Annotated in this window: 49 protein-coding genes, 1 tRNA gene and 1 pseudogene (1 of these 51 only partly in view); 33 read left to right on the top strand and 18 right to left on the bottom strand. The window is 48.1% G+C overall.

Annotated features, from left to right (window positions below):
- A protein-coding gene (locus tag FFM79_RS01360) for an SH3 domain-containing protein (protein ID WP_137641665.1) crosses the window boundary here: on the bottom strand, positions 1-1,795 show its 5' portion. 842 nt of this gene lie to the left of the window's left edge; the window shows 1,795 of its 2,637 coding nt (coding positions 1-1,795); its start codon is at positions 1,793-1,795; its stop codon lies beyond the left edge, outside the window.
- A 519-nt stretch (positions 1,796-2,314) separates the two neighbouring features.
- On the opposite strand from FFM79_RS01360, the gene FFM79_RS01355 reads away from it, so the two are divergent.
- The 8 genes from FFM79_RS01355 (at position 2,315) to FFM79_RS01315 (ending at position 15,381) form a co-directional block, all read left to right on the top strand.
- Entirely contained in the window at positions 2,315-2,755 is a 441-nt protein-coding gene (locus FFM79_RS01355; protein WP_137641664.1) for a hypothetical protein, read from the top strand.
- 558 nt (positions 2,756-3,313) lie between these two features.
- Entirely contained in the window at positions 3,314-4,912 is a 1,599-nt protein-coding gene (locus FFM79_RS01345; protein WP_170177342.1) for an alpha-L-rhamnosidase-related protein, read from the top strand.
- Positions 4,913-4,951: 39 nt separating this feature from the next.
- On the top strand, positions 4,952-7,486 hold the full coding sequence (locus tag FFM79_RS01340) for a M1 family metallopeptidase (RefSeq protein WP_137641662.1): 2,535 nt from the start codon (positions 4,952-4,954) through the stop codon (positions 7,484-7,486).
- A 183-nt stretch (positions 7,487-7,669) separates the two neighbouring features.
- Positions 7,670-8,368, top strand: a complete 699-nt coding sequence (locus tag FFM79_RS01335) for a YczE/YyaS/YitT family protein (RefSeq protein ID WP_225424346.1) — start codon at positions 7,670-7,672, stop codon at positions 8,366-8,368.
- Positions 8,369-8,648: 280 nt separating this feature from the next.
- Complete coding sequence (locus FFM79_RS01330; RefSeq protein ID WP_137641661.1) at positions 8,649-11,516, top strand: type I restriction endonuclease subunit R; 2,868 nt, start codon at positions 8,649-8,651, stop codon at positions 11,514-11,516.
- Positions 11,517-11,528: 12 nt separating this feature from the next.
- Positions 11,529-13,109, top strand: a complete 1,581-nt coding sequence (locus FFM79_RS01325) for a type I restriction-modification system subunit M (RefSeq protein ID WP_137641660.1) — start codon at positions 11,529-11,531, stop codon at positions 13,107-13,109.
- Positions 13,106-14,308, top strand: a complete 1,203-nt coding sequence (locus FFM79_RS01320) for a restriction endonuclease subunit S (RefSeq protein WP_137641659.1) — start codon at positions 13,106-13,108, stop codon at positions 14,306-14,308. Before FFM79_RS01325 ends, FFM79_RS01320 begins: the two co-directional genes overlap by 4 nt.
- A 155-nt stretch (positions 14,309-14,463) precedes the next feature.
- Positions 14,464-15,381 carry a site-specific integrase gene (locus FFM79_RS01315; protein ID WP_137641658.1) on the top strand — a complete coding sequence of 306 codons (918 nt, stop codon included), beginning with the start codon at positions 14,464-14,466 and terminating at the stop codon, positions 15,379-15,381.
- A 4-nt stretch (positions 15,382-15,385) separates the two neighbouring features.
- Here FFM79_RS01315 and FFM79_RS01310 read toward each other — a convergent pair whose 3' ends face one another.
- Positions 15,386-15,973 (bottom strand): restriction endonuclease subunit S, encoded by a 588-nt coding sequence (locus FFM79_RS01310; RefSeq protein WP_263854446.1) that lies wholly within the window; start codon positions 15,971-15,973, stop codon positions 15,386-15,388.
- A 137-nt stretch (positions 15,974-16,110) separates the two neighbouring features.
- Here FFM79_RS01310 and FFM79_RS01305 point away from each other — a divergent pair, with 137 nt between their 5' ends.
- Positions 16,111-16,578 (top strand): restriction endonuclease subunit S, encoded by a 468-nt coding sequence (locus FFM79_RS01305; RefSeq protein ID WP_225424345.1) that lies wholly within the window; start codon positions 16,111-16,113, stop codon positions 16,576-16,578.
- A 263-nt stretch (positions 16,579-16,841) separates the two neighbouring features.
- Here FFM79_RS01305 and FFM79_RS01300 read toward each other — a convergent pair whose 3' ends face one another.
- The 5 genes from FFM79_RS01300 to FFM79_RS01275 all read right to left on the bottom strand — a co-directional run bounded on the left by FFM79_RS01300 (position 16,842) and on the right by FFM79_RS01275 (position 22,999).
- The gene (locus tag FFM79_RS01300; protein WP_225424344.1) at positions 16,842-17,825 is read right to left on the bottom strand and encodes a GGDEF domain-containing protein; all 984 of its coding nucleotides are present in this window, start codon (positions 17,823-17,825) and stop codon (positions 16,842-16,844) included.
- 464 nt (positions 17,826-18,289) lie between these two features.
- The gene (gene asnA / locus FFM79_RS01290) at positions 18,290-19,297 is read right to left on the bottom strand and encodes an aspartate--ammonia ligase (RefSeq protein WP_137641655.1); all 1,008 of its coding nucleotides are present in this window, start codon (positions 19,295-19,297) and stop codon (positions 18,290-18,292) included.
- Between the two features lie 436 nt (positions 19,298-19,733).
- Positions 19,734-21,140 (bottom strand): C69 family dipeptidase, encoded by a 1,407-nt coding sequence (locus FFM79_RS01285; protein WP_137641654.1) that lies wholly within the window; start codon positions 21,138-21,140, stop codon positions 19,734-19,736.
- 32 nt (positions 21,141-21,172) lie between these two features.
- On the bottom strand, positions 21,173-22,528 hold the full coding sequence (locus FFM79_RS01280; RefSeq protein WP_225424343.1) for an RNA polymerase sigma factor sigma-70 region 4 domain-containing protein: 1,356 nt from the start codon (positions 22,526-22,528) through the stop codon (positions 21,173-21,175).
- Positions 22,529-22,738: 210 nt separating this feature from the next.
- Positions 22,739-22,999 carry a hypothetical protein gene (locus FFM79_RS01275; RefSeq protein WP_225424342.1) on the bottom strand — a complete coding sequence of 87 codons (261 nt, stop codon included), beginning with the start codon at positions 22,997-22,999 and terminating at the stop codon, positions 22,739-22,741.
- 216 nt (positions 23,000-23,215) lie between these two features.
- Here FFM79_RS01275 and FFM79_RS01270 point away from each other — a divergent pair, with 216 nt between their 5' ends.
- Complete coding sequence (locus FFM79_RS01270; RefSeq protein ID WP_170177341.1) at positions 23,216-23,413, top strand: helix-turn-helix domain-containing protein; 198 nt, start codon at positions 23,216-23,218, stop codon at positions 23,411-23,413.
- 171 nt (positions 23,414-23,584) lie between these two features.
- Positions 23,585-25,399: a DNA helicase RecQ gene (gene recQ, locus FFM79_RS01265; protein WP_137641652.1), complete on the top strand. Its 1,815-nt coding sequence runs from the start codon at positions 23,585-23,587 to the stop codon at positions 25,397-25,399.
- Here recQ and FFM79_RS01260 read toward each other — a convergent pair.
- Positions 25,379-26,515: a serine hydrolase domain-containing protein gene (locus tag FFM79_RS01260; RefSeq protein WP_137641651.1), complete on the bottom strand. Its 1,137-nt coding sequence runs from the start codon at positions 26,513-26,515 to the stop codon at positions 25,379-25,381. The two genes, recQ and FFM79_RS01260, sit on opposite strands and share 21 nt — an antisense overlap.
- 99 nt (positions 26,516-26,614) lie before the next feature.
- On the opposite strand from FFM79_RS01260, the gene FFM79_RS01255 reads away from it, so the two are divergent.
- Positions 26,615-27,496 (top strand): RluA family pseudouridine synthase, encoded by an 882-nt coding sequence (locus FFM79_RS01255; RefSeq protein WP_137641650.1) that lies wholly within the window; start codon positions 26,615-26,617, stop codon positions 27,494-27,496.
- A 439-nt stretch (positions 27,497-27,935) separates the two neighbouring features.
- Here the strand turns inward: FFM79_RS01255 and FFM79_RS01250 are convergent, their stop codons facing one another.
- Positions 27,936-28,262: an ArsR/SmtB family transcription factor gene (locus FFM79_RS01250; RefSeq protein ID WP_137641649.1), complete on the bottom strand. Its 327-nt coding sequence runs from the start codon at positions 28,260-28,262 to the stop codon at positions 27,936-27,938.
- Between the two features lie 386 nt (positions 28,263-28,648).
- Between FFM79_RS01250 and FFM79_RS01245 the strand changes: the two genes are divergently transcribed.
- The 12 genes from FFM79_RS01245 to FFM79_RS01190 all read left to right on the top strand — a co-directional run bounded on the left by FFM79_RS01245 (position 28,649) and on the right by FFM79_RS01190 (position 38,926).
- Positions 28,649-29,413, top strand: coding sequence for a flavodoxin family protein (locus tag FFM79_RS01245; protein WP_137641648.1), 765 nt, complete (start codon positions 28,649-28,651; stop codon positions 29,411-29,413).
- A 26-nt stretch (positions 29,414-29,439) separates the two neighbouring features.
- A tRNA-Arg gene (locus FFM79_RS01240) sits at positions 29,440-29,511 on the top strand.
- Positions 29,512-29,794: 283 nt separating this feature from the next.
- On the top strand, positions 29,795-30,814 hold the full coding sequence (locus FFM79_RS01235; protein ID WP_137641647.1) for a hypothetical protein: 1,020 nt from the start codon (positions 29,795-29,797) through the stop codon (positions 30,812-30,814).
- 7 nt (positions 30,815-30,821) lie between these two features.
- Positions 30,822-31,928 carry a YibE/F family protein gene (locus FFM79_RS01230; RefSeq protein ID WP_137641646.1) on the top strand — a complete coding sequence of 369 codons (1,107 nt, stop codon included), beginning with the start codon at positions 30,822-30,824 and terminating at the stop codon, positions 31,926-31,928.
- Positions 31,925-32,689, top strand: coding sequence for a YibE/F family protein (locus tag FFM79_RS01225; RefSeq protein WP_137641645.1), 765 nt, complete (start codon positions 31,925-31,927; stop codon positions 32,687-32,689). The genes FFM79_RS01230 and FFM79_RS01225 overlap by 4 nt, the downstream gene beginning before the upstream one ends.
- 55 nt (positions 32,690-32,744) lie before the next feature.
- Positions 32,745-33,308, top strand: a complete 564-nt coding sequence (locus FFM79_RS01220) for a GNAT family N-acetyltransferase (RefSeq protein ID WP_137641644.1) — start codon at positions 32,745-32,747, stop codon at positions 33,306-33,308.
- A gap of 234 nt (positions 33,309-33,542) precedes the next feature.
- On the top strand, positions 33,543-34,214 hold the full coding sequence (locus tag FFM79_RS01215) for a response regulator transcription factor (RefSeq protein WP_137641643.1): 672 nt from the start codon (positions 33,543-33,545) through the stop codon (positions 34,212-34,214).
- Positions 34,211-35,296: a HAMP domain-containing sensor histidine kinase gene (locus FFM79_RS01210; RefSeq protein WP_137641642.1), complete on the top strand. Its 1,086-nt coding sequence runs from the start codon at positions 34,211-34,213 to the stop codon at positions 35,294-35,296. Before FFM79_RS01215 ends, FFM79_RS01210 begins: the two co-directional genes overlap by 4 nt.
- Positions 35,297-35,490: 194 nt before the next feature.
- Positions 35,491-36,327: a DegV family protein gene (locus FFM79_RS01205; RefSeq protein ID WP_137641641.1), complete on the top strand. Its 837-nt coding sequence runs from the start codon at positions 35,491-35,493 to the stop codon at positions 36,325-36,327.
- Positions 36,328-36,347: 20 nt separating this feature from the next.
- Complete coding sequence (gene trhA, locus FFM79_RS01200) at positions 36,348-37,067, top strand: PAQR family membrane homeostasis protein TrhA (protein WP_137641640.1); 720 nt, start codon at positions 36,348-36,350, stop codon at positions 37,065-37,067.
- Positions 37,068-37,553: 486 nt separating this feature from the next.
- On the top strand, positions 37,554-38,225 hold the full coding sequence (locus FFM79_RS01195; RefSeq protein WP_137641639.1) for a histidine phosphatase family protein: 672 nt from the start codon (positions 37,554-37,556) through the stop codon (positions 38,223-38,225).
- 20 nt (positions 38,226-38,245) lie between these two features.
- Positions 38,246-38,926: a histidine phosphatase family protein gene (locus FFM79_RS01190; protein ID WP_137641638.1), complete on the top strand. Its 681-nt coding sequence runs from the start codon at positions 38,246-38,248 to the stop codon at positions 38,924-38,926.
- A gap of 149 nt (positions 38,927-39,075) precedes the next feature.
- Here FFM79_RS01190 and FFM79_RS01185 read toward each other — a convergent pair whose 3' ends face one another.
- The 3 genes from FFM79_RS01185 to asnB all read right to left on the bottom strand — a co-directional run bounded on the left by FFM79_RS01185 (position 39,076) and on the right by asnB (position 43,900).
- Positions 39,076-40,557, bottom strand: coding sequence for a UDP-N-acetylmuramoyl-L-alanyl-D-glutamate--2,6-diaminopimelate ligase (locus tag FFM79_RS01185; protein WP_137641637.1), 1,482 nt, complete (start codon positions 40,555-40,557; stop codon positions 39,076-39,078).
- Between the two features lie 224 nt (positions 40,558-40,781).
- Entirely contained in the window at positions 40,782-41,996 is a 1,215-nt protein-coding gene (gene dapG / locus FFM79_RS01180; protein WP_137641636.1) for an aspartate kinase, read from the bottom strand.
- 5 nt (positions 41,997-42,001) lie between these two features.
- A complete protein-coding gene (gene asnB / locus FFM79_RS01175) occupies positions 42,002-43,900 on the bottom strand; it encodes an asparagine synthase (glutamine-hydrolyzing) (protein WP_137641635.1) in 1,899 nt (632 codons plus the stop codon).
- Between the two features lie 475 nt (positions 43,901-44,375).
- Here asnB and apf point away from each other — a divergent pair, with 475 nt between their 5' ends.
- A complete protein-coding gene (gene apf / locus FFM79_RS01170; RefSeq protein WP_137641634.1) occupies positions 44,376-45,107 on the top strand; it encodes an aggregation-promoting factor in 732 nt (243 codons plus the stop codon).
- A gap of 313 nt (positions 45,108-45,420) precedes the next feature.
- Here the strand turns inward: apf and FFM79_RS01165 are convergent, their stop codons facing one another.
- Together FFM79_RS01165 and FFM79_RS01160 are read right to left on the bottom strand one after the other, a co-directional pair.
- Complete coding sequence (locus FFM79_RS01165) at positions 45,421-45,747, bottom strand: AzlD domain-containing protein (protein ID WP_137641633.1); 327 nt, start codon at positions 45,745-45,747, stop codon at positions 45,421-45,423.
- Positions 45,744-46,445 carry an AzlC family ABC transporter permease gene (locus tag FFM79_RS01160; RefSeq protein WP_137641632.1) on the bottom strand — a complete coding sequence of 234 codons (702 nt, stop codon included), beginning with the start codon at positions 46,443-46,445 and terminating at the stop codon, positions 45,744-45,746. The genes FFM79_RS01165 and FFM79_RS01160 overlap by 4 nt, the downstream gene beginning before the upstream one ends.
- Positions 46,446-46,625: 180 nt before the next feature.
- On the opposite strand from FFM79_RS01160, the gene FFM79_RS01155 reads away from it, so the two are divergent.
- Positions 46,626-46,844: a helix-turn-helix domain-containing protein gene (locus tag FFM79_RS01155; RefSeq protein WP_137641631.1), complete on the top strand. Its 219-nt coding sequence runs from the start codon at positions 46,626-46,628 to the stop codon at positions 46,842-46,844.
- 445 nt (positions 46,845-47,289) lie between these two features.
- On the opposite strand, the gene FFM79_RS01150 is transcribed toward FFM79_RS01155, so the two are convergent.
- Both FFM79_RS01150 and FFM79_RS01145 read right to left on the bottom strand, forming a co-directional pair.
- On the bottom strand, positions 47,290-48,012 hold the full coding sequence (locus FFM79_RS01150) for a DUF4811 domain-containing protein (RefSeq protein WP_137641630.1): 723 nt from the start codon (positions 48,010-48,012) through the stop codon (positions 47,290-47,292).
- Positions 48,012-49,484, bottom strand: coding sequence for an MDR family MFS transporter (locus tag FFM79_RS01145; RefSeq protein ID WP_137641629.1), 1,473 nt, complete (start codon positions 49,482-49,484; stop codon positions 48,012-48,014). Before FFM79_RS01145 ends, FFM79_RS01150 begins: the two co-directional genes overlap by 1 nt.
- A 129-nt stretch (positions 49,485-49,613) precedes the next feature.
- Here FFM79_RS01145 and FFM79_RS01140 point away from each other — a divergent pair, with 129 nt between their 5' ends.
- On the top strand, positions 49,614-50,066 hold the full coding sequence (locus FFM79_RS01140; protein ID WP_137641628.1) for a MerR family transcriptional regulator: 453 nt from the start codon (positions 49,614-49,616) through the stop codon (positions 50,064-50,066).
- A gap of 400 nt (positions 50,067-50,466) precedes the next feature.
- Here the strand turns inward: FFM79_RS01140 and FFM79_RS01135 are convergent, their stop codons facing one another.
- Positions 50,467-50,811, bottom strand: a complete 345-nt coding sequence (locus FFM79_RS01135) for a hypothetical protein (RefSeq protein WP_137641627.1) — start codon at positions 50,809-50,811, stop codon at positions 50,467-50,469.
- Between the two features lie 220 nt (positions 50,812-51,031).
- Between FFM79_RS01135 and FFM79_RS01130 the strand changes: the two genes are divergently transcribed.
- Positions 51,032-51,679, top strand: coding sequence for a metal-dependent transcriptional regulator (locus FFM79_RS01130; protein ID WP_137641626.1), 648 nt, complete (start codon positions 51,032-51,034; stop codon positions 51,677-51,679).
- A 256-nt stretch (positions 51,680-51,935) separates the two neighbouring features.
- On the top strand, positions 51,936-52,136 hold the full coding sequence (locus tag FFM79_RS01125) for a cold-shock protein (RefSeq protein WP_125070778.1): 201 nt from the start codon (positions 51,936-51,938) through the stop codon (positions 52,134-52,136).
- 64 nt (positions 52,137-52,200) lie between these two features.
- On the opposite strand, the gene FFM79_RS01120 is transcribed toward FFM79_RS01125, so the two are convergent.
- The gene (locus FFM79_RS01120) at positions 52,201-53,775 is read right to left on the bottom strand and encodes a TIGR03766 family XrtG-associated glycosyltransferase (RefSeq protein WP_371852192.1); all 1,575 of its coding nucleotides are present in this window, start codon (positions 53,773-53,775) and stop codon (positions 52,201-52,203) included.
- 122 nt (positions 53,776-53,897) lie between these two features.
- On the opposite strand from FFM79_RS01120, the gene FFM79_RS01115 reads away from it, so the two are divergent.
- The 4 genes and pseudogenes from FFM79_RS01115 (at position 53,898) to FFM79_RS01100 (ending at position 57,546) form a co-directional block, all read left to right on the top strand.
- A complete protein-coding gene (locus tag FFM79_RS01115; RefSeq protein ID WP_137641625.1) occupies positions 53,898-54,269 on the top strand; it encodes a 6-carboxytetrahydropterin synthase in 372 nt (123 codons plus the stop codon).
- A 37-nt stretch (positions 54,270-54,306) separates the two neighbouring features.
- Positions 54,307-55,569 (top strand): annotated as a pseudogene (locus FFM79_RS12830) (Firmicu-CTERM sorting domain-containing protein); the annotation flags it as partial.
- A complete protein-coding gene (gene xrtG / locus FFM79_RS01105) occupies positions 55,479-56,201 on the top strand; it encodes an exosortase XrtG (protein WP_225424349.1) in 723 nt (240 codons plus the stop codon). The pseudogene FFM79_RS12830 and the gene xrtG, both read left to right, overlap by 91 nt.
- Positions 56,194-57,546 carry a TIGR03111 family XrtG-associated glycosyltransferase gene (locus tag FFM79_RS01100; RefSeq protein ID WP_225424341.1) on the top strand — a complete coding sequence of 451 codons (1,353 nt, stop codon included), beginning with the start codon at positions 56,194-56,196 and terminating at the stop codon, positions 57,544-57,546. Before xrtG ends, FFM79_RS01100 begins: the two co-directional genes overlap by 8 nt.
- Positions 57,547-57,671 lie beyond the last annotated feature (125 nt).

Raw genomic sequence — 57,671 nt, 5'->3', positions numbered from 1 at the left:
AAACGCGGGCGTTGTAGTAAACGGTGCTGCCCTTGTCGTAAGTCCCAACGGTTTTAGCGGAGTCCTTAGCTGCGGACTTGATGGCCGTGTTGGCTGTGAAGCGGTAAGCACCACTGGCCTTGGTAACGGTCGTCTTGCTAGTTGACGTGCTTGGCTTCGTTGCGGTTGGTTTAGTTGACGTTGACGTACTTGGTTTCGTCGTTGTCGTGCCGTTGCTAATCTTAACGAAGCGTTGGTTACCACTAGCAGCTAAGTAGCGAAGCCAAGTTTGACTACCGTTCTTAACTTGGGCGTTGTAGTAAACTTTGCTGCCCTTGTCGTAAGTCCCGACCGTTAAGGAGTTGTCGGTTGCGGCACTCTTGATGCTAGTGTTTTGAGCAAAGGTGTACCAGCCGGAAGCGGCCGTCGTCGCTGTGCTACTCGTGTTGACGTGCACGGTGTTGGTTGGCGTGGTTGCGGTTGCTGAGAACGTGTTGGTACCAGCACTGTCTTCTAGTAAACCGTTGTAATCCTCGGAAACGTCAATGTAGCCGGTATAGTTGGCACCGGTTGGCAAGAGCGCTGATGAGGATAATTGCCATGCGCCGTACGAAGTGTTCCAATGAGTTGTTGCCGTTGGCGTGTACGGATATTGGGCAATCCAAGTCCGAGATTCGCCACCAACGGTATTCATAACGGCATCGGCTGCTTTATAGTAGTGGAACGTGTAGACTGCATGGTTCTTGTAGCCGTATGTATCCAACGTATTCCAGAACGTGTTTAAGTTGTTGGCAACGTTTGCGACGCTAACGTTAGCCGTTGTGTCAGTATCTTCCATGTCCGCGAAGACGAGGACTTGTTTGGAGAACTTGTTAGCTGACAAGTAATTACCTAAGTGATCAGCTTCTTTAGTGGCCGAGTCTGTATTGTTGAAGTGCGCGTAATGGTAAACGTCAACGTTCATGCCAGCGTTGTTAGCCATGTGGGCTTGTTGTAACGCGGATGGGTTAACGTAGCTGGTGCCTTCAGTCGTTTTGACGATGGCAGTTTTGATCCCGGCGGCTTTTAACTTGTCAAAATCGCCCTGAGTCATTGCTTTTTGATAAGAAGCAACGTCGACGGCGTCAACCGCTGGCCGGGTCTTATCGCCAATTTGCCAAACGTCGGTCCCTAGGTCACTGACCTTAGCGGACGTTGCAACCGCAGTAACGGGTGCGGCCACCGTATCAGCTGAAATGCTAAAGGTCGTCATTTGTGGTTCGGCCGTTGCGGATTTGGCTTGACTAGTGGCGTTAACGTCGGCGGCACTACTGGTAGCCTGACTGGCAGCGCTCACGTTAGCGACACTGGCTGGCTTAGCGACCGTACTTGTCGCGGCGCTAGAAGTGGCGCTCGTTGCTTGACTAGTAGCGGTGCTAGTTGCAGTCGATTTGGCTGCCGTACTCGTTGCGTCACTAGTGGCTTCGCTGGTCACAGACTTGGCAGCGGTACTGTTGGCATCGCTGGTCGCTTGTGAAGCTTGGCTAGCTGTGCTGGTTGCGCTTGAGGTGCTTGCACTCGTGGCACTGGTTGCACTAGCCGTGCTGGTTGCGGCACTCGTAGCCGGTTTAGCACTGGCGCTGGTGGCCGAACTTGATGATGAAGCGACTTGCGCTGACGGTGTGACGTCGGCGTGGACGCTTGGGTTACTTAAAATGCTTCCTCCAAGGAATGAAAAGAAGGTTACCCCCGCGACGAGCCAGAGCTTACCTGATTTATAAAGCTTGAAACGCTCGGACTGATCGTAATTGAATTGATTATGTGAATTAAATCGCATCTATAACACACACCCCTTAATATAAGTAGTCTAAAACACTTTAATTATAAAATTTTTATGAGAAGTAATGCAAGGGGTATTTTGTATATTGAAGAAAACCAATAAATCAGGGTTATAACTTAATTAAAGAAAGCACTAGACGCACCCCGGCAAACCAGTGTATTCAGCCGGTAACGATGGGCCATAAAAATCGTCGTTAGCTTAGTGTGCAAACGGGACGGAACCGCGGACAAGTGGTTTGGAGAAGGGTGGCGGCAGATGTTCAGAAAGCTGAATAGTAGCTGCCAGCAGGACCAAGTAACGTTAATCACAGATGAATACGGACGAAACGGTAGTTAACAAACGGTTGCTTAAATAGGGTAAAAAACAATTTCAATGCCGATTTAACGCTATTTGGAGGACTTGAACTTTAGGGGGAGCTAATTAAATTTTAAGTTTAAATATTTTGAGGATTGTAATTGGGACGGCAAACGTTAAAATTGCCACTAATCGAATAAGTCGACTTTGGAGTGATCAACGATGAAATTGCTAAAAAATGTTTGTCTCGATTACGCTCGTGGTTGTGTATTCTTTGCGATTGTTTTTTATTTCGTAACGGCTAAGCCAGATGGAACGATGCCCATGCGGTGGAATGCAATCAATCTTTGGTGGACACTGTCATTTGTGCTTGCGTACCCGGTCTTGCTAGAGACGTTTCCAAAAATGAAAAGAGTTAACTTGCATTTTCAATCCTGGCAGTCCCGTTCGTTACATATGGGTGATCAGTCGACAGAAAACAAAATTGCTCTATATCATCATTCGACGAATCCAATTCGTAATCGGATTGACCTTCAAGCTCAGGGTGACTATCTAAATGATTATCTCAATTTAGCGCTGAACTGCCTGCTTAGTGGTGTTTTGATTGCGATTTCGGTGCCGGGGTTGGGGTTTGTGATCGCAAATAAACTTAGGAGCAAATAAAATGGTTCGGTAATAATTGGCGTTGATATGCCGCCAGCAGCGGGTGTAACCGGTTGGCTGGAACACTGCGGGCATCGATTTGAGCTCACGGGGAAACCCACCCCGCAATCTCAAATTCGAGCCTTATTCTAAGCCGGAAGAACGACACTTCCGACTAAGAATAATTTCGCAGTTGAGCCATGGTTACACCCACTACTGGCTAGTCTTGCCTTAATACGAGGTTTTGCGGCTGAATTTAATAAGCCTCAATTGGTGAAACTGGTTCTACTGAACGGTTACTAAAAAATATGCGCAAACCTTGCCCACTTGTTTGTGCAAGTATAATAAATTTTTCGCAAACTCAACTGGCATCTTTTTAAACAGATCAACACCATATATCATAGAGCCAATAAAACAAGGCTGGCCTGGGGGGATTTTTTCCGTTTATAGACCAGCTTTTTCTCTGCCAATTTTGCCAATCAAGCGGTGCTAGTATGCTAAAATAACGACGTGACAAGACACCCCGCGATTGATGGGGAAAATCATGCGAAATGGGTGACGATGATGACGTATTCGTTTGTGAATGACACGCAAACTAAGTTTCAGGTGATTGATGAGGGGCAGTTTCGGGCTGATCCGTCGTTGCTGGCGGTTGCACAGGAACAATTACCGCTGGCAACGCGCCAAGTAACGCCGCAACGGGTAGCGGTAATTCAAGCGGACGTTTCGCTAGCTGAACAAAACGTGACTTGGCGTACGAATCTTGACGCGGTGACGTTGCAACCAGGCGAGCGGTTAGTGTATGACTTGGGAACGGTGGTTGTGGGCCATTTTGAAGTGGCAATTGAGTCCTGTGGGTCACCAATGGATGCGCCGCTACTGCTGCAAGCTCGTTTTGCGGAACGCCTGTTGGAAGTGGATTTAGACGCAAGCAAAGTGGAAAGCTGGTTACCACTGGCGTGGATTCAAGATGACCGCCGGCACGTGGAATTGTTGCCCGCCACGGTGACTTATGAGCGCCGGTATAGTTGTCGTTACGTGGTGTTAACGCCGGTGGGCCAGTCGTTGAAGTGGTGTCCGCGCTTGACGCGTCCTGAGTTTACGGCGACGAGCGCGGTCGGGGAACGGCCGGTCGCGCCCTTAACGGGTGGTCCGGCGTGGTTGCGCCGGCTAGATGCAGTCTGCATCGCAACGCTAAGGAACACCATGCAGGCTGTGTATGAAGACGGCACGAAGCGCGACCGCCGGTTGTGGTTGTTAGATTTTCGAATGCAGGCTAAGGTCAATTACGTGACCTTTAAGGACCGGACTTTAGCGCGTCGTTGCTTATACTTATTTGCGAGTTTTGCGGACGATGCGGGGCGGTTACCAGCGGACGTGTTTACCCGCTTTGAGACGCCGCAAGCGGATGATTTGTACTGGTTTGATTACCAGCTGCAATTCGTGATGGCGTTGGCGGAATACGGCGTGGCGACGGGAGATTTAGTCACCGTTCGGGCGTTGGAACCAATTGCTAGCCGGGCAATGACGCTGGCCTGCTCACAATTATCTGCCGATGGTTTGATGGGGGCACGGACGGACGTGTTCGTGGACTGGTCGACGGATTGTGATAAGCAGACGGCCGTGCAGGCGCTGTTAGTCCAAGCAGTGCGAGCTTGGCAACAAATAGCCCAGTTGGTTGATAAGCCCGCGCTAGGCACCACTGCCACGGATTGGCTTGAAACGGTGGTGGGCGCTAGCTTAGTGCAAACGTACGATGCCGAGCAGCACCTCTTTGTGAGCGGGCCGAAGCGCGAAGTCAGTTTGTTGACGCAGGTGTATATGCTGTTAGCGGACGTGTTGCCAGTGCCGGAGCGTCAGCGGTGTTTGGCGGCGATGCGTGCGCGGTTTGAGCTAACAACGGCGCTCGTCACACCTAGTACGCAGGGCTTACTGGCGGAAGTTTTGTTCAAGTATGGGGAAACGGACGCAGCGTTAGCCGTCTTAAAAGCGTACTGGGGACCACAGTTGGCGCAGGGCGCTACCACTTGCGCGGAGGTTTTTGCGCCGGCTGATCCGGATTATTCGCCGTACGGGTCGCCACTACTGAATAGTTACTGTTTTGGTTGGGGGAGTTATCCGGCATATTTGTTGCGGGTGAATTGGCGGGCGTTGGGGGCGCGTTTCCCAAGTGATTAGCGTATAATGAAGATACGCTGAAAATATAAGGAGGACAATATGGCAACAACAACCCATTTTTACGAAACGTTCCATCCGGAACATTACGATCTTTATATTGATATTAACCGGGCTCAAAAGGTCTTTTCAGGCCGCTCCACCATCACTGGTGATGCCCAGACGACCGAAGTTTTGATTCATCAAAACTTCCTTAAAATTACGAAGGTCCAAGCTGACGGTCAAGCCGTCCCGTTCACGGTCGATAATGACCTTCAAGGGATTCGCATTCAACTGACGAAGACTGGTCAAGTGACGTTGGCAATTGACTACTCGGCAAAGTTAACCGACAGTATGATGGGAATTTACCCGTCTTATTATGAAGTTGACGGTGAAAAGAAGCAGTTGATTGGGACGCAGTTCGAAACGACGGCCGCGCGTCAAGCCTTCCCGTGTGTTGACGAACCGGAAGCAAAGGCAACCTTTGATTTGGCCCTGAAGTTTGACGAACACGCTGGTGAAACGGTCCTAAGTAACATGCCTGAAAAGAAAATTGAAAATGGCGTGCACTACTTTGACACCACCGTGCGGATGTCAACCTACCTGATTGCGTTTGCGTTCGGTGAATTACAAGGTAAGCAGACTAAAACCAAGAGTGGCGTGACCGTTGGCGTTTATGGCACTAAGGCCCATCGCGCTAATGAGCTTGATTTTGCGCTGGACATTGCAAAACGCTCGATTGAATTTTATGAAGACTTCTATCAAACCCCGTACCCGTTGCCACATTCATGGCAGTTGGCTTTACCGGACTTCTCGGCCGGGGCGATGGAAAACTGGGGGCTGGTCACGTACCGCGAAGCCTACCTATTGCTGGACCCCGACAACACGGCGCTGGAAATCAAGCAGCGGGTCGCGACGGTGATTGCCCACGAGTTGGCGCACCAATGGTTCGGTGACCTGGTTACGATGAAGTGGTGGGATAATCTCTGGTTGAACGAAAGTTTTGCCAACATGATGGAGTACGTTGCGATTAACGCGCTCGAACCGGATTGGCACATTTGGGAAACATTCCAAACTTCCGAAGCACCGATGGCCTTACAACGGGATGCCACGGACGGAGTTCAGTCGGTGCACGTTCAGGTGGAAGACCCGGCTGAAATTGACGCAATTTTCGATAGCGCAATCGTGTACGCGAAGGGCGCCCGGATGCTCGTGATGGTGCGGGCGATGATTGGTGACGACGCGTTGCGAGCTGGCTTGAAGCAGTACTTCATTGCTCACAAGTACGGTAACGCGACGGGCGACGATTTGTGGCAAGCGCTGGGCGAGGCGTCCGGGATTCAGTTGAACGCCATTATGAACACCTGGTTGGAACAACCCGGGTACCCGGTCGTAACCGCAAGCGTTGAAGCGGGCCAGTTGAAGATTAGTCAACAGCAGTTCTTCATTGGTGACGGTAAGGAAGTTGGGCGACAGTGGCAGTTACCGTTGAACAGTAACTATGACGCCGCACCGGCGATTTTCAAGGACCAAAGCGCAACCTTGGGTGACTACGCGCAATTACGGCAGGCGAACGGGAAGCCGTTCCGCTTGAACGTTGGCAATAACTCGCACTTTATCGTTAAGTATGATCAGCAGTTATTGGACGACATTTTAGCGCACGTGGACGACTTGACCCATATTGATCAGTTGCAGCTCTTGCAGGACTTCCGGTTGTTGGCGGAAGGTCGGCAGATTTCGTACGCAACGGTCGTGCCGTTGTTGAGCCGGTTTGCGGCTAGTGATTCGACGGTCGTAAACGCGGCACTTTACGAGTTGGCAGCGAACTTGAAGAAGTTCGTGACGCCGGGTTCAACTGCTGAGCAGCAGTTGCGGACGTTGTATGATCAGTTGAGCGCGGCGCAGGTTCAACGGTTGGGATGGACACCGAAGACCAGCGATAGCTTTGATGATCAGTTGACGCGGCCATACATTTTGAGCGCGACCTTGTATGCGCAAAATAAGCAGTCGATTTTGGCGGCGCACGAGTTGTTTGAAGGTAACGCGCAGAATTTAGCGGGCTTGCCAGCGGATACCCGGGTCTTCATTTTGCGGAACGAAGTGAAAAACTTCGGGAACGCAACCCTGTTTGACCAGTTGTTGACGGATTATCGCCAGTCGACGGATGCAAGCTATAAGGCGGACATCTGCGCGGCCTTGACGGCAACGCCGGATGCGGCGGGTGTCGCTAAGTTGATCGATGCGTTTGAAGACGCGGATACGATTAAGCCGCAAGATTTGCGGGCGTGGTACCGGGGCGTGCTGGCGAACGATGCTGGTCAGCAGGCGGCCTGGGACTGGTTACGCAATGATTGGGCTTGGTTGGAAGCGACGGTCGGTGGCGATATGGAATTCACGACGTACATTACGGTGACGTCGCGGATCTTCCATACGGCGGACCGCTTGGCTGAATTTAAGGCCTTCTTTGAACCGAAGCTGAACACGCCGGGCTTGACCCGTGAAATCAAGATGGATACGAAGGTCATTGCGAGTCGCGTGGCCCTTGTTGAAGCTGAGAAGGACGCGGTGAATGCGGCGGTTGCGGAGACGGTGAAGTAAGATTTAAATAATAGTAATAATTACTAAAAGATAAGCCTTGAGTGGTCTCGACCATTCAGGGCTTATTTTGAGCAGGATAGTAGGTAGAATTTAAGGGCAGCTTAATTAGCGTGCTTGTTGAAATGGCAGTAGTGGATTAAACTTTAATTTGGACAACAATTTGAGAGATAAGAAGGCGTTACGGTGATTCAAAATCATCAAGCAGCAGCTCTAAACGAACACGATTGGTTAAAAAGGTTTCTTTACCTAGCATTATCACTCCTTATTAATGCGGTCGGCCACTCATTAACCATCGTGATGAATTTGGGTAGCGCCGTCTGGACAGCCTCAGCGGTTAACTTATACCATTTGTGGCCGTTGAGTTTACGCGCAACCCTCTTCATTTGTGGGGTCGCGGTCGTTATTATGAATACCTTGCTGATTCGACAAGTGATTGGGCGGCGAATTATCGGCAACCTGCTGTTTACCTTTCCGTTTAGCTTCTTGATTCAGTGGTTTACGCAACTGATTCAGAAGACGGGGATTAACGCTTTACCCATCGGTGTTCGGATTGGGCTGGACGTTATTGGCATTTTGTTTGTTGCCCTGGCAACTTCAATTTACCAACGGGCTAACTTAATCCTGCATCCGAATGATGATTTTATGCAGATTATTCGGTTTCGTTACCTGCATGGTAGTGCGACCATTGCGCAAATTGTCCACTACATTCCGCCGGTGATCATTATGCTGGTGACCTTTACGATGAGTCATCATCTTTGGGCGGTCAATATCGGGACGATCATTTGCCTGTTTTTCCAAGGCAGTTTCATCGGGTTCTTCGATCGGCACGTTTTCTTAAATTTAAAACACTATGGCTTGGGCGTGATCCAACGTCAGGCCTAACATGGGAGCGCTACTCGGTAATGATTGCCGGGTAGCGTTTTTGGTTAAAAAATTTGAACCGCAACCTAAAAGCCAGTTCACTTTAACTTGAATGGTTGCGGTTCGCTTTTTTTGTAGAAGATGCTTATATGGTGAATAAGTAACGCTAGCTGGTAGGGGAGTGTTTGACTGCGTATTGACATCACTTAATAATGGAAGCTTTAGCTTATCACTGGCTATCAGCGTAAGGAAATTATGCTATTATATGGGTAACTAGATTAACTGATTGGAGGGGGAATGAATGGCTCGCAACGTTCAATCTGAAGCAGCGCTTGAAGACGAATTCATTCGACGGCTACGGAGCATTGGCTACCGGTTTGTCAAAATACCAGACGTGGAAACACTTAATAATCACTTTCGGGAGCTTTTAAGCGAACGTAACCGGGAACGGCTAGGGGGCGTCCCATTAAGTAACCGGGAATTTCAATCGGTAATGAATGAGCTAGTGGGGGCTAGAACGCATTATCAGGTGGCGCAAATTTTACGGGGGTCAGCCACGCAACCGGTGGGGAAAATTGAAATTAAGCGGGATGATGAGAGTAACCTGTATTTAGATTTGTTTGATGGGCGTGACTTTCGGAATAACATTTTTGAAGTTTCCCACCAAATGACGGTGATGGGCTTGCACGAAAACCGCTACGACGTGCTGGTACTAATCAACGGTTTACCAATTGCCGAGATTGAGTTGAAGCGTTCGGACGTTGAAATTACGCAGGCGTTTAATCAGATCATTCGCTACCGTTCGGAGTCGTTCAACTACGCTAAGTTAATGCGTCTTGTTCAGGTTTTCGTGGTTAGCAATAGTAACGAAACCCGTTATTTTGCGAACGGTGACGGCAATCTGAATTCAAACTTTATGTTTTATTGGACGGATCAAGCGAATAACCGTTATAACGATCTGGGGATTTTTACAACGGCGTTCTTTGATAAGCAGCGGCTGCATAGCTTAATTGCCAAGTATACGATTTTTGATCGGACCAATCAAAAAATGTTATTGATGCGACCGTATCAAATTTACGCGACCGAAGCAATTATTGAACAGGCCAAAACGCACCCCCACGATAACGGGTACGTTTGGCATACGACCGGTTCTGGAAAAACGATCACGTCATTCAAGGCGAGTCAATTACTGTTACGGGAAACGAATGCTGAGAAGGTCATCTTTATGATTGACCGCGCCGACCTTGACTTACAAACGGTGAAGAATTTTAGCGCCTACTTGCCCGAAACGACGAGTGGTCAGAACCCACTTGACCGTATTGACAATACGGAGGCGTTGGTTCGTCAATTGGCATCTTCGGATAACGGACTGATTGTAACGACCATCCAAAAATTGAATAACGCCGTTAGTAACGATCGCTATAAAGCGACTTTGACGCCGTACCATGACCGGCGGGTAATCTTCATCGAGGATGAATCGCACCGCAGCCAATTCGGTGAGATGCGCAAAAATGTCAACCGTTGGTTCAAAAACGCCCAACACTTCGGTTTTACGGGGACCCCAATCTTTCCGGAAAACGTGGGTCAGGACGGACGAACGACGGCTGATTTGTACGGTAAACGGCTCCATCAGTATTTAATTAAGGATGCGGTCCGTGATGGTAACGTACTGGGCTTTTCAGTGCAGTACCTCTCTACCGTCAGCCAAAAAGATGGCACGGTGGAAGATGAACAAGTTCCGGGAATTGATACCCAGGAGGTCTGGGAAGATGAGGACCGGGTTGAGCGGGTTGTGCAACACATTCTGTTTAACCATAACCAAATAACAAAACAACGGCATTACAATGCAATTTTGACGGTAACGAATACGCGGATGGCGTTGAAGTATTACCGGATGTTTAAGAAATTAGATCCTAAGCATGATTTGAAAGTGACAACAATCTTTACTTGGGAAGCGAACGAACTGGATAATGAAGCGCATCAAAATGATGATGCGGTCACTTCGCGGCAAGGATTGGACCAGGTTATTGCGGATTATAACCAGTTGTATGGAACGGATTTTTCAACCAATCATTTTCGGAGTTACTTTAGTGACGTGTCGAAACGGATGAAGGATCACAATGATCAGACTCCGGAAGACAACATTGATATTTTAATCGTGGTTAACATGTTCTTAACCGGGTTTGATTCGAAGCGCTTATCAACGCTATACGTGGATAAAAACTTGCAATGGCATGGCCTTATTCAAGCGTTTTCCAGGACCAACCGGGTGGAGACGGACAAGAAACCTTTCGGTAATATTATTGCTTACCGAAACATTAAGGCCAAGACGGATGAAGCCGTGGCGCTTTTCTCAGATGGTGATAGTTCGGGCTTCTTAGCGCCGGACTATGCGACCCTTAAACCAGACTTTGTTGATAGTATTGAGAAGCTACTGACGATTGCGCCAACCGTCCAATCCGTGGATCGACTGTATGATCAGGGCGAGGAAGCACAAAAGGAATTTGTGCTAGCGTTTCGGGCTCTACTACGGCTGTATAATCGGATTCGAGTTTACGATGAGTTCGATTGGGCCCAGTTTGAGCCGCGCTTTTCGGAACAATTGTTACGTGATTATCAGGGGCGCTATTACGAAGCCTATCAGAACGTTGTTAAGCGCCAGAGTGCGGAAACGGTGTCGGTGTTAGACGACATCGACTTTGATATTAGCTTAATTGAGACGGATAAAATTACGGTCGATTACATTATCAATTTGATTGCGGGGATCGACACCCAATCGGATGAAGGCCGTAAACGGGATATTCGGAAGATTGAACGGATGCTGGATAACGCAACGACCGATAGCCTTAAATCTAAGGCGGAGTTAATTCGCACGTTCTTGGAGCAACAGTTACCGCTGTTAGACGCGGATGATGATATTGGCTTGTCACTGAGTGCGTTCTTTGCTCAAAGTAAGCAGGCCGCCATTGAAGGCTTTTCGAGAAGCCACAATTTATCCGTCGACTTTGTTAACGAACAACTGGCCGATTATGCGTTTTATGGGAAGACGAACGGTGGCGAGGTTTTCCAGCAACTTAGTGGGCTATCGTTCCACGAAAAGCGGCGCGTGAAGCGCGAACTCAATGATTTTATTGAGGAGCTTGATCCAAAATATTCTTTAAATTCTTAGGAGAACTTTGATATGACAGCACAGGCTGAGCAACAAGCAGAATTACAAAAGCGGTTATGGGCCGTAGCAAACGATTTACGCGGTAACATGGATGCGAGTGAATACCGCAATTACATTTTGGGACTAATTTTTTATCGGTTTCTATCCGATAAAGTCGAAAATTACGCGGCCGAGTTACTTAAAGATGATGACGAAACCTTTATGGATGCGGTTGAGGATGATTCACTAAAAGCGGATTTAAAAGCGGAAATTATCGATGCGCTCGGTTTCTTTATTGAGCCGCAGTACCTATTTTCGGCGATGGTGACGAGTATCCAACAAAAAAATTTCGACGTTGAAATGCTCCAAACCGCAATCGACGAAGTTCAGAACTCAACGATTGGTAAGGATTCCGAAGGCGATTTTCGTGGTTTATTTGAAGACTTGGACTTACATTCTTCGCGCTTAGGCAATACGGTGGCCAAACGCAGTGATTTAATTGCTAAGGTCATTTTGTCACTAGCCGATATTGATTTTGGTGAGCAGGACGTCCAGATTGATGTTTTGGGCGATGCGTATGAGTATTTAATTGGCCAATTTGCGGCTTCGGCCGGTAAAAAGGCTGGGGAATTCTATACGCCCCAACAAGTATCGAAGCTGCTGGCACGGATTGTAACGACCGGGAAGGACCAGTTGAAGAGTGTCTATGACCCAACGATGGGTTCGGGTTCACTGTTATTACAATTGGGCGCGTACACGAAGGTCGGTACGTATTATGGGCAGGAAATTAACGGTACGACCTATAACTTGGCGCGGATGAACTTGTTGATGCACGAGGTCAATTATAACCGCTTTGATTTGCGTCAGGGCGATACGTTGGAAGAGGACCGCTTCCCGGATGAGACGTTTGACGCGGTGGTCGCAAACCCACCGTATTCGGCAAAGTGGGTTCCGGATGGCAAGTTGGATGACGAGCGTTTCCGTAAGTATGGTAAGACGGCGCCAAAGTCGAAGGCTGACTTTGCGTTTGTGGAGCACATGTTGTACCACTTGAATTCAGACGGCACGATGGCGGTAGTGCTACCGCACGGCGTGCTGTTCCGCGGGGCGGCGGAAGGCCAAATTCGGCGTTATATGATTGAGCATGATAACGTGTTGGACGCGGTTATCGGCTTACCAGCGAACTTGTTCTACGGGACGAGTATTCCAACGATTGTGCTGGTCTTCAAGAAAAATCGGTCTAATCAAGACGTATTCTTTATTGATGCGTCTAAGGACTTTGAAAAGGGTAAGAATCAAAACGTGTTAACGAACGCAAACGTGGATAAGATTGTTGAAACGTTAGATAAGCGGGAGAATGTGGATAAGTACGCGCACAAGGCGGAATTGTCGGAAATCGTTGAAAACGAGTATAACTTAAATATTCCGCGGTACGTCGATACTTTTGAGGAAGAACCGCCGGTGGACGTTGCGAAGCTGGTTCAGGATATGCAGGAAACGGATCAAAAGATTAATTCGTTGCAGTCGGAATTGTCGAAAATGATGGACGATTTGACGGCCTCTGACCCTGTCGCTCAACAGCAGCTTGAGGAAGTTAAGAGGATGTTACGATGACCAATGAGAATTTGACGCCCAAAATCCGCTTTAAAGGATTTACTGACCCTTGGGAGCAACGTAAGGCTCGAGAAATATTTATTTCTCGTACAGAGAAGAATCATGCTGACCAGCCAGTTTTATCAGTTACTCAGGATAATGGTATTGTGCTGCGTAAAGATATTGACATTGACATTAAATATGACAAAAGTACTTTAAAGAATTATAAACTTGTGCGACCCAGCGAATTTGTGATTAGCTTAAGATCTTTTCAAGGTGGGTTTGAGCTGGCAGAAATTCAAGGAATTGTGAGTCCTGCATACACTATATTTGCTTTCGATGAGGCTCATTATTATGATATTACTTTTTGGAAATACTTATTTAAGACCTTTAGCTTTATTGAATCGCTTAAGAAAGTTACTTATGGAATCCGAGATGGAAAATCTATAAGCTTTAACGAATTTTCTAGTTTAAAGCTAGTATATCCAATCAAAAAAAACGAACAAGCAAATATTGGAGGCTTGTTAGATGAAATTGCAGACCTTATCGCTGCCAATGAGGATAAGCTAAAACATTTACAAGAACTAAAAAAGTTGTTAATGCAAAAGATTTTCTCGCAAGAATGGCGCTTTAAAGGATTCACTGACCCTTGGGAGCAGCGTAAGCTAAATCAGATAGTATCAAAATCAACAGAAAAAAATAGTAAGAATCAATTCGAGGAGACCTTAACTAATTCTGCCGTATATGGAATAGTTAAGCAAAATGATTATTTTGATAGAAAGGTGTCTGGTAAGGATACAAGTAATTACTATGTTGTAAAGCCTGATTATTTTGTCTATAATCCTAGAATTTCTGTATCTGCACCATTCGGGCCAATTAGAAAGAATAAACTTGGCATTACTGGAGTTATGTCACCGTTGTATATTGTTTTTAAATTAGCAGGAGAGAAAATCAAATCAGAATTTTTAGAAACTTTCTTCAAATCAACAAATTGGTACAAATTTATGTATCAAAATGGAGATTCTGGAGCAAGATCAGATAGATTTGCAATCAAAGATAAGCTGTTTTTTAAAATGCCTATATTAATACCATCAGTTGATGAACAACAAAAAATAGGCAAGATAATTGACGCACTATCTAACCTTATCGCTGCCAATGAAGATAAACTAAATCAACTGAAGCAAGTTAAGAAGTTTCTGATGCAAAATATGTTTGTCTAGATATTTTTATAAACACTGTATTTTCACTGCTAATGAGCGTTAGTATTGTTTTATTTATAAGCGTTATTCCTACCACAATGAATAATTATTCATGTATAAATGAGTTGTTATCTGATTTTGAGCCAGATAATAACTCATTTTTTTGGAGGATGATTATGGCACGAGAAATTAAATTTCATCAGTATTTTTTTCAATGGATGCAACTATATAAATTAGATGCAGTCCGACCGGTGACGTATCGAAAGTATGAGATGTCGCACCGCCAGTTGGTTAAATTGGCACCAGATTTATTAATGTCGGAATTATCAAGATTATCCTATCAGCAGCTACTGAATGATTACGCAGAAACCCACGAGCGGCAAACGACGATGGATTTTCATCGACACCTAAAGGGCTCACTAATAGATGCTCTGGAAGAAGGACTGATTGACCGCGACCCTACTAGAAAGGCGATTATCAAGGGTGTTAAGCACCGGCAGCATAAAACTAAGTATTTACACCAGTATGAATTACAGGCGCTACTGAATGAATTGACCTTAGAAAATGAGGTTAATTGGGATTACTTTATTTTGTTAATCGCGAAAACGGGGATTCGATTTGCGGAAGCGCTGGGAGTAACGCCGGATGATTTTGATTTTGCGCATCAGACGCTATCAATAAGTAAGACGTGGGATTATAAGTCTAGTAAAAATGACTTTGCGCCGACGAAGAATGCTTCATCGGTTCGGAAGGTCCCACTGGATTGGCAAACGGTTATTCAATTCTCACAGTTGGCAAAGAACTTACCTGATGATCGGCCGATTTTTGTTCAGTCAAAGGTTTATAACGATACGGTAAATCATTATTTGGAGCGTTTATGTAAGCGGGCATCGATACCAGTTATTTCGGTTCATGGGTTGCGTCATACGCATGCGTCGCTGTTATTATATGCCGGTGTAAGTATTGCGTCTGTTGCGCGGAGATTAGGCCATTCTAATATGACAACGACACAACAGACTTATTTACATATTATTCAAGAGCTGGAAAATCAGGATAATGATAAGGTAATGAAGCATTTGGCAAGTCTAATTTAAATTATTAGAGATAGTTGAAGAAAGACTCTTTAAGGCACCTTTGATTTTTGAGGGTGCTTTTTAACTTATACTCATTGGCAGCGATAAGGTGATCTAAACTCATCATTAAATTTCCAATTTTTACTTGTTCAGTATGCCCTGGTATCGGAAAAAGCATCTTATTTAAATCAGGCATACTTACCGATTGCACTGTAGTACCGGTTTTAATAATTGAATGTAAAATGTACTTTTCCTTAGCATTTAAATAACTAACAACATAATCAACATTCAATTTCGCATGGTCAAATTGAAGTGCCTTTATATCTTGATTTATAGCAACATCTACCATTGGAATACTTACCGGAAACATTCTCGCCAATATGCCACTTCTAGACACTATTAGAGGGGTTCCCTTACCTACAAACTTTGTGACGTTATCATCGATTGCCTTTTTGGTGATTTTATATGTGCCGGAATAAATATACTTTGCTTTAATTTCTTGTGATGAAAGCCATACAATATTACCATTCCAATATTTTGGATTTGCTTTATAAGGTGTCGCACCACCTATGAAATTTATTCTCTCTCCCAGCTTACGCTGCTCCCAAGCAATAAGCGTAATTACTAAATGAGTGTTGACTAAAACATGCTAACACGTGGGAGCAGCGTAAGTTAGGTCAGGAATTCGCTCGTAGAAATGAACGAAATAATGGACAATTTGATAAAACACAGTGGATTTCAGTTGCCCAAATGTATTTTCAAAATCCTGAAAAGGTTCAATCAAACAATATTGATACGCGAACTTTTGTATTGAGAATTGGAGATATTGCATTTGAAGGTCATCCTAATAGGAAATTTGCGTTTGGTAGATTTGTAGAAAATGATATTGGGGATGGTGTAATATCAGAACTTTTCCCAATTTACAAACATATACAGGATTATAATTTATTATTTTGGAAGTACTACATTCATCGTGAAGATACAATGCATAATATCATTGCACATGCGCTAACATCCTCAGGAAACTCTAGTAACAAAATTGATGAAGCTGATTTTTTGAGGCAATATATTATGGTTCCTTCTTTAAAAGAGCAAAAGAAAATAGGAGGCTTGATGAATTCTCTGGATAACCTTATCGCTGCCAATGAACGATACAGCAAATCTTTAATTCGAATCTACAAGCGATTTTTTAGTGCAAAAATAATTGCTATCAGCTAATAACCATAATTTTGAAATGTGCTTAAGGATGTAAATTTAAGACAGATTTTTGTGATTTCAATACTTTAGCTTGCATCATTTACAGACCTGTCTCTAACCTTGTGTAGTTATTCCATTTTAACCAATCACTAAGCATAATTATAAATACCCAGCATAACAATTCTCATAATCAATTAGAACTGCCACCAAGCGCCTAAAAAAGAAACCCGCCCAAGCGCCCCACTAACAGGGCGCCTAAACGAGTTTCAATCCAACTGCTTTAATTAATGTGCCTCCGGTGCGGCCTTCGGTTTCGCCGGCGTGCCCGGATGACGATCTGCCGTAATCTGGTTACGACCGTTCTTCTTCGAGTGGTACAAATTATTATCGACCCGCTTATAGAAGTCTAACGGGCTGTGGTCCTTAGGCGTTAATGACGAAACCCCCAGGGAGACCGTAATCTTAATTTCCGTGCCATCATAGACAACCGTGTCGCGGCCAACGGAGTCCAAAATAACTTGGGCCACCTGTTCGGCCTCGGTGAGCGAGATACCTGGAATAATGATGTTAAATTCCTCGCCCCCGGTTCGAAAGAGGGTCGCGCCATTGCCGTAATTATCCAAAATGGTCTTAACGGTTCCCGCCGTTTGTTCGAGCACCCGGTCACCAGCCAAATGGCCGTATGTATCGTTGACGTGCTTGAAATGGTCGATGTCAAACATGAGCATCGCAAGCGGACGTTGGAGCTGTTTTTGCCGGTGGAACTGGTAACCAATTTCCCGGTCATAGGCCGCGTAATTTTGCACGTGCGTGAGGGCGTCCCAGTTGGCCGCCTTAAACAGCCGGTTTTTAATGCTGCGGTCCTTGCTTTGAATCTTGAAGTAACCGTACATCAGTGACGCCAAAATTAAGTAGTCCACGAATTCGCGGGACGTGGTGGCCCAACTGAGGTTGAACCGCAGGCGAACGAGTAGCCACAGCCCCCCGCCAAAGAGGGCGACGGTTGCGAGGTAGCGCGGGTAGGGATGCGATCCCATCCGGGCGGCCTGGTAGTACAAGATGAGGTAGAAGGCCGCAAACAGGAACGTGTAAACCCAGGATAGCGGGTGAACAATTGTTCCGTTCATGACCATGAAAACGACCCCGGTGATAAAGACTAGCCAGTAGGGGAGCCAAATCTGAATAAAGTACGAAATAAAGATTAAAATTAATATTTGAAAGCTAGTAAACGCCCACGACAGTGACGTGGTTCGAACTAGTAGTTGCACGCTGAAAATTGAAATAACGGCGCAGGTGATCCCAATAATTTATTGCGCCCGTTCCAAGTTAACTGGGCGCTTGGAAGACTCTAATTTTCCAGAAATCCAAGTGTAGATGGACCAATAAAGCGTGATAACACCTAGAAAGAAGAAGATACTTGTCAAAAAAGGCGGTACAAGCCATAGCGACCAAGCCATATGATCATTCCTTTTTTTAGTTGATAAGTTAATTCCTTTACTTAACTATAAATCAAAGCATATGATAAAACCATTTAATTTTTTGATTTTGTTTAAATAAATTATCTTAACGCAAGCAGGGAGGCTAGTTAATTGGCGAACTTTGCGCGCCACGCTAAGTGAACGCTCGTTCGTAAGCCAACCTAAAAATGGTTCGCCCCAGCTAATTGTTGGGCGAACCATTTAATTATCGTTAAGTTTGCGTTTTCGGCGGCATTGACGGCCAACCGCAACCCTTAAAGTAGGTGGATGTTGTGTTCAGCACACTGGTCAATCATGGCTTGTGGCCAGATGGATGCTTGGACTTCACCAACGTGGGCTTTGCCGAGCAACAACATGCATAACCGGGATTGACCAATCCCGCCACCAATCGTGTAAGGAACGGTCGCGTTGAGGACCATTTGGTGGTATGGCAATTGTAAGCGGTCTTCGGCGTCCGCGTCTTTAAGTTGTTTTTGCATGGCGTCGGCGTCAACCCGAATCCCCATGCTAGAAATTTCAATGGCGCGGTCGAGGGGTTCGTACCAGAAGAGGATGTCGCCGTTTAATTTCCAGTCGTCGTAGTCGGGGGCCCGGCCGTCGTGACGTTTGCCACTGTTAAGCTTCCAACCAATTTGCATTAGGAAGACGCAACCCAGCTTTTTGCAGATCGCGTTTTCGCGTTCTTTGGGCGTCATGTCGGGGTACATGTCTTCGAGTTCCTGGGTCGTGATGAAGTGGATTTCGTCGGGCAAGTGGTGAACCGCCTTCGGGAACTTGTACCAAACTTCGTGTTCCATGTGCTTGATTACTTTGAAAATCGTTTGAACGGTTTGCTTGAGCGTTTGTTCGTTGCGTTCGTCCTTGGCGATGACCTTTTCCCAGTCCCACTGGTCAACGTAGGCCGAGTGGAAGTTATCGAGGTCTTCGTCCTTACGGATGGCATTCATGTTCGTGTACAGCCCTTCGTGCATGTCGAAGCCGTAACGCTTTAAGGCGACCCGCTTCCACTTTGCAAGGGAGTGGACGATTTCAATCGTTTCGTCGCCCATATCCTGCATCGTAAAGGAGACTGGTTTTTCAACGCCGTTCAAGTTATCGTTCAACCCGGTTTTCTTTTCAACGAACATTGGGGCGGAGAGCCGCGACAGGTTCAGTTGCTTCCCAAATTCTTCTTGGAAGGTTTCACGGATGTAACGAATGGCTTGCTGGGTTTCTTTGACGGATAATTTTGGATCATAATCCTTTGGAATAATTAAATGCATAGCGTTTGCTCCTTTATGAATAATTGACAGGTTATGTTCAAGATAAAAGAAAAAGCCTTCCATCCCTTGATTTCTCAAGGGACGAAAGACTTTTCGCGGTACCACCCAAGTTGTCTGCCAATTGCAGACCAGCTTTAAATAGAGTACAAACATACTCCACCGATGGTAACGTACCGGTTAACGGCTAATCCTACTCACATTTCAGTTAGCAACTAAGAAAGTGTTTTTCCGAGCAGTCAGGTTCTGAACGGGTTTCCACTAAATCCCGAATCACTGGCAGGCTGACTAGTCGTACTCCTCTTTCCTCCGTTTTTATCTTGTGCCATTATATTAACACTATTTTTAGGTTTGTAAACCATTTTATGAAAAATAAATTAGTCATTCCTCATAATTTTTTCATTGAATGGACGCGTAACCGCAAGCGGGCTAAGGGGGCTTAGTCGTTTAAGTTGTACCGCAATTTCATTTTTTCGGAGCCGGCGATGACCATGTCACCGAGGAGCTTCGTTTGCCGTTGCATGGCTTCGTCAGCTAGTTGTTGGTTAGCGGCTTCGAGGTAGGCGCTAACGTCAGTATGGTTGGCGAGGTCGGCATCCGTATCGTTTTCAATCTTACGGTAAGCACTCATGGCTTCGAGTTCGTAACTATTGCGCATGTCTACGTAGAAGTCGTAGTCGGTGTCTCCCAGTAGGGCGGTCGTGCAGCTTAACCAGTACATGTGGTTTAAGTTGAACGTGCCGTCGGCGTCCTTGTAACTAGCCGGTGTATCGTTAACGTTGGCGTAGAACGGGACCACCGTGTTAAAGGTGTTCGCGCCAAAGGCTAACCAGTGAATCCCGGCAATTTCAGCGGGGACGTTGTTACGAATTTGTAAGATATGAACGTCGTGGTTGCGGTTGATCCCGATTGGCCGGAACAATTTCTTGTCCGCTTCGGAACCACTACCGTAAACGTCGTATTTCGTATTTTCAAAGTGCGAGCTCAATACGAACTTAACGTCTTCAATTGAGATCTTGCGGTTCGCGTGGCAAATGAATGGTAAATCCTGTTCCATTGGATCTTGTTCCACGTCCGGCGTAAAGTAGCGCTGACCAAACCAAGCCCGCGGGTTATTGTAGACGGTGTCCTTGATCGTGGCACTCCCAAAGATGTGCCGCAAGTTGACGCGGTCAAAGTCGGGGTTTAAATGATTGGTTTCAATTAGATCCTGTAGGTCAGCGGATGCTAACGTATCGTCGGCATCAAAATCGAAGTCGTCGATGTTCATCCGGTTAGGGGCAACGACGTACGCATCGTCGGGAATCCGCTTAGCGGCCCAGTGGTGACCGCCGATAGTTTCTAACCACCAAACTTCGTCCTGATCAGAAAAGGCGATGCCGTTCGGTTCGTAAGTACCGTATTGTTCCAAAAGTTGGCCGAGGCGGGTGACCCCTTCCTTAGCACTGTGGATGTACGGTAAGACCAGGGTTACCAAGTCCTCTTCACCAATCCCACCGGCAACCAGGGGATCAACGCCTTGAATCCGGGAGTTAGTCGTAATCGTTTCGGTTGCGGACATGGCGATGTTTTCGCTGTTAATCCCGGCGGCAGGCCAAGTCCCGTTCGTTAAGATCGAATTAGGAATTGACGTGTACCGTAACGGATTGTCAGGCAATTCAACCTGCACCTTGCTGATCACGGATTGGTAGTGGCGCGGTTGGTCTTCGGGGTTAACAACGACTAACCGTTCGGGATCGAGCGCTTCGTGACCGTCGTCGTTACGCGAAATGATGGTCGAACCGTCGATGGAGGCCTTTTTACCGACGAGGATCGTCGTGCAAGAGCCTTTGATACGTTTTTCCATAGTTAAAACACTCCTTCAAGCTTTTGATTCCATTATACGCTTTCCGGACTAGGGACAACACCGTGATTCGGGCTAACGGCCACGGCCTTTTTTAAAATGTAATTGACCCCACTAATGCTAATGCCGGTGGCGGCCGCAATTTCCCGGTAAGTTTTGCCCCGTGCGTGGAGTTTGCGAACGAGGGCGTACTTGGCATCGCGACTAGTGCGTTGGGGGGCCGGGGTGAGTGCGTGGCCCGGCGTGCGGGCCTGATGGCTAGTTAACGCCGGGGCCGATGCAAATAACGGTGCCGGTTGGACCGTCTGCTGGACCGGTTGCTTTAACTGATTATCAAGGTGGCGAAGCACCAACTCGATGGTCTGAACGTCCCAAATTGCATTGTGCTGGTGGGGATTGGAAATGTTAAACAGTGCGGCCAGTCCGTTGAGGGGGAGACCGTGGGCGCTGACCCGGTGATTACCATGGTTAATTAAAGCGTTGGTATACGCCTGAGCGTCAAAAATTTGAATTGGGGCTTGAACAATGGCCCGCTCGCTGGCCGATAACTTTGGGTAGTAAAACGCGAGTAAGCGACGTAAATATTTCAAGTCCTGGGTCTGATCCCAAAAAACGAGCGGTACGTTTAGCTGCAACACTTGCGTGATGAAGGCCTGACAAATTTTGAGCGGCAAGCCTTGGCGTTCGTAAGCGGTAATCGTTAGTCCGGTTTCAGCCAACCCGGTCAATTTCTTTTCGGGTAAAAAATTGGGGTTATCAAAGTAACGGTTGAAAAAGGTCGTCGTTTGCTGGTGGCGGTCAAAACCAATTGCGCTCAGCTGAAAGAGGCTCGTCTTAAGGCCGAGGGTCTTAAAGACCTGCCAGTTGATGGCGTTACTGGAACCACTTCGGCGAAAGAGGGTTCCAAATTCGCAGTCTAAGATCACGTACTGGTCGGGAATCTGATCCAGTTGGCCGCTTAACGGCAACATGGAGGGCACCGACTTTGTTGGTTCCGGAGCGCTAGTCGGGATATGAAAGCCAAATGAGCGTAAAAATTCGTCTGCGGAGGGCTGAATGGCGGCTTCACTGTAGCGACAAATTTTTTTGGCCGGTAATAGGAGCTCGGGCCGGTGAGCAAAGCAGACGTGGTAGCGTTGGTCGTCAAATTCGATGGCCGTAACGTTGCCCGCATCTTGATATTCATTGGCGGGGGTTAAACGCTTATCGGATCGAATTTGGTAGACCGGGTGGTTCAATAAGAAGAGACAATTGAGATTATCTGGAATCTGACGTTCTAACATCGTTAACGTAGCTGACATGGTAATGACGACTCGCCATTTTGGACGTTCAACCGCGGACCAAAGCGCTTGAACGCTTAGATGACAAGCTTTTCCTTTCTCAATAATCATGGATTGACAACCAGCCGAATGGAAACGCGCCCCGGTAAGCATCCTAGTGGGGGCGGACATTCGGTGCTGGAGCGTTAGTCGGGTTGGACAACGACAGCTGGCAATGAGCGTGGTAATGAACCAGTAATATCGTTATATCCAGTCTTGTACAATCTTGGTCAGCTTGACCCCCTTGATCTTTGGTTAGTTCCATTATAAGCAACCAGTCGCTCAGCTGGCTACTGCTTGCACCGCCGGACCCACGAAAAACTTCGTGATGACGAACTGGTGCCTGCGGTTGTAGTGGCCATACAAGGCGAGCCGGGCATCCGGATGGAGTTGTTCAAATAAAGTTAACGCGTGCTTGACACACAGGCAATGGATGGGCTGGTCAGCCGAACCAGTTAGCGGCACGACCCGCAGATATAACATGAACGGGTCATACTTGAGAATTTTAACCTGATTGGCGTATTTGACAGTTAGTGCTTGCATTTCGATCACCTCAAAATCATTATACGAACATTTGTTCGATTTGGCTAGTAAAAAGCTCACTAGACGATTAAAAAGTTAGCTGGTGGGAATGGTCAGCGCGCTTTTACTTGCTTCTACCTTACTTTAAAATGATTATCAGAACTTACCGAAAAAAACTACAAAAAAGTGGTTAAACTTGATATGATAAACAAGGCGAAAGTGAAAGGGGGCCTTGCCATGGGGCGTGGACGACGAGCAACGTATGAAGAACGATTAGAGATTGTTAAGTTTACGTTGGCCCATCAAAATAATTATCGCTTAGCGGCGAGCCAGTTTAACGTGTCGTACCCGCAAGTGTATACGTGGGTGCGCAAGTATCGTGAAAGTGGGACGGCTGGATTGGTGGATCACCGGGGCCGACCAAAGCAGGGCTAGGGAATTAACGTGGACGTGCTTCAGCTTCGGACAGCCGGGGCTGTTTTTTTTCGGCCATTTTAAGGGACGTTTGTGCAAAAAGCCGCAAGACGCATTCTTGAGCTGGGCGTTAATTATCGGTAAAATGTAGGCAATTAGCGAGCATCAGAAATCAAAAAAGGGGTTACGGAAATGGATTTAGCCGCCGCACAACAAGTTTTAAAAACGACGTTTGGGTACGATGAATTTCGACCGGGACAACGAGCCGTGATCGAACAAGTTTTGGCTGGTGAAAATACGCTGGCAATTATGCCGACCGGGGGCGGGAAGTCACTCTGTTATCAAATTCCCGCCTTACTGTTTCGCGGTTTGACGGTCGTGGTGTCTCCCCTGATCTCACTCATGAAGGATCAGGTTGACGCCCTTAACGACAACGGAATCGCCGCAACGTTCATTAATAGTGCGCTGGATCAACAGGAAATTAATCAGCGGCTCCAAGAGTTGCGCGCCGGCGACTACACGCTCTTGTACGTGGCGCCGGAGCGGCTAGATTCCGACTACTTTTTACGGGCGCTCGGGCAACTGCCCATCGAGTTATTGGCGATTGACGAAGCCCACTGTATTTCACAGTGGGGCCATGATTTTCGGCCGAGTTACTTAGCGTTGAGTACCGCCATTGAGCAGCTACCGACTCATCCGCAAGTGTTGGCACTCACCGCCACGGCGACCGAACAAGTGGCGACTGACATCCGCCAACTGCTAAACATTGCGGCCGATAACGAAGTGAACACCGGTTTTGCGCGGGACAACCTCAACTTAGCCGTTGTGAAGGATCAAGACACTGACCGCTACATTCTTGATTACCTCAAAGCGAATCAGGGGGAGGCCGGCATTATTTACGCCAGCACCCGTAAAGAGGTCATGCGGTTGACGGCGTTATTACAAAAACGGGCCATCAAGGCGGCCCCGTACCACGCCGGCTTAGATCCGGACGTTCGGCGGCAAAATCAGGAGGACTTTCTCTACGACCGCGTTGACGTGATGGTGGCGACCAACGCGTTTGGGATGGGAATCGATAAGAGTAACGTGCGCTTCGTGATTCACGCGCAGGTACCGGGAACGCTGGAAGCCTACTACCAAGAGGCCGGGCGTGCTGGCCGGGACGGCTTGTCCAGTGAAGCCATTTTAATTTTCCGGCCCGCCGATATTCAGTTGCAACACTACTTTATCGATGAATCCGAAATGGACGACGAGCACCGCCATCAGGCTTACAAAAAGTTGCAGGCCGTCACCCGCTACGCCAATACCCAGGGCTGTTTACAGCAGTTTATCCTGAAATATTTCGGCGAGGACTCCGAACCGTGCGGACGGTGTAGTAACTGTACCGACCAACGCGAGGAAAAAGATATCACAACCGCGACCCAGCAAGTATTATCGTGTGTCGTGCGGTTACATTCCCGGTTCGGCAAAGGGGTGGTGGCGCAAGTTTTGACGGGCGCCAATAATCAACGCATTCGCGACAATCATTTAAGTGAGCTTTCAACGTACGGTTTAATGGCCGGCCAGCGCCAAAAGACGGTTAGCGATCTGATCGACTTTTTGACCGCCGCCGGCTACCTTCAATCCGTGGGTGGTCAGTTTCCAACGCTGACCGTGACGGCAAGCGGGGTCGGGGTGCTTAAAGGCGAGACGCAGGTCTATCGCAAAACGGCGCAGACCGTTAAACAGGCTGCGCCGGAAAATAGTGCGTTATTTGAACAATTACGGACGTTGCGTCACCAATTAGCGGAGGAGCAACAGGTCCCACCGTTCGTTATCTTTTCGGATAAAACGTTACATTCGATGTGTGATTTGATGCCGGAGACGGATGACGACTTCTTAAAGGTTCGCGGGGTGGGGATGAGCAAGCTCGAAAAATATGGTGAAACCTTTATGGCGACCATTCGAGCGGCCGCCCGCGAAGCGGAAGCGACTGAATCGACGGCCTCAACTGGAAGCGTTCAGTAAACCATACAGGTCGTTGGTCACTTGGCCGAGTGAACGCAGGTTGTTTTGAATGTTAGCCATCAAAACGATGTAGGTCTGACCACTTCGGCTGATACTGTTAGTGACGTTCCAACCCGAAATGATGCCGTGATTGCTGTAACTGCCCGGGTTGACGTAAAAGCCCATGCCGTAAGTGGAAGCACTGCCAGCCGTTAGCATTGTTTTGAGTGCGCTAGCTGAAAGCAATTGACCAGTCATTAACGCGTGGTCAAAGCGGTAGAGGTCGGTTGCAGGCATCGTTAGATCACCGACACCGAATAGTTGGGATAAGTCTCCGGGATTAGTGGCGACTGGTTGGCCGTCCTTGATCTGGTAACCCACCGAACGTTCCGGAAGCGCCTTAAAGTCGGCGGCGACGCCCACGTGGCGCATCTTGGCCGGCTTGAAAATGTGCTGTTGCAAGTAGGTCATCAGCGGTTGCCCGCTCAGTTGTTCGACTAGGCAGGCTAAGACGGTGTAGTTACTGTCGTGATACTGCCAGCGACCGGGCATACGTCGAATACCGCGGTGCTGAATATCCGTTAACAATTCGGCCGGCGTCATCGGCTGACTAGTTTCTACATGTCCGCGAATGCCCGACGTGTGGGTCAACAAGTGCCGCAATGTAATTCGCTGACCATTCGGAAAGGCGGGTAAGTAGGTCGCGACCGGGGCGTCCACCCGCAACTTGCCCGCGTCTTGAAGCTGTAAAATGGCGGTGGCGATGAGCGCTTTTTGCGCCGATCCCACGTAATAGGCGGTCGTTGGTGTATTCGGCAGGTGCTGCTGCCGGTCGCGTTCCTGGTACCCTTTGCGAAGCACCACTTGGCCGTCACGAACAATCAGCACGCTACCCGAAAAGTGCTTGGCCGTTAAATACTGGTCAATTTTCGGCTGGCGAACGATCGTCGTCAATGGTGGTGCCTGCGGTGGTGCTGGCTTGTGTGGCCGCTCGTCAGCGATGACGGTCATCGGTTGCGACTTGGGCGCCTTGGGCTGCGCGGGTTGCCACAGCCACCAGCCCCCGGCACCGAGTAGGACCCCGGTAACGGCGATAAGCCGGAATTTAGAACGACTAAAATGGCGCGGATGATGCATGTAAATCCCCCCAAAGATAACATGTGATACGTTTACTATACCGATTCGCAGTGGCCAAAAAAAGGTCAATTTAGATTTGATTAAGAGAGGAACCTTGGGATGCAATTTAGTTGGCAACACCACGGACAGCCGTGCTCAATGAAGCGCTTTTTAACCGACCACGGCATCAGTATGCGCCTGATCAAGGCCGTTAAGCACGGTGAGGGGCACTTCATCGTTAATGAAAAAGAACGCACAGGCGCAATCACCATTAATACGGGGGACGTTGCCGGTATCTGGTTACCCGACGAAGCCGGTGACCCCGACGTTGCGGTGAGCCAGCAACCGCTAGCGGTCGTGTTTGAGGATGCCAATTGGCTCGTTGTTGATAAGCCGGCCGGGTTGACGAGTGTGCCGGGACCAAGCAACGCGACCGATACGCTCGTCAACCGGGTTAAGGGCTACCTGGTTGCGCAGCGAGCGACGAATCTGAAGCCCCACTTGCTGACCCGGTTGGACCGGGATACGAGTGGGTTAGTACTGGTCGCAAAAAATCGGGTCGCGCAGGGCATGCTGGCGGACGGTCACGGTATTGAAAAGACCTATTGGGCTTGGATCGAAGGGACGCTCACGCCGACGCGCGGGACCATCGATCAGCCAATTGGACGGGTGGCCGACCAACCACGCCGGGTCGTGACGCCGAATGGCCAACGGGCGGTGACCCGCTACCGGGTGTTAGCAACGGAGCACGGTGTCAGCCGTGTCGAATTACAGCTTGTAACCGGTCGGACGCACCAGATTCGAGTACACCTAGCGGCAATGGGGCACCCGCTGATTGGCGATGCCCTGTACGGCGGTAACGAGCGGCGGTTAGGACGGCAGGCGTTACACGCGGTCGCGTTAACCTTCACGGACCCGTTGACGGGCAAGCGGCATAGCTGTCAGGCGGCGGTGCCGGCGGATATTGCGCGGGCCCGGCTGGCGGGATGGCCTGTGGAATAGTTAGACTCAACTTAGTCAGCCGCGTTCCAATCAATGTCAGCCCATTCTTCGGACAATGATTGTTTTAGTTTAGGACCGGCGTATGGATTCTCAATACGTGGCACTAAGGTAAATGAGTTGTCGTCAGTAGATGGGATGAGTAGCCAGCAGTGGGTGTAACCATGGCTCAACTGCGAAATTATTCTTAGCTGGAAGTGGGTTGCTTCCGGCTTAGAATAAGACTCGAATTTGAGATTGCTCAGTGGTTTTCTGAGTGAGCTCAAATCGATGTCCGCAGTGTTCCAGCCAACCGGGTACACCCGCTGCTGGCGGCATATCAACACCAATTGGTATAGAACCTAAAATAGTACGCTAAAAACAGCGGCCCACCAATTAAAGGTGCGCCGCTGTTTATTGTTCACGTCAGTAATGGTTCGACCTGCTTAACGAGAACGTTCGGTTACTTGCCACCAGCAGCCTGGGTATCGGCTGCGAGCGTGTTAAATGTTGAGAGCAATTGCTGTAACGGGGTCGTCAACGTGAGATAATAAATGTGTTCAACCCCGTTACTCCGCATGTCGATCACCCCGGCTTCACGCATTAAGCGTAAGTGGTGTGAAACGGCTGGTCGCGAAATGTTGACCATCGCGGTAATATCGGTCACGTTTAAACCGTCATCACTGTTCCCCAACGCAATGATGATTTGCCGACGAATCTTTTCGGCAAAAATGTTGATTAGCGTTGCACTTTCAGCGAGCGCAACTTCAGATTTCTGATAATTAGCCATAACCAACGGTTCCTTTCAGAGTCAGATTAGTGTTCAACACGGTGTTTCCCCATTTGCATTACGCAAACACGGTGCGAAACACGGAATGGTGACAACTACGCGTTCGGCGTTCGTGACGATTGATCACGATTTATAACACCACGCCGGTGCGTAACAGGTCCAAACGTGGTGAGAATTTAGAGTCTGTAAGTTGTCGAACGGACTGTGCGGTACGACGGGTTGTTTTCCGGTACTTATGTTTTATTAAAGCAAGTCGCCAAATGAATGTCAATCATTTTTGTTTAAAGACCGTATCATTAGTGACTTTAATGGTTTATGTTCGTTTTGTATCCGTATCGAAAAGTGATTGTGATAAACTAGTGCTAAGGAATGGAAGTGAACTAACGTTGAAAGTAATTGGACTATTAGGTGCGCATAATCCGGCCGGTGTCACGGCCAAATTATTGGAAGCGGTTTTAGCGGGGGCCGCCCGGCACGCCGAAACCGAATTGGTCGACCTCAACCAGTACGACTTAAAACCGGATATTGGTAACCAACCGAACCCGGACCTTGATAAACTGGATGCTAAGCTGCTAGCGGCCGATGTCTGGGTACTGGCAGCCCCGACTTACATTGGGGGCGTTTCCGGGGTGATGAAACAGTTTTGCGATTGTTTTCGGAACCGAATTGCTAGGTTTAACGCCGTCGGTGAAGCCGTGCCGGACCGGTTTAAAAATAAGCACTACGTCACCATTAGCGACTGTTATGCCGGGGGCGTTGAAAATTATTTGACCGGGGTCACGGATGCGACTTTTAAGACCCTTGATAAGTTTCTGACCATGGGTGGCTTAATCAAGTTACGGGAAGTGGTCCTCACGAAAACGTGGGGGCTCAAGGCGTTGCCCGCCGCAAAGCAAGCTGAATGTGAGCGAGTCGGTGAACGGGCCGCGCAACGACGAGTAAAGGATGACAGTACAATGAAACGATATCTTCAATTATTTGGAATGATTGCCGTCATGGCGTTGGTAACTATGGGCATTGAGGCCCTAATTGGGCGCTGGCTACCACTGACGAATTTTTGGGCGTACTACGCGGTGTTCGTCGTGGTCTTTTACGTGTTATTAGCCGCAATTCTACATTTTTTCACGGTCGTCAAGCATCGGCGGCGCTAAAAAGTGCTAAGATAAAGTTAGTTGCGGCGTCCTTAGTGTAACGGATAGCACGCGAGATTTCGGTCCTTGCGATCCCGGTTCGATTCCGGGGGGACGCATGGCACCACTAGAAGGGGTTGTGGCATTAGTCACAGCCTCTTCTTTATCTCCAAATATTAATAGCCGAAACGTGCGCCAAAAGCCAGCTAACCGGCTTTTGGCACACTCTCTTTTTTAGTTTGCTTGGATAACGGGTAAATTTAATTAAATCGTAAGAGTCCTGATAGACCAGCTGTTGACGCCAGTTCCGGTTTGCCAGGTTTGGTATAATAAAACCAATTAAACGCAAGCCGGCGTGGCGCGGTAAATTTTCAGCCCGCGCCGGCAGTTGGAGGGAAATGAATGCAAGTCGTCGGAGAATTTATTGCGACCGTGGGCTGGCTAGGGCTCGCGTTGATTGCGAGTGAAATAGGCGCGACCTTAATTTATGAGTTGGGCCAGTGGGTCGGCTTTCGCTTAACGGGAGCGCGGGTCGTGCGCTGGGTCGGGTTCCGCTATCAGCTTAGTCGGGTGGCCGGCCATTGGCGCTTTCAACGACCACTAGCGGCGTTTCCGCACTTAGTGGCGGACCCGCCGGACGACGCCACGCGGTTTAATCACGCGGCGTACTGCTTTGGGGGCGGCCTGTTCAGTTTACTGACCGTCATTTTAAGCTTGGTCACGCTCATTCAGTTTAAGTTGGCGGTGGACCTGTGGTTCTTTATTTTGATTATTTGGATTTGGGTCAATACGTTAAAAGTCGTGCAGTTACTGCCGATGAACTGGCGGGGGCGCCCAACGGCCGCAAAGGAATTCATGGCGGGGCGGGCGTCGCAAGCGGCGGTCACGGCCGCCTACGTTACGGCGAAGGCTCACGCGTTAAAAATTCAGACGGGGAGCGTCGCGACGTTAGATGCGCGTCTGATTGTCATGCCGCGGGATGGCGGCAATCGAAATTATTTAGTGGTGCGTCAAGCCGCCTTGATTTTGGAATGGGGGTTGCAGCACGGACTCGCCATGCCAGAACTGTTAACCGGGCTAGCGCGCTTGGAACCGAGCTTTAATACCATCCCGACGGCGGATTTAGCGCGTTACTTAAACGCGACGCTGTACTGGAACCTGGCGACCGACCACGCGACGGCGCGCATTATTAGCTGGTATCACGATGCCGGAGTGCAGCGGGTGCTCCGACGGTACCAACCATTACAGCAATTTCGCCTAACCGCGGTCTTTGAGTGGCGCGTGAACCACCAGCAAGCGGCGGCGCTTAGCCAAATTACGGCCGGGTTAAAACACGCGCAGCGGGTTCATGATTTGGACGAAGTTGCGGTTTTAAAAGCGTTACAAACGCGGATTGAAAGTTCTAGTGAGCGAAAGAGATGATGAACCGATGAAGCAATTTGGAAAACGGTGGGGCTTGCTAGCAATCATCCTGGTTGCGGTGGTGGGCCTGATGGGGGTCGTTTTGACCCGTAAGGACGCGGGCCTATACCACCAACCAGTTGGGCAGGTGACCCACGTGGCGACCCTCAATCGAACCAAAACGACCGATGAATTTAACAATACGGACGTTAGCGTGACGCAGCGGGTCACGGTGCGTCTCCTAAATCAGCAGTCGGCTAACACGGTACGAGTTAAGCATACCTTTGACGCTTCGGGCGCAATGGATCAAGCTTATCGGGTCGGTGATCAGGTCTTTCTGCACCTGCCCAGTGGGCAACATAGCGCCGCCACGATTACCGGCTTAAAGCGCGATACCGCCTTAGCGGCCGTGGTGTGGTTAGCCTTGACGTTGTTGTTACTGATCATGCGCTTCCACGGTCTGCTAGCATTACTAAGCGTTGCCCTGAATGGCGTGTTGTTCTACGCGGCGATTCAAATCGACCTCGCCACGAATGGGGGCCACGTTTACAGCCTGTTTGGCGTTTTAGCCGTGGTCTTTGCGGCGTTGACCCTTGGACTGGTATTAGGGTTTAACCGCCAGATGCTGGTGACCTTTGGCGCGACGCTGGTTGGGACCGGCCTGGCCGTCATCATCAGTCTAACGGTCTTTGCGCTGACCCACGAGCGCGGGGTGACCTACGAATCGATGCAGTACGTGACCCAGGTGCCGCGGCCGTTGTTCTTAGTGGAAACGGTGCTCGGTTCCCTGGGGGCGGTGATGGACGAGTCAACCGACATCGTGGCGTCACTATTTCAGTTGAAGACCGAACGACCGGACATTGCCCCGCAACAGGTCTTTAAGTCCGGCTTGCAAATCGGCCATTCGATTATGGGACCGTTAATCAACGTCTTATTCCTGATTTTTATGGCCGACACCTTTGCCATGACCCTGTTATATTTACGGAACGGCAATAATTGGGGCTATACCTTTACGATGAACATGTCGCTCGGGATGGTCCAAAGTTTGATTTCAGGAATTGGCATCGTGCTGGCGATTCCGGTCGCGAGTTGGCTTGCGAGCCGCCTGATGCCAAGGGAGGTGCGGTCCGTATGAGTACGATTACGGTTTTAGGACTAATTTTACTAATTCTAATGACGATCATTGGTGGGAAAACGGGTGCAACCGCGTTCCTCAGTCTGATATTTAACTTTGGCTTACTTTTCTTAGCGGTCATTCTGATCTCGTGGGGCTTCCCGGCCGTCGGTGTTTCACTCGTCATTGGGACGATCATCCTGGCCTTTACGATTTTCTTCGGTGAAGACGACGCGCTGGCGGCCAAGACGGCCTACATCGCGGCTTTGATCGTAATGGTCATCTTGATTTTAATCATTTTTCCGGTTGAAAATTGGATCATGGCCCAGGGCTTCAGCTTGGAAGATAGCGAGGACCTTGAAGGTATGTCGCTAGCCATTGGCGTGTCCTTCGTAGGGGTCGCGGTAACCGAAGCGATTTTGAGCACCCTCGGGGCGATTGCCGAAGCCAGCATTGCGATTGCCGCCGGACTCAGCGAAATCATTGCGCAACAGCCGCAAGTCAGCGCTAAGCGGTTGTACGTTGATGGCATTAGCATCGGTAAGCAAATTATCGGGACGACCTTCAACACGTTATTCTTCGGTTTTTTCGGCGGCTTTTTGGCCTTATTCATCTGGTTTGCCGGGTTACACTATTCACTCGGGAGCGTTTTGAACAATAAGATTTTCGTCGCGGAGGTCACGATGGTGCTCTTTTCATTAATCGGCGTCATTTTAACGGTGCCAATCACGACCTGGGTGATGACCTTGCAGCACCGCCACCAAGCTAAGCTGAAAGATTGACGCTCCGGGCTAGACCTGGTAAGGTTAAGAAAACAAGCAGAAGGAGTGCTCACGCATGAAGATTCGAAAGGCGCAACCGCAAGACAGCGCTGAAATTGCCTCGTTGGTGGCTATTATTTATGATGATATGGAAATGCCCGTCCTGAAAAATGTCAGCGACCACGATTTACACGATATGTTAACGAAGCTGTACCGCTTGCCCACGAACTTAAACGGGCTCGCGCAAACGTTCGTGGCGACGGTCCACGACAAGGTGGTGGGCGTGGCGTTCGGTCACCCGGCCAAAAACGAAGTGGCGGTTAATAACGTTCTTCGCAGTGAGACGGAAAAGCACCCCGGGTTCGATGAACCGTTGGAACTGGGCGGGGAAGCGCAACCGGGCGAGTGGTATTTAAGCATGCTGGCGGTTGATCCGCAGATGCAGGGCCACGGGATCGGTAGCCAGTTGCTAGAAGCGCTCCCCAAGTTAGTTAGTGGTCTTGGTGCACAGCGTTTAAGTTTGAACGTTGATGATGGTAATCCGCGGGCGGCGAAACTCTATGAACGGGAAGGCTTCCATCAGGCCGGCCGCTTAACGATCGGGGTGCATCCGTACGCCCACATGGTTAAGGCCCTTTAAATTAGCATTAAGAAGACGATGATCCTGAGTGATCAGCGCCTTTTTTATTTGGCTTACAATTTTAGTGTGCAGTGTTGACAGTGTTAGTACCAACCATTATGGTGAATATTGAAAGCGTAGTCTGAATACCAATTCGGATACTTAAATTTAATATTCCGGTGTTCTGTTGTTGAATAGATTGAATACGAAAAGTGTCCTCAGGTGGTTCGATGCGGAGTGAGGTTGGAGGAACTTATGGAAAATATTTTACTGGTTGAAGATGATGCAGAGTTTAATCGTATTATGTGCACCTACTTACACCGAAATGGGTACCATGTTCAGGGCTATCAAAATCCGGTAGAGGCCTTTGATAACTTTGATACTAATAATTATGACTTAATAATTTCGGATATTATGATGCCGCAAATCAATGGCTTTGATTTTGCAAGGGATGTTCGCGAGAAAAATAGTAAGATTCCGATCCTTTTTATAACGGCATTATCAGATTTTACGTCAAAACAACGGGGATTCCTCGAAGGAATTGATGATTATATGGTTAAGCCAATTGATATGGACGAAATGGTTCTTAGAGTTGGTGCGCTACTAAGAAGAAACCGGATTGAGCGTAAAAATCGGTTAACTATTGGTAGCTTAGTCCTCGTCCGTGATGAAATGGCTGTTTATCAGGAAGGGCAAGCTGTGCCAATTGCTCCGAGAGAATTTATGGTTCTCTTTAAGCTATTATCTCACCCCAAAAAAGTTTTTACGCGTAGCGAGTTGATGGGGGACTTTACTGGATTGACGACTGATAACAGCTTGAGAACTGCCGATGTCTACATTACAAAATTACGTAAGGTATTTGCCAGTGTAAACAGCTTTAAAATTATAACAGTTCATGGGTTTGGGTATAAGGCGGTCATTCAATGAATTTAAAACGAATACGACGTTTATTTAGACATTCTAATGATAAGCGCGTCACTGCCCCCATGATTTCGTGGCCGCTTATTCTAATCATTCTTGGTGTTATGGCAGTCTTGATTGCTGTGCAAGCGATTATTGTTGATGCTTTTGAGAACCAAATTGGCTTAATGGTTATTGCATTAATGATTTACTTAGTTTTTGTTTGTTTAGTTTTGACCGGGATTATTTGGTTGCTATGGCGCTACACAACGGGTAATCGGCTTCGTAAGATTGCTAGTTCGGCACGAAAGGTTGCATCTGGTGACCTCGGTGTACAAATACCAGTTAATGAACGGAAGAAGAAGTTAAACGAAATTGATGTCCTGGTCAACGATTTTAATATGATGGTGAGTGATCTAAATAGTAATGAGATGCTCAAAAGTGATTTTATTTCCAACGCTTCTCATGAAATTAAAACGCCTTTATCTGTGATTAGGAGCTATACCAAAGCTTTAAAAGACAATGTTTGTCCTGAAAACGAAAGAGAAAATTATCTAGATACCATTATCGGGGCGACCGAGCGTCTGAATAAAATCGTGACGGATATTTTAAGGCTTAGTAAATTAGAAAACCAGCAAATACCATTACGAAAGCAAAAGTATCAATTAAGTGAACAGCTTCGTAAATGTTCACTAGCATTTTTGGGTGAATGGCAAGCAAAGAACATTAATTTTGATATTGACGTTGATGAGATGAGTATTAATAGTGATGCTGCACTAATGGAAATTGTTTGGAACAATCTAATTTCAAATGCCATTAAATATGCTAATTATGGTGGAAACATCAAAATCACCTCTAAAGTTACTAATCAGACGGCGTCGATTAGTGTTTATAATTCTGGCGAAGGAATGGACCGCACAACTTGTCGGCGCGTATTTGAAAAGTTTTATCAGGGCGATACCTCACACGCTTCAAAAGGTAACGGTTTGGGATTAGCATTGGTGAAGAAGATTATGGATTTGGTAGGTGGAAAAATTTCAGTTACTAGTATACCGGGAATGGGGGCAACGTTTACGGTGATGCTAACAGTGACGGCTAGTGAAAATTGAGAAGGTATTTGTAATTAAGGGTTTAGTAATCGTGACCAGATTACTGAACCTTTTTTAAATTTAACATCTTATTAACAAAATGCCTTAAATTCATAAATATGCGTTGGTTATAGTAGTTCCAGTAATCTTAGTGAGCCATCGTTACGACGGTGAATGATTAGAAAGCTTGCTAATTGTAATTGGGAGGAACAAAAATGAAATGGACAATCATAACTGACTCAAGTTGCGATTTATTCGAGACAAAGCATCAAAGTGCTGATATTCAATTTGCTAGTGTCCCGTTTACATTGCAAATTGGTAAGCGAGTTTTTCGGGATGATGATCAGTTAAATCAGTCAGCGCTATTAAAATTAATCAATGCAGGTACTTGGGGTAAAACTTCATGCCCGACACCGGAGGACTGGTTAACTCAGTTCAGGAAACCTGGGAATATCATTGCGATGACGATTTCATCACATCTTTCAGGGAGCATGAATAGTGCCATGGTTGCTAAACGGATGATGCTAGAAGAAGAACCAGATAAGAAGATTGCAATTATTGACTCAAAATCTGCTGGACCTGAGCTGGCGCTTGGCGTTGAGCAAATGGAGATTTGGATTCAACGCAGACTTTCCTTTGATGACATTGTCGCTAAGACCGAGCAGTTTATTCGAGAAGCCCACACTTTATTCATGTTAAAGTCTTTTAACCATCTGATTGAAAACGGTAGACTCGGTAAAATTAAGGTACTCCTTGCTCACACGTTTAAAGTATTAGGAATTGGTTATAGGAATCGTGATGGTGAAATTAAAATAAAGGATAAGACCCGAGGCGCTAAAAGAGCGATAATTCGGTTAATCCAACTAATGAAAACGGATGGATTCAATGGTGGTAAAGTTTGCATTAGTCACTGTGAGAATTCAAAATTCGTACAGTTACTGAAACAAAGTATTTTAAAGCATTGGCAAAATACTGAAATTCTTGTTTTACCAACTCGGGGACTGTGTAGCTACTATGCTGAACAAGGTGGCGTTATTGTCAGTTATCACTAGTGCTTGAGGAGGGGGAAATTATGGATGATTTTTTAAATAAGTACGTGTTGCCATATACTGATAAGTACATTGGCCGGGCCAAAGAAAATAAATATGGCTTACCGCTGTATACGACTGCTGAAGAAAAACTTAATACCATTTCGCATGCACTTGGTGTTTTAATCGGGATTGGTGCGATAGTTGCAACTTTAACGTTGCCATATTCAGAATTTGGTAAGGTCAGTGGCTTGATTTTTGGAATATCGCTGATTCTTTTATATGCTATTTCTGCAACTTATCATGGCATTCCGATGCTTTTTGTGAAGTGGAAAAAAAGATTTAGAATCATGGATCATTGTTCGATTTTTATTCTGATTGCCGGGACTGGGACCCCGCTTATTTTGAGATTGATTGCCAAAACGGCGGATCCACTTGAATGGATTTTCTATTTTTTGATTTGGGTGTTAGCGGTCGGTGGTGTTGCACTGCTTTGCATTAATATGAAAAAGTATAAAGCGGTGACAACTGTTATGTACGTTATTATGGGAAGCATGCTAGCTATCCGTTCCAGTGACCTGGTGCATTTTATCGGGTCTACGGGAATTAGTCTTTTATTGATTGGCGGCGTGTTTTACGCAATTGGGCTGTTATTTTATGGCTTAGGTACCAGAAAAAAGTGGATGCATGCGGTTTTCCATATTTTGTGTCTGGTAGGAAGTGTTATTCACTGTGTCTGCATATTCGGGTTTGTATTGGTTTGAGTGCCTAGCTCGTAAATGCTTGGGTACGATTGATTGGACCTTAAGAAAAACGGTATTTTGAATAAAATAGGTAAACTATCTTCGAATGCTTAGGAATATTAATCCGGGGAGTGGTTGCCAAATAAAGTGCAATATTAGAATCATCCTTCGATGACCCTAGTATTGTGCTTTGTTATAGTGCGAAAAAGCCATAAGCTTTACTTGTTCAGGTCGGAAATGCGCTGGCTTAAAAAGCATCCTTTCGGTATACTGTTCATAAGTTAGCGGTTACAAAAAGCGGCGCTAGCGTGTTTAGGATAGCGCTACCCGAACGTGTTAGCGTGAACCGCGATGGCGGGTAATAAAAATAGGCCAAGAATTGTGAGTTAGGATTGGTTGAACGAAACGATTGAGATATTTAGCCCGCCGCTGATGGCAGTCATTCATAAAACTAGTAAAACGGGTACAATTAGGATAATCATTCAATGAGAAAGGAACGGATTATTAATGCAACTTTATTTTATTCGGCATGGACGCACCCAGTTTAATTTGGAGCACCGCCTGCAGGGCGGTAGTGCCGATTCGCCACTTTTAGAAGATGGAATCGCGGGTGCTAAAGCCGCGGGATGCTACCTCAAAATGACCCACTTTGCCAACGTTTATAGTAGTCCGCAGGGACGGGCCCTTGATACGGCCAAATACGTGGCCGCTGAAAATCATTGGCAGCCAACGGTTCAGACCGAAGCCGGCCTGGCTGAATTTGACTTTGGTGCGTGGGATGGACGGCCGGAAGCTGGCTTAGAGCCGCGTGCCGTTGTGGATAACTTGTTCTGGCACCCAGCGGAGTATGATCCGCAGTTAGCGGGTGGTGGGGAAAACTATCCCGACTTTGTGAAGCGGGTGACGACGACCGTGAAACGGTTGGTTGCGCGTAACGGTGTTGCTAATCCGCAACCACTATTACTCGTTTCGCACGGGTTAGTGACGACGATGGCGGTTAAGACCTTGTTAGGTGTCCCGCTGGAAAAACTGCGGTCACCAATGATCGTTGATGGTCAGGAGTTACCAACGGTGGGGCACGGAATTGTTGGTAATAACAGCTTGACGGTCATTGAAACGACCGATAACCAGCACTTTAAATTGAAAGTTTGGAACCAAACGGATTATTTACCAGAATAAGTTGAATTGGGGGAGTAAGCATGCAAATTTACTTTGTGCGACACGGACAGACGCAGTATAACTTAGAACAACGGTTTCAGGGTGGGCGCGTTGATTCGCCGCTGCTGACGAGCGGGATTCGCGGTGCGCAGCAGGCCGGCGCTTACCTGGCCGACGTTCATTTTGCCCGCGTTTATAGTAGCCCGCAAAAGCGGGCGTTGGATACGGCGGCTTACATCACGGCTGCCAATCGCTGGCACCCGCAGATTAAGCTGGCGCCGAATTTACGTGAGATGGACTTTGGTGACTGGGACGGCCAGTTGGAAAAGGACGTGCAACCGCAAGCCCAATTAGAGATTGTGGTCCACCACCCGGATCAGTACCGGCCCGAATTAGCTGGTGGCGGGGAAAGCTATCCCCAGTTTGTAGCGCGAATCACGCAGGCGGTGCACGCGGCGGTCGCCGAAGTGGGGGTCGATAGTACCCGACCGTTGTTGATCGTCTCGCACGGCTTGGTGACGACGATGAGTATTAAGGCGCTGCTGGGCGTGTCGATTGCGGATATTCGGAAGCCGCTCGTGATCAATGGTCAGGAGTTGCCGACCGTGGGTTACGGGATTGTGGATAATGACAGCTTGACGGTGGTCGAGACGCTTGATAATCGCCACTTTGAGATCAAGACGTGGAATGAGACCGGATATTTAAAGCCAGCAAAAAGCTAAGCGCTAATAGTTTGAAGTAATTGAAAAGCCACGCAACGATTTGTAACTTGTTGCGTGGCTTTTATGGTGGTTGGCGCTATAAAAGTGGTTCGATGAGAGATGATGTTGAGCTACTAAAAAAGTCGCTGGCGGCAATTACAGAAAAAACTTTAGTTAACCGTTGGCTTTAAAGCGAGCGCCTTAGCAGCTTCTTCGCTATCATCGAAGTGGTGTTTCGTGCGACCAATGATTTGATAATCTTCGTGCCCCTTACCGGCGATTAATACTACGTCGCCCGGTTGGGCAGCTTCAATGGCCTTAGCGATAGCTACGTGGCGGTCTTCGTACACCGGTACGTTAGCATCGGGGACGCCGGCAACCATGTCTTGCAAAATGGTTGTAGGGTCTTCAGTCCGTGGATTGTCGGAGGTGAAGATTGGCTTTGAGCTGTGTTCAACGGCAATTTTTGCCATCTTCGGCCGTTTGGTCTTATCACGGTCGCCACCGCAACCGACAACGCAGTAAACGTCTTTTTTAGCAAAGTCTTGAATGGTTTCAAGCGCGTTCAACAAGCCGTCCGGTGTGTGGGAATAGTCCACGATGACGCTAACCCCGGTGTGGGATGGAACCGCTTGGAAGCGGCCCTTAACGCCGGGCACTTTTTCGAGTGAGGCGATAATTTGATCTTCCGGAATGCCACTGGCGTACGCCGCCGCGAAGGCCGCCAACATGTTGTACACGTTAAACTGGCCGATTAACTTCATGGTCACGTGGGTCACGTGGCCGAAGACGGATAGGTCAAATTCGGTGCCGTGGCTCTTAATTTGGACGTTTTGGGCGTTGATCATCGCATCCGGTTTCAAGCCAAACGTTAAGACGTGCGCGGCAGTGTACTGTTCAAATTCGCGACCAACCGGATCGTCAGTATTTAAGACGGCCACTTTGCGGGTCCCGTTGGCGTCGTACTTGTTACCCAGTTGGGCGAACAGCATCGCCTTGGCTTCGGCGTACTTCGCCATCGTTTTGTGGAAATCGAGGTGGTCCTGCGTTAGGTTGGTAAAGACCGCGATGTCGTAGTCAATTCCCCAGACGCGTCCTAGGACCAAAGCGATTGAGGAAACTTCCATGGCGACGGTTTCCACGCCGGCCGTCCGCATTTCAGCGAGCGTCCGCTGCGTGGTAATGGCGTCCGGGGTCGTGTTAGCGGTTGGTAGTTTTTCATCCTTGATTTTACGGTACATGGTCCCAATTAGCCCGGTAGCCTGGTGTTGGTCGCGGTAGATCTGTTCGATCAGGTGGGTAACGGTGGTCTTGCCGTTCGTCCCGGTCACACCGATCATCCGCATGTGCTGACTAGGGGCCCCGTAAAAGACGTCGGCTAAAATCGCCATGGCGCGTTCCGTATTTTGCACATAAATGACGGGAACTGGCACGTCGATTGGTTTCTGGGCCACAATGATTTTGGCACCAGCGGCAACGGCCTGATCAACCAACGTGTGACCGTCAACGTGGTAGCCGTCAACGCACACAAACATCGCGCCGGGCTTGATTTCGCGGGTGTCCTGCGTTAATAACGTTACTTCAAAATCAGTGGTCAGGGCGGGGGCGACCCGCTTAAATTGAAGACTATTGATTAATTGACTTGCTTTCATTAATATACGCTCTTTTCTGATATAAAATCCGTGATGAACTGTTTCTAGGATACATGCAAACCGGCGAGTTGTCGAGGTGCGACACTAGCCAATCTGCGGGTCGTTAGTTGAGTGGGCAAACCGGCTCGCTGCTGGAAGCACAGCGTGACGATTGGTGAAGCGATATAAAAACGGAGCGGCCTTCATTGTGAGGGCCGCTCCGTTAGGCGTTACCAGCAACCAGCCTAGTTAGCAGTGGGGGTGACACCCAGAAATTCATCATGAAGGGCGTTCATGGCCGGCTTGAGGTCGGCTTCCTTAACGAGCACCCAGATGGTGGTGTAACTATCGGTTGACTGTAAAATATCAATGTGTTGTTTACTTAAAGCGGTAACAATTCGGGCAGTCACACCGGGGGTCCCGGTAATCCCGGCCCCGACAACTGAAACCTTCGCGCAGTGGCTGATAGCTTGGCAGTTCACGCCGGCTGCGGTTAAAAGCCCCTTAGCAACGGTTGCGTCACCATCGACCAAGTTGAAAACGACCTGATTTTGGGTGATGTTGATAAAATCAACACTTAAACCGTGCTCCGCCATTAACTGGAAGATCTCACTGGAACTGAGCTTAGTGGTGGGAACCGTAAATTGCGTCAAATCCGTTTGGTGCGCGATCCCAGTAACGGTCCGGTAATGCTCAATGTGGGTCGTTGACCGGTCAGTGACCAGCGTTCCGAGTTCGTCGGGTGCCTGATAGGTCGACCGAATCCGCATGGGCACGTGGGCCTGTTCGGCAATTTCGACCGCCCGGGGATGAATCACCTTAGCCCCTTCGTGGGCCATGTTAGCAAGTTCTTCGTAACTAATCGTTTTGATAAAGTGTGCATGGGTAACCAGCCGCGGGTCCGCGGTCATCATCCCGTTTACATCGGTAAAGATATCGACCCGCTTGGCCTTCAACGCAGCCCCTAAAATTGCGGCGGACGTGTCCGAACCACCGCGGCCAATCGTCGTGATGTGGCCGGACGTGGTCGCGCCCTGAAAACCGGTGACAACTACGACGTCCGCATCTTCGAACGCGGTTTGGATCGGCTTCGGATCAACGCGCAAAATTTTAGCGTTTTGATAGTCGTCATCGGTGACGATTCCGGCATCGTGGCCGGTCATTGCCGTGACGTTCAACCCTTGTTCACGCGCCAATTCCGTAAAGACTGCGGTTGAAATGGTTTCACCCACGGAGACGAGCATGTCGAGTTCCCGGTTCGTCAGCCGCGAACGGTCCGCGCCGACTAAGCCGAGTAACGAGTCGGTCGCGTAGGGCGCGCCCTTACGGCCAATCGCCGAAACGACGACGATGACTTTATCGCCCTGATCGACCGCGTACTGAACGTGTTGCAGGGCCTGCTTACGGGCGGCGGTGTCCTTCACGGACGTGCCGCCAAATTTTTGGACGATTATTTCCATGCGATTTATTCCTCAACTTTTTCTGCGTGCTGGTTGGCTTCCGGGCTATCCATCAAGTGGTCGGCTTCAACGTAGATCCGGTGCCACATCATGAAGGTCAGGACGGTCCAAAGCTTGCGGGAATTGTCCCGAACGCCGGCCTTATGGTCATCAAGTAACTTCAAGAAGTAGTCCTTGTTGAAGTATTCGTCAGTTTGCGAATCGTTGATGATCTGTTTAGCCCAATCGTACATTTCGTCCTTTAACCAGAAACGAATTGGAACTGGGAAACCGAGCTTCTTGCGGTGCAGAACGTGCGCTGGCACGATGTCTTCGACCGCTTTGCGCAGAATGTACTTGGTGGTACCGTGACTAATCCGGAGGTGCGCCGGAATTTGTGCCGCTAAGTTATAGACTTCGCGGTCAACAAACGGGGTCCGGAGTTCGAGGCTGTGGGCCATCGTGGTCCGGTCGGCATTGTGAAGCAAGTCCCCGTTTAACCAAGTGTGCATGTCGATGAACTGCATCCGGCTGATGGGATCGTAATCGACCGATTCATCGTAGAACGGCTGCGTAATCGACTGGAACGGGTGGTTCTGATTGTAGTCCTTAATGAACTGCCGTTTTTCGTCTTCACCAAAGATAAAGGCGTTCCCAACGTAGCGGTTTTCAAGCGGCGTGGTCCCGCGCATTAAGAAGGACCGCCCACGCATTCCTTCGGGCATCATCAGCGCGATTCGTTTAAGGGCGCCGTTGATGGGCTTCGTGTAGCGGAACGGTTTCAATGATTCGGGTTCGTGGTAAATCGTGTAACCACCGAACAATTCGTCGGCGCCTTCACCGGTTAACGCCACTTTAACGTGCTTAATGGCTTCCTTAGCCAAGAAGTACTGCGGCACGGCCGCCGGGTCAGCCAACGGATCGTCCATACTCCAAACGAAGTGCGGAAAGGCCTTCATGAAGGCTTCCGGCGTAATCGTCATACTGAAGTTTTCCACACCCAACTTTTCGGCGGTTTCTTGGGCCACGTCGAGTTCACTGTAACCTTCACGTTCAAAACCGACCGAAATCGTTTGAAGGTTCGGGTTAAAGTTACGCGCAATCGCAACCACAATTGAGGAATCGATCCCACCAGATAGGAAGGAACCGACGGGAACGTCGGAACGCATGTGAATCTTAACCGAATCAATCAACGCATCCTTGATTTTTTGGGCGTATTCTTCTTCAGGGCGTTCCACGGGATGGAATTCGCGGTGATAGTAGCGCGTAATCCGGGGAGCGCTGCCTAATTTTTTAGTCAGTGAACAACCTGGCGCTAACATTTTGATTTCCTTAGTTAGCGTTTCGGGTTCGGGAACGAATTGGAACGTCATGTAATCTTGCAGGGCGTTTTTGTCGAACGTTTTGTCCTTTAAGATCTTGTAAATTGCTTTGCTTTCAGAAGCATAGTAGAAGTCATTATCTGCAATGGCATAGTAGAACGGTTTGATCCCAAATTGATCGCGAGCGGCGAAGAGGGTCTTTTCCTGCTTATCCCAAATAACGAAGGCAAACATGCCGCGTAAATACTTCGTTGCGTTTTCCTTATACTTGGCGTACATGCCAAGGATTACTTCGGAGTCGGAGCTGGTTTTAAATTCGTAGCCTTCTTGCTTCAATTGTTCACGCAATTCAACGTAGTTATAAATTTCTCCATTAAAAGTCATCCAATAACGTTCGTTATCGTATGACAGGGGTTGATGACCACCAGCTAAGTCGATAATGCTTAGTCGACGGAAGCCCATGGTAATGTTGTCATCGGCAAAGTAACCTTCATCGTCAGGACCACGATGGACGATCATCTTTGTCATGTCGTGGATGGTCTGATCGTAGGTCGCGTTTTCCGCTTTTGACCGATCAGTTAAGCAACCAACAAAACCGCACATGTCTGTTCATCTCTCAATCTTTATATTATAAGTTCAGCTGGGTCTCAGTACTCGCTGTTAATTTACCCGATTCATTAATAGAAGTAAAGCAAACCGGGCAATTGTAACGGTTTCTTACCTAATTAGTTCGAAAGAAATTACAAAAGCAACGACTAAAGACACTTTCATTATTATACTTGCTTTGATTAGTAAGATAAAGCAATCTACGTACGGCAAACCGCTTACATTACCGAAATAATCAGTTAATGGGCGTTATGTTCATCCATATAAACGATATAAGTCCCGGATTTATGTTACAAAATATTACGAAAAGCCGCTTTTATTACAAAATAGGGGGCAAATCGTAATCTCGGTGCTATTGTGCTGTCACATTCAGCCTGTATACTAGCTTTTGTTGTTAAGTACTGCAACCGGTTGGATTGCGGTGCTGCTTATTACTAACTATTCAAAAAATCACAGGAGTGAAGAATTTTTTATGAAGATCAAGAGTTTATTATTATCAACTGCCGCTGCAGCTAGTCTGTTTGTTTTAGGCACTACGGCTGCAAACGCCGACACCGTCACGGTTCAGGCGGGCGACACGGTAAGTGCCCTTGCTGAAACTCATAACACGACGATTTCTGCCATCGAATCAGCTAACTCATTAAAAAACGTTAACTTAATTTTTGTTGGCCAACAGTTAGAAATTAACGGTACCGCTGCTCAAGCGCCGGTTCAATCACAAGCGCCTGCTAGTCAAGCACCAGCAAGTCAGGCTCAATCACAAGCACCTGCTAGCCAAGCACAATCGCAAGCGCCAGCAAGTCAAGCTGTTCAAAGTGCTGCGGTTCAGTCGCAAGCACCAGCAAGCCAAGCACAATCACAAGCACCAGTTCAATCGCAAGCTGCTAGCCAAGCACCAGCAAGCCAAGCGCAATCTCAAGCACCAGTTCAATCACAAGCACCTGCTAGCCAAGCTGCTGCCCCAACGGTAACGTCAGGAACTTCTGACAGTGCCGCTAAGGCTTGGATTGCCAACAAGGAATCCGGTGGTTCATACACGGCCCGCAATGGTCAATACGTTGGGAAGTACCAATTAAGTGCTTCTTACTTGAACGGGGACCACTCCGCTGCTAACCAGGAACGCGTTGCTGAAAACTACGTGTCAAGTCGTTATGGTTCATGGACGGCTGCTAAGAACTTCTGGATGAGCAACGGCTGGTACTAAAATTAAACTTAAACTGCACAAGCACGTGCAAAAGGACGTCTCCATGGGGGGACGTCCTTTTTTCGGTATTAATTGGGTTCTGTACTAATTGGTGCTGGCTAGTCTTGCCTTAACATGAGGCTTTGCGGCTAACTTTAGCGTCCAATTGGTAAAGCTGGTGCTGTGGAACGTTTGCTAAATGGAGTGCAAGTCCAACTGGTGTTTTTTTGCAGATCAACACCAGCCATCAGCGAATTTTTTGGGAGCATGGTATCGGTTTACGAAACACGTCTATAATATAGTAGAAAAAAGTGACTTAACCGCTAACCGCCGACTACGCGAAGCCGGTCAGCCGTAGCAACGCCATGGCGACGACCCCGGTAATGACGACTGCGAGTAAGCTCTTGGTCAGGATGCCCGCAACAATCGCGGGAATTGATGCAGCGATGTTGGCGAAGTCGAACCCGGGCCAGTGCCCCGCGTGGTAAGTCAACAGGCTTTCGACGAAAATGGCGGTCATGATGGCAATGGGGACGAACGAAAGAAACTTGATCAGCCAGGCGGGAAGGGTCATATTTTTAATGACGGCAAACGGGAGCACTCGTGAAAGCCAAGTCACGAGCCCGCACAGGAGAATGGTAGTCATAATGTAAGTGCTCATTTGGGACTCACCACCATTCCGAAGCCGCAACCTAGTAAGGTCGCGAGTAAGAGGGCAATATTTCCCGGGAAAAAGCGCATTAAAACGTACATGGCAACCGCAACGAAGCCAATCACGAGTAACTGGGTCGTAAACGGTTTACTGCGGTCGGTGATCAATTGAAGGTACAGCAGACCGATAAACATGCCCACAACCGCAAAGTCGAGCCCAAACTGGTTGGGATCCTGAATTAGATTCCCTAGCAGGCAACCGACGACCGTGGCGGCCGCCCAGACGAGGTAGGCGACGATGTTTGCCGCGTGCAACCAAGTTGGCCGTAAGCGGTGATGAGTTAAATTGAGCTTGTTCATGCTGAGCGCAAAGGTTTCATCGGTCAGCAGTGAGCCGAGACCGATGTTTTGAAGGAATGAATCTTGTTTAAAATAACGGGCAATTGTGAGACTCATCAGGATCATCCGGGAATTAATTAGGAAAGTTGATAAAACAATTGCTGAGATTGGACTCCCCGTTAGTAACATGCTCACGATAATAAACTGGGCGGAGCCCGCGTAGACGATCAGTGACATCAGTAAAATCGCCACAACGGAGAGGTGACTGGTATTGGCGACGATTCCGAGCGCCAGGCCAACGCCGATATAGCCGAAGACCGTTGGCAACACGTCTTTCAGCCCACTGCGAAAACTAAGGTTTGCGTCCATGGAGAGGCCCCCTTTCATAAAAATAATTGATAGTTGTTAGTCTACACTTTTTGGTGAAAATAATGAAGAGATTTTTAATCGGAATTTAATCTCGCCGTTAACGAATTATTGCTTGCATTTATAGTAGGGGGAGCGTAGTATTATCGCATTGAAACTTTGAAAGGACAAATGGTGAGAGAGATGACTCTGGAACAATTAGCAGCCCGGAGCGGGGTCGCTGCTGATAAAATCGTCGCTTATACCGAAGCGGGCTTGTTGCCTTGCAAGGACGTTCACGCCCACTTTAGCGCTGACGATCAATATTGGCTGGACATGGTCAATTGCTTCTTAGAAAACGGCTCATCCGTTGAAGACCTAAAAGACTTGATGCCACTCTGTGAGCAGTGTGCAACAGCGTAATTTAAATAGTCACGGTATGCGAGTATTCCTTGGGGATGCTCGCTTTTAATTTGCGCTGTATTAACGGGAGTGTCGCCAGCCAGAAATTGTGACTGATTAGCGGGCACGTTCGGGCGTAAAAAAATCCGCATCCAGTAAAAACTGGACGCGGATTGAAAATTAATTCTGTAATGTATGGTGTCGATCTACTAAAAGGCCGATAGCTGAAGTTTTTACAAACTCTCTGTAACCGCTAGAATAAGCAGACAAGTTTGCACCTAATTTAGCAAGCGTTCCACAGAATCTGCTTTACCGTTTGGGGATTATCAAAGTCAGCCGTGAGCTCAAATCGATGTCCGCAGTGTTCCAGCCAACCGGTTATACCCGCTGCTGGCGGCAAGCTTAACACTAATTGATCCGTAACCTGAGGGGCTTAAATTAGCATGGATGGCAATAGCCAGTAATCCTAATCGTTTGACTGAACTTGTTGAACGAACTTTTGCACGGCTTGCGCTTGAAAATCGCTGGCCGCTTTTTGGCTAACTTGCTTTAGTTCGCTAGCACTGATGGTTGGTTGGCTCGTTTTAGCCGCCACCACTTTTTGTTGGACGTAGCTTTGGGCCTGCGTCTTTAATTGAGCTTGGTGCTGCTTCATGAGCTTAGCAAGCTGCTTGGCCTGCGTCGTGCTCAACACCGCCCAGTCACTGTTCACGTAGAACGTGTGGGTTCGCTTGACCAGTTGCTGGTCATTGTTGGCGAGCCCGAACCACCAGCGCATCGCCGTTGACCGGTAAGTCCACCGGGTCGTTTTGGTCACTAACTTCGGCGTGGCCGTTGTTGTTTTGACGCGGTTAGTGGTCTTAACGTTAGCGGCAGTGTGCTGGGTTTTCTTTTGGTTAGCCGTCGTCTTATAAACGTAGACGCGGTGCTTATCGGCTTGCCCGACACTTTGGTAGAGCAACAGCTGGGGTTGCGTGGAACTCCCCGCCGACTTGAGCGCCGTTGTTTTAGTAGTGGTCGTTTTAACCATTCCTAAGTGCTGACTATCGTTAGCGGAAATGGCCGCGACCGACCCGATCAGCATTAGCCCGAAAATGGCCGTTAGCGTTAAGCGGGTTGTTTGGCGTGCCACGTAAACGAACGAAATAAATAGGGCGATGGCACTAACTACTAAACAAATTAAAATCATTAGTTCGTCGCCTCCTTCGTCACTGGTTTGACGGAATGTTGCTTATCCTTCATGAAGAAGGCCACAATCAAGCCGACAACGCTGAATCCAACGGCCACCCAGAAGGCGGCGTGGTAACCGTTAAGGGTTGCATTCAGGTAGCTATCTTGGTAACGCAGGGGGTCGGACTTTAGCAGCGCGTGGGCGGGTTCGCCGCTGCTGGTTACGTTGGAAAGGACCGAAGTTAAAATGGCCGTCCCAATGGAACTCGCAATTTGACGCGTCGTGTTGTTGACGGCGGTCCCGTGGCCCATCAGATCAACGGGCAGGGCGTTCATTCCGGCAGTCGTGGACGGCATCATGACCATCGCAATCCCGAACATCCGTAACGCGTAAAGAAAGACAATGTAAATCGTGGGCGTTGTGCGGGTGATGAAGGCGAAGGGCAGCGTCCCAATCGTTAAGAGGAACATCCCAAGTAACGCCAGGCGCCGAGCGCCAAAGCGGTCAAACGCACGCCCCGTAATGGGACTCATGATTCCCATCATCAGCGCACCGGCTAGTAAGGAAAGTCCGGACTCGAACGCGGAAAAACCATGAATAATTTGTAGGTATAATGGAATAACCATTTCGGCGCCGACCATCGCCATGTTGGCAACGGAACTTAAGACGGCGGCGACGGTAAATTCGACGTGCTTGAATACTCGTAACTCCAGGAAGGGGTTCTCCATGGTGAGTTGGCGCCAGATGAAGCCAATGATGAAGATGACCCCGATAATTAAGGTGGATAACACGACCGTGGACGTCCAGCCACTGTCACCAACGGACGAGAAGCTGTAAAGTAGGCTCCCAAAACCAATCGTTGATAGGACGAGTGACCAGAAATCAAGTTTCGGCTTAGAAGTCTCTAGGACGTCAGCCATGAAAAAGAATCCGAGGATTAAAACGAGGGCGACAATCGGGATAATTAAACCGAACAGGTCACGCCAGGAAAGGTTATCGATCACCCAACCAGAAAGGGTCGGGCCAATCGCCGGGGCGAGGCCGACAACGATGCCGGCCATCCCCATGGCGGCCCCGCGCTTATCGGCGGGGAAAATCGTAAGCATGATGGTTTGGAGTAACGGCATCGTTACCCCGACCCCAACGGCTTGAATGAGGCGGCCTGCTAGTAAGGTACCGAAGTTCGGCGCTACCCAAGCAATGATGGTCCCCAGTTCAAAAATGGACATTGCGGATAAATACAACCACTTAGTGGAAAAACGGGAACTCAGCCAGGCACTGACGGGAATCATGATCCCGTTAACCAGCATGAATCCGGTGGTTAACCACTGAACCGTCGACGTGGTAATGTCAAAATCCTTCATTAAGGTTGGAAAGGCGGTTGTTAAGATGGTTTGGTTGAGGACGGTGCAAAACGTCCCAATTAATAAGATTGCAATCAGCAAACCGCGCTTATACGGTTTGCCGTGCGTATCAACGGTTGTTGACAAATCAATTCCTTCTCTCTAAAAAAGTACGCCTACTAATATAAGCGGATTGAAGATATTTGTCAACAAACTTGACATGCGTATAATAAAATATATACTAAATATTGGAAATTAAAGAAATGGGGTTAGAAAGTGGATAATCAAGACGCAGCACTGTTTAAAAAACTGAAAGCGCAAATTCATAAACACGAATTTACGGTCAGCATCAGTGATTTAGCTAAGATGACGGGGGTCTCGCAGACGCAGTTGCGTTACTGGGAACAAAAGGGGTACGTGCATAGTTTAGAGACAACTGAAAAGAATGCGGTTCATCGGTATTCGTACGCGACGTTAATGCGGGTCCATTTCATTAAAATGATGTTGGACGAGGGTTTTACGTTGGCGGCAGCCGTTAAGCGCGCAGACGACCACGGGAATCAAATGGAGATGATTCGGGTCTTCGTGATGACGGCGTTTCAAGGGGTGGAGGAACGTGACGGTCACCACATGGTCAAGCTGGGCTATTTTGATGAGGAACACACGCAACAGCTGTATTGCTTTATTCAGGACGGGCAACCACATTACCGCCTGTATCCAGCGAAATAAAAAAGGTTAGGCGCGCCTACGTCTGGCTTGTGGAAACGGTTAAATGATGGTAAATTTAAACCAGTAGGTATCGGTCAGTCAATTGGGCCTTCAAGTTTCCCGCTCGTCAATCGATCTTCTGGCTGGATTGACCACTGTCATGTTGGTCGTGTTTTGTCGTTTAACTTTATTAAAGATATTCTAACGGAGCGCGGATGAGCGCTGAGAGATACCCACCGGTCGTGGGTAGTAATCGTGCATAAAAAAACAACGTGTAATTGAATGAAAGATTAGTTTTTCAATCGCCCGAAAGATGATGCCTACGGGGGGACTCAAGTGATGCGGGAAAGCTTGGGTCCTTTTTGGTGGCGCGAGGCACAAAAAAAGCTCCGGCGGTTGGCCGAGGCTCAATTAATCAAAATTAGGAATTGGAAATTTGTAAGAAGTGGGTGGCATACCATTCCGTCCAGTTGACGGCGGGGGTGCCGGTTGCGTAGTAGTGTTGATCCAAGTTAGCGATTAAGTTAACGTAATCGGCCATTGAAAAATCAACGCTATCGGCAATCCGTTGGTCGGTGGTCATAAACCGGCCGTAGCTGAGGTGTTCATTAATGTCGGTCATATAGTTGGCCACGTCAAAGTTGGACATTAATTCGAGGTTGTTACGGTCGTAGAGCGGCAGATAGAACGTGGCAAAGTCTTTGACTGCTTTGTGTTGTAGTTCTGGCGCGAGTTCGGTAATTGATAATTGAGCATCATCATTCACGATGCGGTTCCTCCTTAGTATTGAAGCACGGTCCCAAAATTATGATTGAAGTGTAACCAAATTGGTTGGTTTGCGCTACAATTTAATTATGACACGATTAAGGTCGTTTTTCAAAAGTTTGTCGGTGAACCGGGATCTCGGTAGCGCTTAAGTGTCAATTGTAGTAAGATAGTGGAATTAACGTTTAGTATGTAAATTTTAGTTGAGGTGAAGCGTATTCATGACCCCCATGAAGGAAGATTACTTAAAAATTATTTTCGAACTTGGTGGTACGAAGAAAAAGGTGTCCAATAAGCAAATTGCGCTTAGTTTGGATATCGCGGCTGGTTCCGTTACGGAAATGGTCGGTAAATTAGTGCAGGAAGGTTTAGCGAAGCACACCCCGTATGCCGGGATTTCGTTGACTAAGAAGGGTGTGCGTTATGCGGAAACCCTCGTGCGGAAGCACCGAATCTGGGAAGACTTTTTAGTGGATAAACTGGACTACGAACTACCAGACGTCCATACCGAAGCGGAAGTGTTGGAGCACGTGACTAGTGAACGGCTCGTAAACGCCCTGGAAGCTTACCTCGGCAACCCGACGCATTGTCCGCACGGGGGGGCCATTCCGGATAAGGACGGGCACTACCAAGAAGATAGTCATACTAGTTTGGCAGATACCGCGGACGGTAGTCAGGTCACTATTGAACGGTTTATTGACAACCATGATTTGCTCATGTATTTACATGAAATTGCCCTAAAAATCGGGCAAGAAGTGACCGTTATCAAGCACGCCCCGTTCGAAGGACCGGTCACAATTGAAGTGCAAGCGACCGGTGAACAGATTCCGGTTAGCTTCAAAGCGGCCCATAACGTTTTCGTCAAGTAGGTCAATTGTTCGACTCGTTCCGAACAAAAAGTAAGTGGGCGATCGATTCATTCTGCTTTTGTTATTGTGCTATAAAGAATTTCAGGAAATTAGTGGTTTAGCTACCTTTTTTAAAAACAATATGCTACAATTAGCCTTGTAGCTTGGTTAGGGAAACTTGGTCAGATTGGTTTATAAAAACTATCCCCTTGTGCACCGAAATCATGATTTACATTATTTTATTCGTGCAAATTTGCACTAGGAGGATTTTTTTATTATGGAACATGGAACAGTTAAATGGTTTAACGCTGACAAGGGTTTTGGTTTTATTACTCGCGAAAACGGTAGTGACGTTTTCGTTCACTTCTCAGCTATCCAAGAAGACGGCTTCAAGAGTCTTGACGAAGGCCAAGCAGTTACTTTCGACGTTGAAGAAAGCGATCGTGGCCCACAAGCTGTTAACGTTACTAAAGACTAATTAACGCTTAAAAAAGCCAAACCGGAGTTGCAGTTTTTACTGCAGCTCCGGTTTTTTTGACTTTTTAGTTGGAATTTGCTGGGGACGGCCGGGTGCCGTTAAACCAGTCCTTGAACCTGACTAGGTGGTGCCAACTCCGCGGCGTGCGTAAGCTGGCTAAAATCAAGAAGCAGGGAAGGGCTTGAATGAGGTAGCGACTACGGCCACCTTCAAACAGCAGGAGAAACAGGAAGGTCCCCACTAAACTTAAGCGTAAGATTTCGTCGAAGGGCCGCTTAGAACCCCAACCAAGGGCAATCAGGGTTAGTAGCCCAATCCACCAGGCTTGAGCGATAAAGCGAAAGTCGGCGATGTGCTCACCGTACAAGTAGATGTAATTTTTAATTTGGTTGGCGAACCCCCGTTGACTAGGTTTTTGATTATCGCGGAAGAAGTGCCCCTCTTTCAGCCAGCCAAAGGTGCCATCGGCGGTATTGTTGCGTTGCTTTTTAAAGAGAAACTTGGCATAGCCCCACGGGCCTAATTGCTTTAACCGCTTGACCAGTTTTTTACGGGAGTAGGCGGTTTTTTGCTTCTTGGTCGGTAATGCCGCCATCGCGACCGCTTGTTTTTCGCTATAACCGCCTTCACCGTAAACCCCCATCGCCATAAAGTGGATGGCCGGGATCGCCCGGGCGCGGTCGATTTGAATGTAGGTTTGGTGCTGAACGGCTTGGTTGGTGACGCGGTAACTTAACCACGCGCCGTCCACGGTCAGTACTAGTACCATGACGCTTAGTGCCAGCGTTGGGCCGTGCCAACGACAGTTGTGGCTCAGCCACCACAAGCCCGCGACGACCAGCATCGCAATGACCGGAATAATGGCTGAAGGCTTTAAGAAGTAGGTGGCGACTAACGTGGGCCCCAGGAGGATGGTGCAACCGCCCCGCACGAGTAGCGGAAACTGGTTGTGGGTGACGATTGCGACGATCAGTAGGGTTAATGAAACGACCGGCAAGACCCAGGCGTCGGTGTAGGGCATTAGAATACTGGGAAAGACGGCGAGCCAGGCCGCGTGTAGGTAAAGACCGATGCCGAGGGTTCGCCGGTTTAAAACCGCAATCGTTAGGAGGTTGAATAGTGCTGAGAGATCGACGAGAACCAGCGTTAGGTAGTCAAAAAACTGCCACGACGTTTGTCCAGTGACCACGACGATTTGCCGCATTAGGAGCATGATCGGTAAGTTGTTTTGATTCACACTAAAGTAGCCCCGCACCGCGAACTCTTGAACGTGCTGGGGGTTGACTGCCGCGTAATGGAGCATCCCGGCATCGAAACCACTGACCGGGTGAACCGCAGTCACGAAGATGATTTGCCAAATAATCGTTAAACTAATTAACAAACCGGCCGTCCAGTATTGATGGCGGACAAACACCGTGTAAGCCCAGTGGCGTAACGGTTGATAACTAAGTAGACCAATGATGACGGCCAGGAGGGTTAGAACGAAAGTGGTCGTAACGGCGGTCGTACTGGTCCCAAAGGTGGCATTGTCACCGATGATGAAATTGGTGGAGGTCCACGCGAAGTAGAGCGTTAATCCGAAGAGGAGTCCCCAGCTCATTTGAATGATCAGGTGACTAAAGTTTGCGAGCTTTTTCACGATTGCGCCTCCTTGTTTTCTTACTTACCAAAAGTATACCACTTGGTAAGCAGGACTATTGTAAACCGTTAACAATTCAACTAAAATAACCATTGAGAGGGATTGATTTGGGGGCTTTTAGAATGACTAAACATCACAGCTACAAAATTAAATCGTACATTAACGCTAGCCACGCCGTTCGCTGGGCTAGTGGGGTGGGCCAAAAACATACCCACACTTGGGAAATTGTTTGTGAATTACATACGGTTGATAAAATGGTCGCGTTTTTCGACATTGAAAAGCACCTGCACGAGGCTTTGGATGAATTGTCTGGTAAGTTTTTGAACGATCTACCGGAGTTTGCGACCGTTAACCCGACCGTGGAAAACGTGACGGAATATTTATTTGATAAGATTGACCGGACGCTACGTGAGAACGGCGCCCAGTTAATGCGCATCGAAGTCAGTGATTCGCCGATTCGGGCGTACTGTATCGATGTGACTGACCGGGATTAGTTCGGTCAGTGTCAGTATTTAAGGAGGGCGATTTTTGATGAAATTTCGTACCAACCGACAATGGTTACTGTGGACACTCGCGCTAATATTAGGCCTAGCGACTTTTTGGATGCCGGCGCGGGCCGCGACTAATATTAATATTGACGGTAACGTGGATGACTGGCAGAACGTGGCTAAAACAAAGACGAGTAGTCAGGCTGAGGTGGCCATGGTGGTGAATAATGGTCAGTTGTACTTTTACGTGGCGATGAATCCGACGGGGACTGCACCAACTGCGAAAAATAATTGGGAAGTTCGTAACCAGTTTTATCTGCGCCAAAAGTACTTTCTTAAAGTGGGAGGTAATACTTATGAGTTAACCCCTCAGCCATTGAATAACCAGAGTTATCAAGCGCCTAAAAAAGTTGGCCAAAAAGTCCAAATTATGGTGAACGTCTACTCAAATAAAACTGGAAGTTACAATAATAATGGGAATGCTTCAGCTTATGTCACTGCAGTAAAGAACAATAGTCAAGATGGCTATCAGAATGTTTTTGAGGGGAAAGTTCCGTTATCAGACTTGCAGCTAACTGATGAGCAACAGAATTTTACATTGAGTGGCGGTGGCTACGGTGTTGGTAGTTATTCAACTAAGAATCAAGTAGCGACCAATCCGGCAAGTCAATCCAGCGCCAGCTCCAGTTCCAGTTCGACCACGGAACCCGGTCAGCAATACGACGGGCACCCGAACATTAAGATTGACGGGGGCTTTGATGATTGGGCCGGCGTTTCTAAAACTAAAATCAGAGAACCTGGAGATGACTTTAATGTCAAAGAAGGGGCCTTGCTACAATATGATGGTAACCTCTACATCTACATTAACATGTCACCAAATCGGGGAAGCGGTTATCGTACTTTACAACCATCTGACTATAAGTTAACGATTGGAAACGTAGTCTATGATTTAACGATTGAAAATGCTGATGGGCAAACCTACCAAGCTTTGAGTAAGGTTGATCAAACTCAAGCGATTACAATGGGGGTTTACAATGAAAAAACTAATGACTGGCAAGCAAAGCCCGCGGGAGCGAGCGGTTACGTAACGCGGAAGCGTACAGCAACCGGTGGTTTTACGGATATCTTTGAAGTTAAGCTACCATTAAAAGCGTTGGGTGCGTCCGCGGATGATGGGCAGACGATTACTTTAAAGAATAGTACCTTGGGTGCCGAATCGATGACGGTCAGTGGCGGCAGTACCGGGCCAATCCTCCTAGCAGGCAGTGGTTTTGGGCTTGCGTTACTCGGCTTTTGGCAATATCGGCGCCGGCGTTCACTCGAGGACCGCTTATGAACCCGTTATTATTACTCGGCACAATTATTTGGATTTACGTTTTATCCGTTTTACGGCGAGCTCACCTGCCGGCATATTTCTTTATTGTCGGGAGCGTTGGGCTCTTTTTCATCTTAATTGCGCTGGGAGACCCATACTGGGTGTGGTTTTTCACCCACGCGGTCATTGCGGCGATTAACGGTTTGGGCCAGTTGACCGGGATGTGCGACGTGATGTCGCAGTACGGCATCGTCCATATTCTGAGTGCGAACGCAACGACCCTGCTAACGATTGATTACGAGTGCTCGGGGATTATCGAAACAACTGCCTTTGTTGCGCTGGTCGTCTTTTTCCCGGCTTATAGTGCGCCGGAACGGACGTTTTACGCGCTCTTTGGTATTTTATGGATTTACCTGGATAACGTTCTCCGGCTGACCATCGTAATTACAATTATTCACTTTTTCGGTCCGGAAGCGTTCTTTATGGCTCACACGATCATTGGGCGCTTGGTCTTCTACGTGCTGGTTATTATTCTGTACTATAACGTCTTTACGTACACGCAGATGGCGCGTGGATTGTACACCCACGTCCACCGACTGATTGGTGGTGGCGCCCATGATTGATTATTGGTTACAATTAACGTTTTTTAAAATGGGCTTTTGGATCACCTGGACGATTATCCCGGTAGTTGTTGAAATTATTCCGGCCATGTTAGCGGCGTTTCGGGTTTATTATGAGGGAACGCACCCGGTGAAGCTGACCCCGCCAGCAAAATTACCAGTTATTTCAATTTTGGTGCCCGTTTATAATTCGGAAGATACGCTGTTTGCCTGCCTGGACTCGATTGCGCAGTCGACTTATCCGGATGATTTAATTCAGGTTATCGTGGCGGACAATCAAAGTACCGATAATAGTTTTCAAGTGTTCGCGCAGGCGCAAAACCAATTTGAAACGTTGCACCTGTCGATTATTCACACGGCTAAGGGGAAGGCCCAAGCCTTGAACGTGGCGATGTATAACGCAATCGGGACGTACATCATTAATATTGATAGCGATGGGCAATTGGAACCGCACGCGTTGATGAACATGGTGCTACGCTTCGAAAATGATAGCCGCGTGTCAGCGATGACCGGCACCATTTTGTCGGATCACCGGATGATTCGCCAAACGAAGCGCCACCGGTTACGGCGTTTGCAAAAAAATGAATATTTTGAGTACGCGCAAGCGTTCTTGTCGGGGCGGACGATTGAATCGCGGAAAAATCAACTATTTACAATGTCGGGAGCTTTTTCGGCGTTTCGCCGCGACGTGTTGTACCGGACGTTTATGTATAATACGGACACGGTTGGTGAGGACACGGACATGACCTTTCAAATTCGGCAACGATTAGGGGATCGAATCACCCTGTGCCACGACGCGATTTTCTACATTGAACCGATTAGCGGCTGGGCGGAGCTCTATACCCAGCGGCAACGCTGGCAACGTGGTGAGCTAGAATCGATTCACCGCTATACGGCGGGCCGGATGGGCTTGAATTACTTTTTTAATAATTTCTTAGTTCGACGGTTAATGATTGACCACACCTTCATGTTTCCGAAGATGATTTGGTTCTTCGCTAGCTTCGTGTTGCTATTTTTCCGTTATTCGGCAGTTGTCTTGATTGCGTCGTATGTTTTGATTTATTTTCTCTACATTTTAGTAGAATTGTTAAACTTTATTTGTGTGCGGACGTTGTTGCGCGCCTTTGATGATGAGCGCCACTTTTATGATCACCAGTGGTGGACGATTTTTACCTTGCCGGGTTATAACTTAGTTTGTTTCTGGTTTCGGCTGATTGGCACCATCAACATGATGGTTCAGCGGTCCAATTGGAATAGTCAAAACGCTACTAGTGAACGGCACGCCGCTTGGCATCAAGTCAAGGGGGACGCGCGGGCTGCGTGGCGGCGCCTCCTGAAAAAGGATTAGGTCGATTGATCTAATCCTTTTTGATTGGAAACTACGCTGGCGGTAATTCCAATACCAATTGGTACGGCGCCAAATTAAGCGCTTCGCCACTCCCGAATTAGCTTCAAAATAATCCTTGCGCCAAC

Origin of the sequence: Lactiplantibacillus modestisalitolerans (genome assembly GCF_005405425.1) — a bacterium.
In the GTDB taxonomy this organism is placed as follows: Bacteria; Bacillota; Bacilli; order Lactobacillales; family Lactobacillaceae; genus Lactiplantibacillus; species Lactiplantibacillus modestisalitolerans.
Note: the sequence above shows the minus strand (reverse complement) of the source record. Positions and strands in the feature narration are given on the sequence as shown.

Excerpts from the sequence above, each read along its gene's own strand:
- FFM79_RS01155 (WP_137641631.1), top strand. The coding sequence starts at position 46,626 with ATGACTCTGGAACAATTAGCAGCCCGGAGCGGGGTCGCTGCTGATAAA.
- trhA (WP_137641640.1), top strand. The coding sequence starts at position 36,348 with ATGGATGATTTTTTAAATAAGTACGTGTTGCCATATACTGATAAGTAC.
- FFM79_RS01235 (WP_137641647.1), top strand. The coding sequence starts at position 29,795 with ATGCAAGTCGTCGGAGAATTTATTGCGACCGTGGGCTGGCTAGGGCTC.
- FFM79_RS01115 (WP_137641625.1), top strand. The coding sequence starts at position 53,898 with ATGACTAAACATCACAGCTACAAAATTAAATCGTACATTAACGCTAGC.
- FFM79_RS01355 (WP_137641664.1), top strand. The coding sequence starts at position 2,315 with ATGAAATTGCTAAAAAATGTTTGTCTCGATTACGCTCGTGGTTGTGTA.
- FFM79_RS01320 (WP_137641659.1), top strand. The coding sequence starts at position 13,106 with ATGACCAATGAGAATTTGACGCCCAAAATCCGCTTTAAAGGATTTACT.
- FFM79_RS01315 (WP_137641658.1), top strand. The coding sequence starts at position 14,464 with ATGGCACGAGAAATTAAATTTCATCAGTATTTTTTTCAATGGATGCAA.
- FFM79_RS01165 (WP_137641633.1), bottom strand. The coding sequence starts at position 45,747 with ATGAGCACTTACATTATGACTACCATTCTCCTGTGCGGGCTCGTGACT.
- asnB (WP_137641635.1), bottom strand. The coding sequence starts at position 43,900 with ATGTGCGGTTTTGTTGGTTGCTTAACTGATCGGTCAAAAGCGGAAAAC.
- FFM79_RS01190 (WP_137641638.1), top strand. The coding sequence starts at position 38,246 with ATGCAAATTTACTTTGTGCGACACGGACAGACGCAGTATAACTTAGAA.
- FFM79_RS01230 (WP_137641646.1), top strand. The coding sequence starts at position 30,822 with ATGAAGCAATTTGGAAAACGGTGGGGCTTGCTAGCAATCATCCTGGTT.
- FFM79_RS01280 (WP_225424343.1), bottom strand. The coding sequence starts at position 22,528 with ATGATTATTGAGAAAGGAAAAGCTTGTCATCTAAGCGTTCAAGCGCTT.
- FFM79_RS01270 (WP_170177341.1), top strand. The coding sequence starts at position 23,216 with ATGGGGCGTGGACGACGAGCAACGTATGAAGAACGATTAGAGATTGTT.
- FFM79_RS01185 (WP_137641637.1), bottom strand. The coding sequence starts at position 40,557 with ATGAAAGCAAGTCAATTAATCAATAGTCTTCAATTTAAGCGGGTCGCC.
- dapG (WP_137641636.1), bottom strand. The coding sequence starts at position 41,996 with ATGGAAATAATCGTCCAAAAATTTGGCGGCACGTCCGTGAAGGACACC.
- FFM79_RS01340 (WP_137641662.1), top strand. The coding sequence starts at position 4,952 with ATGGCAACAACAACCCATTTTTACGAAACGTTCCATCCGGAACATTAC.
- FFM79_RS01160 (WP_137641632.1), bottom strand. The coding sequence starts at position 46,445 with ATGGACGCAAACCTTAGTTTTCGCAGTGGGCTGAAAGACGTGTTGCCA.
- FFM79_RS01330 (WP_137641661.1), top strand. The coding sequence starts at position 8,649 with ATGGCTCGCAACGTTCAATCTGAAGCAGCGCTTGAAGACGAATTCATT.
- FFM79_RS01195 (WP_137641639.1), top strand. The coding sequence starts at position 37,554 with ATGCAACTTTATTTTATTCGGCATGGACGCACCCAGTTTAATTTGGAG.
- FFM79_RS01100 (WP_225424341.1), top strand. The coding sequence starts at position 56,194 with ATGATTGATTATTGGTTACAATTAACGTTTTTTAAAATGGGCTTTTGG.
- apf (WP_137641634.1), top strand. The coding sequence starts at position 44,376 with ATGAAGATCAAGAGTTTATTATTATCAACTGCCGCTGCAGCTAGTCTG.
- FFM79_RS01225 (WP_137641645.1), top strand. The coding sequence starts at position 31,925 with ATGAGTACGATTACGGTTTTAGGACTAATTTTACTAATTCTAATGACG.
- FFM79_RS01260 (WP_137641651.1), bottom strand. The coding sequence starts at position 26,515 with ATGCATCATCCGCGCCATTTTAGTCGTTCTAAATTCCGGCTTATCGCC.
- recQ (WP_137641652.1), top strand. The coding sequence starts at position 23,585 with ATGGATTTAGCCGCCGCACAACAAGTTTTAAAAACGACGTTTGGGTAC.
- FFM79_RS01130 (WP_137641626.1), top strand. The coding sequence starts at position 51,032 with ATGACCCCCATGAAGGAAGATTACTTAAAAATTATTTTCGAACTTGGT.
- FFM79_RS01220 (WP_137641644.1), top strand. The coding sequence starts at position 32,745 with ATGAAGATTCGAAAGGCGCAACCGCAAGACAGCGCTGAAATTGCCTCG.
- FFM79_RS01305 (WP_225424345.1), top strand. The coding sequence starts at position 16,111 with ATGTATTTTCAAAATCCTGAAAAGGTTCAATCAAACAATATTGATACG.
- FFM79_RS01205 (WP_137641641.1), top strand. The coding sequence starts at position 35,491 with ATGAAATGGACAATCATAACTGACTCAAGTTGCGATTTATTCGAGACA.
- asnA (WP_137641655.1), bottom strand. The coding sequence starts at position 19,297 with ATGCATTTAATTATTCCAAAGGATTATGATCCAAAATTATCCGTCAAA.
- FFM79_RS01150 (WP_137641630.1), bottom strand. The coding sequence starts at position 48,012 with ATGATTTTAATTTGTTTAGTAGTTAGTGCCATCGCCCTATTTATTTCG.
- FFM79_RS01125 (WP_125070778.1), top strand. The coding sequence starts at position 51,936 with ATGGAACATGGAACAGTTAAATGGTTTAACGCTGACAAGGGTTTTGGT.
- FFM79_RS01255 (WP_137641650.1), top strand. The coding sequence starts at position 26,615 with ATGCAATTTAGTTGGCAACACCACGGACAGCCGTGCTCAATGAAGCGC.
- FFM79_RS01275 (WP_225424342.1), bottom strand. The coding sequence starts at position 22,999 with ATGCAAGCACTAACTGTCAAATACGCCAATCAGGTTAAAATTCTCAAG.
- FFM79_RS01285 (WP_137641654.1), bottom strand. The coding sequence starts at position 21,140 with ATGGAAAAACGTATCAAAGGCTCTTGCACGACGATCCTCGTCGGTAAA.
- FFM79_RS01215 (WP_137641643.1), top strand. The coding sequence starts at position 33,543 with ATGGAAAATATTTTACTGGTTGAAGATGATGCAGAGTTTAATCGTATT.
- FFM79_RS01325 (WP_137641660.1), top strand. The coding sequence starts at position 11,529 with ATGACAGCACAGGCTGAGCAACAAGCAGAATTACAAAAGCGGTTATGG.
- FFM79_RS01250 (WP_137641649.1), bottom strand. The coding sequence starts at position 28,262 with ATGGCTAATTATCAGAAATCTGAAGTTGCGCTCGCTGAAAGTGCAACG.
- FFM79_RS01210 (WP_137641642.1), top strand. The coding sequence starts at position 34,211 with ATGAATTTAAAACGAATACGACGTTTATTTAGACATTCTAATGATAAG.